The sequence below is a fragment of the Anaeromusa acidaminophila DSM 3853 genome (assembly GCF_000374545.1).
Lineage (GTDB): Bacteria > Bacillota > Negativicutes > Anaeromusales > Anaeromusaceae > Anaeromusa > Anaeromusa acidaminophila.
The window spans coordinates 57,672-115,342 of sequence record NZ_KB894587.1; the positions used below are offsets into that span (position 1 = coordinate 57,672).

General features: G+C 50.6%; 44 protein-coding genes and 1 other annotated feature (2 of these 45 cut by a window edge). Of the genes, 9 read left to right on the top strand and 35 right to left on the bottom strand.

Annotated elements, in window-relative coordinates; all coding sequences use genetic code 11:
• The 16 genes from C508_RS0105685 to speD all read right to left on the bottom strand — a co-directional run.
• Positions 1-159, bottom strand: the 5' end (the start) of a protein-coding gene (locus C508_RS0105685) for a putative polysaccharide biosynthesis protein (protein ID WP_018702579.1). The gene continues 1,446 nt to the left of window position 1, outside the view; only the first 159 of its 1,605 coding nucleotides appear in the window; the start codon lies at positions 157-159; its stop codon lies off the left edge, out of view.
• Between the two features lie 78 nt (positions 160-237).
• Positions 238-3,492: a transcription-repair coupling factor gene (gene mfd, locus C508_RS0105690; RefSeq protein ID WP_018702580.1), complete on the bottom strand. Its 3,255-nt coding sequence runs from the start codon at positions 3,490-3,492 to the stop codon at positions 238-240.
• Positions 3,493-3,692: 200 nt separating this feature from the next.
• Complete coding sequence (glpX, locus tag C508_RS0105695; RefSeq protein ID WP_018702581.1) at positions 3,693-4,658, bottom strand: class II fructose-bisphosphatase; 966 nt, start codon at positions 4,656-4,658, stop codon at positions 3,693-3,695.
• A gap of 147 nt (positions 4,659-4,805) precedes the next feature.
• A complete protein-coding gene (fsa, locus tag C508_RS0105700) occupies positions 4,806-5,447 on the bottom strand; it encodes a fructose-6-phosphate aldolase (protein ID WP_018702582.1) in 642 nt (213 codons plus the stop codon).
• Positions 5,448-5,494: 47 nt separating this feature from the next.
• Positions 5,495-6,121, bottom strand: a complete 627-nt coding sequence (locus C508_RS19365; RefSeq protein ID WP_018702583.1) for a hypothetical protein — start codon at positions 6,119-6,121, stop codon at positions 5,495-5,497.
• 84 nt (positions 6,122-6,205) lie between these two features.
• Positions 6,206-8,524, bottom strand: coding sequence for a hypothetical protein (locus tag C508_RS0105710; protein WP_018702584.1), 2,319 nt, complete (start codon positions 8,522-8,524; stop codon positions 6,206-6,208).
• 11 nt (positions 8,525-8,535) lie between these two features.
• Positions 8,536-9,453 carry a signal peptide peptidase SppA gene (gene sppA, locus C508_RS0105715; protein WP_018702585.1) on the bottom strand — a complete coding sequence of 306 codons (918 nt, stop codon included), beginning with the start codon at positions 9,451-9,453 and terminating at the stop codon, positions 8,536-8,538.
• Positions 9,454-9,554: 101 nt separating this feature from the next.
• Positions 9,555-11,174, bottom strand: a complete 1,620-nt coding sequence (locus C508_RS0105720) for a CTP synthase (protein WP_018702586.1) — start codon at positions 11,172-11,174, stop codon at positions 9,555-9,557.
• A gap of 85 nt (positions 11,175-11,259) precedes the next feature.
• Positions 11,260-12,924: an arginine--tRNA ligase gene (gene argS, locus C508_RS0105725; RefSeq protein ID WP_018702587.1), complete on the bottom strand. Its 1,665-nt coding sequence runs from the start codon at positions 12,922-12,924 to the stop codon at positions 11,260-11,262.
• Complete coding sequence (locus tag C508_RS0105730; RefSeq protein ID WP_018702588.1) at positions 12,914-13,348, bottom strand: YwiB family protein; 435 nt, start codon at positions 13,346-13,348, stop codon at positions 12,914-12,916. The genes argS and C508_RS0105730 overlap by 11 nt, the downstream gene beginning before the upstream one ends.
• Positions 13,349-13,515: 167 nt before the next feature.
• Positions 13,516-14,367: a methyl-accepting chemotaxis protein gene (locus C508_RS0105735; RefSeq protein WP_018702589.1), complete on the bottom strand. Its 852-nt coding sequence runs from the start codon at positions 14,365-14,367 to the stop codon at positions 13,516-13,518.
• A 22-nt stretch (positions 14,368-14,389) separates the two neighbouring features.
• Entirely contained in the window at positions 14,390-15,253 is an 864-nt protein-coding gene (locus tag C508_RS0105740; protein WP_018702590.1) for a methyl-accepting chemotaxis protein, read from the bottom strand.
• A gap of 173 nt (positions 15,254-15,426) precedes the next feature.
• Entirely contained in the window at positions 15,427-16,320 is an 894-nt protein-coding gene (locus tag C508_RS0105745) for a DUF2156 domain-containing protein (protein ID WP_018702591.1), read from the bottom strand.
• A gap of 231 nt (positions 16,321-16,551) precedes the next feature.
• Positions 16,552-17,910, bottom strand: a complete 1,359-nt coding sequence (locus C508_RS0105750) for a sodium-dependent transporter (RefSeq protein ID WP_018702592.1) — start codon at positions 17,908-17,910, stop codon at positions 16,552-16,554.
• 226 nt (positions 17,911-18,136) lie between these two features.
• Positions 18,137-21,901, bottom strand: coding sequence for a phosphoribosylformylglycinamidine synthase (locus C508_RS0105755; protein WP_018702593.1), 3,765 nt, complete (start codon positions 21,899-21,901; stop codon positions 18,137-18,139).
• Between the two features lie 149 nt (positions 21,902-22,050).
• Entirely contained in the window at positions 22,051-22,827 is a 777-nt protein-coding gene (gene speD / locus C508_RS0105760; RefSeq protein WP_018702594.1) for an adenosylmethionine decarboxylase, read from the bottom strand.
• A gap of 167 nt (positions 22,828-22,994) precedes the next feature.
• Between speD and C508_RS0105765 the strand changes: the two genes are divergently transcribed.
• The gene (locus tag C508_RS0105765; RefSeq protein WP_018702595.1) at positions 22,995-24,092 is read left to right on the top strand and encodes an HD-GYP domain-containing protein; all 1,098 of its coding nucleotides are present in this window, start codon (positions 22,995-22,997) and stop codon (positions 24,090-24,092) included.
• A 21-nt stretch (positions 24,093-24,113) separates the two neighbouring features.
• Positions 24,114-25,460 (top strand): deoxyribodipyrimidine photo-lyase, encoded by a 1,347-nt coding sequence (gene phrB / locus C508_RS0105770; protein ID WP_018702596.1) that lies wholly within the window; start codon positions 24,114-24,116, stop codon positions 25,458-25,460.
• Positions 25,461-25,824: 364 nt separating this feature from the next.
• Here the strand turns inward: phrB and C508_RS0105775 are convergent, their stop codons facing one another.
• Together C508_RS0105775 and C508_RS0105780 are read right to left on the bottom strand one after the other, a co-directional pair.
• Positions 25,825-26,187 (bottom strand): P-II family nitrogen regulator, encoded by a 363-nt coding sequence (locus tag C508_RS0105775; protein WP_018702597.1) that lies wholly within the window; start codon positions 26,185-26,187, stop codon positions 25,825-25,827.
• 48 nt (positions 26,188-26,235) lie between these two features.
• On the bottom strand, positions 26,236-27,669 hold the full coding sequence (locus tag C508_RS0105780) for an ammonium transporter (RefSeq protein ID WP_018702598.1): 1,434 nt from the start codon (positions 27,667-27,669) through the stop codon (positions 26,236-26,238).
• Positions 27,670-28,012: 343 nt separating this feature from the next.
• Positions 28,013-28,238 (top strand) — a binding site (T-box leader).
• Positions 28,239-28,292: 54 nt separating this feature from the next.
• Between C508_RS0105780 and C508_RS0105785 the strand changes: the two genes are divergently transcribed.
• Both C508_RS0105785 and C508_RS0105790 read left to right on the top strand, forming a co-directional pair.
• Entirely contained in the window at positions 28,293-28,781 is a 489-nt protein-coding gene (locus C508_RS0105785) for an Lrp/AsnC family transcriptional regulator (protein ID WP_018702599.1), read from the top strand.
• Positions 28,778-29,950, top strand: coding sequence for an aminotransferase class I/II-fold pyridoxal phosphate-dependent enzyme (locus C508_RS0105790; protein WP_018702600.1), 1,173 nt, complete (start codon positions 28,778-28,780; stop codon positions 29,948-29,950). The genes C508_RS0105785 and C508_RS0105790 overlap by 4 nt, the downstream gene beginning before the upstream one ends.
• A gap of 49 nt (positions 29,951-29,999) precedes the next feature.
• Here the strand turns inward: C508_RS0105790 and C508_RS0105795 are convergent, their stop codons facing one another.
• The 17 genes from C508_RS0105795 to C508_RS0105880 all read right to left on the bottom strand — a co-directional run bounded on the left by C508_RS0105795 (position 30,000) and on the right by C508_RS0105880 (position 51,756).
• Positions 30,000-30,284: a zinc-ribbon domain containing protein gene (locus C508_RS0105795; RefSeq protein ID WP_018702601.1), complete on the bottom strand. Its 285-nt coding sequence runs from the start codon at positions 30,282-30,284 to the stop codon at positions 30,000-30,002.
• Positions 30,285-30,458: 174 nt separating this feature from the next.
• Positions 30,459-32,462: a transketolase gene (tkt, locus tag C508_RS0105800; RefSeq protein WP_018702602.1), complete on the bottom strand. Its 2,004-nt coding sequence runs from the start codon at positions 32,460-32,462 to the stop codon at positions 30,459-30,461.
• A 17-nt stretch (positions 32,463-32,479) separates the two neighbouring features.
• The gene (locus C508_RS0105805) at positions 32,480-32,944 is read right to left on the bottom strand and encodes an SRPBCC family protein (RefSeq protein WP_018702603.1); all 465 of its coding nucleotides are present in this window, start codon (positions 32,942-32,944) and stop codon (positions 32,480-32,482) included.
• A 77-nt stretch (positions 32,945-33,021) separates the two neighbouring features.
• The gene (locus C508_RS19370) at positions 33,022-34,407 is read right to left on the bottom strand and encodes an ArnT family glycosyltransferase (protein WP_018702604.1); all 1,386 of its coding nucleotides are present in this window, start codon (positions 34,405-34,407) and stop codon (positions 33,022-33,024) included.
• Positions 34,407-35,117: a polyprenol monophosphomannose synthase gene (locus tag C508_RS0105815; RefSeq protein WP_018702605.1), complete on the bottom strand. Its 711-nt coding sequence runs from the start codon at positions 35,115-35,117 to the stop codon at positions 34,407-34,409. The genes C508_RS19370 and C508_RS0105815 overlap by 1 nt, the downstream gene beginning before the upstream one ends.
• Positions 35,117-35,512 carry a GtrA family protein gene (locus tag C508_RS0105820; protein WP_018702606.1) on the bottom strand — a complete coding sequence of 132 codons (396 nt, stop codon included), beginning with the start codon at positions 35,510-35,512 and terminating at the stop codon, positions 35,117-35,119. Before C508_RS0105820 ends, C508_RS0105815 begins: the two co-directional genes overlap by 1 nt.
• Positions 35,513-35,670: 158 nt before the next feature.
• Positions 35,671-36,429, bottom strand: coding sequence for a YdcF family protein (locus C508_RS0105825; RefSeq protein ID WP_026319388.1), 759 nt, complete (start codon positions 36,427-36,429; stop codon positions 35,671-35,673).
• A gap of 5 nt (positions 36,430-36,434) precedes the next feature.
• Complete coding sequence (locus C508_RS0105830; protein WP_018702608.1) at positions 36,435-37,583, bottom strand: iron-containing alcohol dehydrogenase; 1,149 nt, start codon at positions 37,581-37,583, stop codon at positions 36,435-36,437.
• A 13-nt stretch (positions 37,584-37,596) separates the two neighbouring features.
• Positions 37,597-38,382, bottom strand: a complete 786-nt coding sequence (locus tag C508_RS0105835) for a histidinol phosphate phosphatase (protein ID WP_018702609.1) — start codon at positions 38,380-38,382, stop codon at positions 37,597-37,599.
• A gap of 99 nt (positions 38,383-38,481) precedes the next feature.
• Entirely contained in the window at positions 38,482-38,859 is a 378-nt protein-coding gene (locus tag C508_RS0105845; RefSeq protein ID WP_018702611.1) for a VOC family protein, read from the bottom strand.
• A gap of 145 nt (positions 38,860-39,004) precedes the next feature.
• A complete protein-coding gene (locus tag C508_RS0105850; RefSeq protein ID WP_018702612.1) occupies positions 39,005-39,973 on the bottom strand; it encodes a beta-ketoacyl-ACP synthase III in 969 nt (322 codons plus the stop codon).
• Between the two features lie 163 nt (positions 39,974-40,136).
• On the bottom strand, positions 40,137-41,432 hold the full coding sequence (locus tag C508_RS0105855) for a GDSL-type esterase/lipase family protein (protein WP_018702613.1): 1,296 nt from the start codon (positions 41,430-41,432) through the stop codon (positions 40,137-40,139).
• A gap of 152 nt (positions 41,433-41,584) precedes the next feature.
• On the bottom strand, positions 41,585-42,055 hold the full coding sequence (locus C508_RS19375; RefSeq protein ID WP_018702614.1) for a hypothetical protein: 471 nt from the start codon (positions 42,053-42,055) through the stop codon (positions 41,585-41,587).
• A 53-nt stretch (positions 42,056-42,108) separates the two neighbouring features.
• On the bottom strand, positions 42,109-46,443 hold the full coding sequence (locus tag C508_RS0105865; protein ID WP_018702615.1) for a 2-hydroxyacyl-CoA dehydratase: 4,335 nt from the start codon (positions 46,441-46,443) through the stop codon (positions 42,109-42,111).
• Positions 46,444-46,760: 317 nt separating this feature from the next.
• A complete protein-coding gene (locus tag C508_RS0105870) occupies positions 46,761-48,446 on the bottom strand; it encodes a glutamine--tRNA ligase/YqeY domain fusion protein (RefSeq protein ID WP_018702616.1) in 1,686 nt (561 codons plus the stop codon).
• A 263-nt stretch (positions 48,447-48,709) separates the two neighbouring features.
• A complete protein-coding gene (locus tag C508_RS0105875) occupies positions 48,710-50,116 on the bottom strand; it encodes an aspartate ammonia-lyase (protein WP_018702617.1) in 1,407 nt (468 codons plus the stop codon).
• A gap of 236 nt (positions 50,117-50,352) precedes the next feature.
• Entirely contained in the window at positions 50,353-51,756 is a 1,404-nt protein-coding gene (locus C508_RS0105880; RefSeq protein WP_018702618.1) for a DASS family sodium-coupled anion symporter, read from the bottom strand.
• 328 nt (positions 51,757-52,084) lie between these two features.
• Between C508_RS0105880 and C508_RS0105885 the strand changes: the two genes are divergently transcribed.
• From C508_RS0105885 to C508_RS0105905, 5 genes are all read left to right on the top strand, one after another.
• On the top strand, positions 52,085-52,639 hold the full coding sequence (locus tag C508_RS0105885) for a hypothetical protein (protein ID WP_018702619.1): 555 nt from the start codon (positions 52,085-52,087) through the stop codon (positions 52,637-52,639).
• 331 nt (positions 52,640-52,970) lie between these two features.
• Positions 52,971-54,884, top strand: a complete 1,914-nt coding sequence (locus C508_RS17915) for a proton-conducting transporter transmembrane domain-containing protein (protein ID WP_018702620.1) — start codon at positions 52,971-52,973, stop codon at positions 54,882-54,884.
• 4 nt (positions 54,885-54,888) lie between these two features.
• On the top strand, positions 54,889-55,773 hold the full coding sequence (locus tag C508_RS0105895) for a respiratory chain complex I subunit 1 family protein (RefSeq protein ID WP_018702621.1): 885 nt from the start codon (positions 54,889-54,891) through the stop codon (positions 55,771-55,773).
• A 22-nt stretch (positions 55,774-55,795) separates the two neighbouring features.
• Entirely contained in the window at positions 55,796-56,422 is a 627-nt protein-coding gene (locus C508_RS0105900; protein WP_018702622.1) for a hypothetical protein, read from the top strand.
• Positions 56,423-56,429: 7 nt separating this feature from the next.
• Positions 56,430-57,671: the 5' portion of a proton-conducting transporter transmembrane domain-containing protein gene (locus tag C508_RS0105905; protein ID WP_018702623.1), read on the top strand. The gene runs 243 nt beyond the window's last position; 1,242 of the gene's 1,485 nt are visible here — the first part of the coding sequence; it begins with the start codon at positions 56,430-56,432; its stop codon lies off the right edge, out of view.

The following is a 57,671-nucleotide window of genomic DNA, read 5'->3' on the forward strand; positions in this document are numbered from 1 at the left end:
CAACAAATAAATGGGATAGGCCATTTGATACAAGCCAATTCCCTCACCGCCCAACAAGCGGGACAATAAGATACGATTCACAGAGCCAATGAGTTTAACTACAATTCCTGCAACGGTTAAAATCAAGGCGCCACGCAAAAAGGTGTCTTTACTACTCACCCAAGCCCATCCTCTCAAGAAAATGCAATTTTAATTATATCAGAAAACCTTGGGCATTCCTACCTCGAAAGACGGTTTTCAAGCTAGCGTCCCTTCTTCCAGACATTGCATACTCTTAAACAGCAACGCCTCCGCCTTTTCCTGCGGCAAATTTGTTGTTTTCAGACGCAGCCCCCCGGCGCTGCCCGGAAAGAAGGCAACCCGGGAAGGCAGCCCCGCTTTAAGGGCCATGATATGCTCCGGCGCAAATTGCAAAGGCTCTTGAAAGGCCACTTCATACCCTTCCTGCTTTTGCACAACGCTGCGAATCCCTAACCGGCGCACCCGATTTTTCAATTTAGCTACCGCCAACAATCGCAGCACCGCCTGCGGCGGTTCGCCAAACCGGTCAAGGAGCTCATCCAAAAGCTCTTCTACCTCCTCGTCGCGCCGAATTCCGGCAATGCGCTGATACAATTCCATTTTCTGCATGGCGTCGCCCACATATTCTTCCGGCAGATAGGCATCCACCTTTATGTCCAGCAGCGGCTCCACTTCCTGCTTCGGCTTTTCGCCTGTGCGCAGTTCCTGCACTGCTTCATCCAGTAAACGGCAATACATTTCAAAACCAACGCTGACGATATGTCCATGCTGTTGCGGTCCTAAAAGACTGCCGGCGCCGCGTATTTCCAAATCGCGCATGGCAATCTTGAAGCCCGCGCCCAGCTCGGTAAATTCTTTAATCGCCTGCAGCCGTTTTTCCGCCACTTCTGTCAGAACCTTGTCCTTGCGATAGGTAAAATATGCAAAAGCAGTTCGGCTGGACCGCCCTACCCGCCCCCGCATTTGATACAGCTGAGACAAACCTAAACGATCTGCGTCATATACCAAAATAGTGTTGGCGTTCGGCACATCCAATCCGCTTTCAATAATGCTGGTGCAAACCAAAATATCTTCTTCGCCTTCGTAAAAGTCCATCATGACTTGTTCCAACTGTTCCTCCGCCATTTGACCATGCGCCACGCGTACGCCAGCTTGCGGAAACAATTCTCCTAAACGCAAAGCTAGCCGTTCAATGCCCTGAATCCGGTTATGCACGACATATACTTGGCCTCCGCGACGCAACTCCCGGCTAATGGCTTCTACGGCAATCTCCTCATGATATTCCGCCACATAGGTTTCCACCGGCAACCTATCCTCCGGAGGCGTTTCAATAATACTCATATCACGCACGCCCACAAGAGACATATGCAAAGTACGCGGAATGGGCGTAGCGCTCAATGACAGCACATCTACCTGACTGCGCCATTGCTTTATTTTTTCTTTTTGCGCCACCCCAAAGCGCTGTTCCTCGTCAATAATAAGTAGACCCAAATCCTTAAAGCGCACGTCGCTTGTCAACATACGATGGGTTCCTACCAACACATCCACTTTGCCCGCAGCCACATCCTCCAAGGTTTTGCGAATCTCCCTGGCGCTGCGAAATCGGCTGACAACGCCGGTAGCGACGCCAAAGCCGGCAAAGCGGGAGCTCAATGTCTGGTAATGCTGCTGCGCCAGCACCGTAGTCGGCACCAGCATGGCAACTTGCTTGCCGCTCATTACCGCTTTAAATGCTGCACGCACCGCCACTTCGGTCTTGCCAAAGCCCACATCGCCGCAAAGAAGTCGGTCCATCGGCCGGGGCCGTTCCATATCCGCTTTAATTTCCTCCAGCGCCTGCAATTGATCCGGCGTCTCCTCATAAGGAAAGGATTCTTCAAATTCTCTTTGCCACGGCGTATCCGCCTCAAATGCAAAGCCAGCCTCCTCCTGGCGAGCCGCATACAACGCCACCAGCTCTTGGGCCAAGTCAGCCACCGCCGCCTGCGTCCGGCTGCGCACCCGCTGCCAATCCTTACCGCCCATGCGACTAAGCTTAGGCGCTTCTCCGTCTTGGCCAATATACTTTTGCAGAAGTCCAACTTGGTCTGTAGGCAAATACAGTTTATCGTCACCAGTGTAACGAATAAGCAAATAATCTTTGCGTACGCCCCCTATGTCCAAGGTTTCCACGCCAGCGTAACGTCCAATGCCGTGGCTGGCGTGAACCACATAATCCCCAACCCGTATATCCCGAAAATAACGGATTTTTTCCCCTTGCGATTTGGCGCGACGTTGTTTTCTTTTATGACGCCCTAGTACATCTTGCCCCGCAAAAACGACTACTTTAGCTTGGACCCATTCAAATCCGGCGCTGATTTCTCCAAGAAGCAGGCGTACACTGCCGGAATCCGCTTTTCTTGATACTCCGACCTCGCGAGCGGCCAATTCCTGTTGTAATGCTTCTAATCGCTCTTCGCTGCCCGCTAAGAGTACGGTCACCGCCCCCCGCGCTTCCTGGGCTCTTAGTTCCTGCGCTAAAAGCTCAAATTGGCCGTGAAAGGGCATTACGCCTTTAGCGGCAATACTAATAATATCCTGTGCTTCCGTATGCGCTACTTTTTGCAGCATCAACGACCAAAATTGCACCGCTTGCGGGCGGCTTGCTTCTACAATTTTCCCCCAAGACAGCGCCGCTGGGTATTCTTCCAGCAATGCTTGCGCCGCGTCTCGCAGCCGTGCCGGATCATCAAAAACAACTGCGCCTTCTTGAGCATACGATAATAAGCACTGTACTCCCTGCGCTTCTTCCTGCACAGGCAGAATATCCACCTGTTCCAAGCGGTCTAGGGAGCGCTGCGTTTCCGGGTCAAAGGAACGCAACAAATCAATTTCATCATCAAAGAATTCAAGGCGCACGGCCACTGGCAGCTGCAATGGAAAAACATCAACAACACCGCCGCGTACGCTAAATTGCCCTCGACTGTCGACGGCATCAACCCGTTCATAACCGCAGCGAACCAGTTCCGACAGTAGTTTTTGCCGATCCCAAGCAGCGCCATTTTTTAAAGTCAGACGTCGATCCAGCAATTCTTGGCGCGAGCAAACCCCCTGCGCAACCGCTTCGATTGTTGTCAGGAATAAGGCGGCTTCGCCCCTCGCCAAAGCGCTTAACGACTCCATGCGGATTGCTGATCTCTCCCGGCTGCGCGCCGTAAGCGCAAAGGAAACTTCCGGCAATGCCGGCAGCTCATATATCGTTATTTCAGGCAGCCATAAAGCGATTTCGCGGCGATACTCCTCCAAGTGGGCGTCATCCGCCGCAACCACTACTATGGACTGCATTTTCTCCGTCAAGGAAGCCGCCAACAGAAATGGTTTTTGACTGCCCGTCAAACCATAGACCCAAGCAGCCCTGCCAGGCTTATGCGTTAGGCGTATGGCTTCGGCGCAAGCGGCATCGGCCTTCACTAACGAAAGTAATTCCCTCATTGTATATATCTCCTATGAAACCTATCATTTGCACTAGCTATCTTATAGCATAGCAGGCTTCTTGGTTTTTGCAAGCTCCTGCCCCAGCTTTCAAAACCTTTACGCAGTCTTGCAAGTAATGGACTAGCTCGCATATTTTTAAATAGCAAAAGGGCGGCTTACGCCGCCCCGGTCCGCCGAAATTTCTTTATTTTCCCTAATCAGGTCCGCTTAAAAATCATGCTTTTCCGATCTAGCTTATGAATAGCGTCAACAAAACGAACCGTTCCCGATTTATAGCGCATTACAATGGAGTGCGTCCGCACGCCACCGCCAAAATAATGCACCGGGTTCAGCATATCCCCTTGTGTAATGGCTGTAGCTGCAAAAATCGCATCCTCGCCATGCACCAAGTCGTCAATGGTCAGTACTTTGTTAATGTCGCCAATGCCCATTTTCTTCGCCCGCGCTATTTCACAGTCGTCTGAAGGAAGCAGACGGCCTTGCATATCTCCGCCCAGGCATTTAAGGGCCGCCGCCGCAATAACGCCTTCCGGCGCGCCGCCAGAGCCTACCAGCATATGAATGCCGGAGCCTTCGATGCCAACATTGATAACTGGAGATACGTCGCCATCGGTAATCAGCTTGATTCGCGCCCCAGCGTCACGCACATCCTTAATCAAGCGGCTGTGACGATCGCGATCCAAAATAACAACCGTCAAATCTTCAACCTTCCGCGACAAGGCGGAAGCAACGGCTTTCAGATTTTCTTTAACCGGAGCATCGATGTGAATTTTACCGGCCGCCTTAGGTCCGACCGCAATTTTATCCATGTACATATCAGGCGCATGCAGCAATCCGCCTTGCGGAGCAACCGCCAGCACCGCAATAGCGCCAGGCATCCCTTTCGCCACCAAGTTGGTCCCTTCCAGCGGGTCAACGGCAATGTCTACCCCCATACCGCCGGCGCCAACTTTCTCGCCAATATACAACATTGGCGCTTCATCCATTTCCCCTTCGCCAATGACAACCGTGCCGCTGATGTTGACTGAGTCAAACATCGTCCGCATAGCATCCACCGCCGCCTGATCCGCAGCAATTTTGTCCCCTTTGCCCATCAGTCGCCCGCAGGCAATCGCCGCCGCTTCTGTAACCCGTACAAATTCTAACGATAACTCACGATCCATTTTGTCTGAAAACCTCCTGTTTTTTTCTTTATTCAAACCAACTTACGGAAAATTGCTCTTATAACTCCCCTAGGGAGCCGATGCGCCACCGGCTCCCTAGGCCCATGAGAACAGGGCCGTCATAATGACTGGCCCTGAGCGCTGTAACTACTTTGCTTTATTCCAATCGGCAAGAAACGCTGCCAATCCTTTATCTGTCAGCGGATGCTTCGTCATGCCTTGCAGCACCTTGTAAGGAATCGTTGCGATATGCGCTCCTGCCAAGGCCGCCTGTGTCACATGCAAAGGATGGCGAATGCTAGCGGCAATAACTTCAGTAGTAAAACCGTGGAGTTCATAAATCTGCACAATCTCTTGTACTAATGCCATTCCATCATAACCGATGTCATCCAAACGCCCTACAAACGGGCTGACATAACGCGCACCGGCTTTAGCCGCAAGCAAAGCCTGGTTGGCGGAAAACACCAAGGTCACATTAGTTTCAATACCTTCGGCAGAAAGCTGTTTAACCGCTTTTAAGCCTTCCGGCGTCATAGGAATTTTCACGACCAGGCTGGAAAATAGCTTTGCCAAGGCGCGTCCTTCTTGCACCATGCCTTCCCAATCTGTCGCGATAACTTCGCCGTTGACAGGGCCGGGAACAATTTCAGCAATCTCTTGCAAAACCGTATTTAAATCCCGTCCTTCTTTGACAATTAACGAAGGATTTGTGGTTACGCCGTCAATAACGCCCCATTCCGCCGCCGCACGGATTTCCTCCACATTGGCAGTGTCCAAAAACAGCTTCATCGCCATTCCTCCTCTATTCGCTTCATCCTCCTAGCGGCAAGCGCCAGTTAAGAATGGAAATACGCATAAGAAGCCGAATACAGCTCGATTCCTCGCATCTGAGCGGCCTGGGTCAAATCCCGTTCGTCGCGAGCGGGAACCAAGTGTTTAGCGCCGCAAGAGCGGCAAGACAACAATATGCCGCTATCGAGCACTTCCGCCGCTAATTGCAGTTGGCGGCAGGCGCAAGAAATTTCCCCTTGCGCCGCCAAGTCATGAACCATATTCAATACTTCCAAAAGAACTTGCGGGTCCTCTATCGCTTCTTCATCTTCTTCTCGCTGCAACCCTTGGCAAACCTGCCGATGACGAAGTTGCTGCTCTCGCAACAAATCAGGTTGACCAATCAAACCTAATTCCAGCGTATGGTTCGGACAATAGAGACGATGTATTTCGACCTGCCAAAACTGCTGCGGAGTGAAACAAAGAAGGTGGTCCTGTTGGCATAACAGACATGGCAGGCGCAACAATGGCTGACTATGCGATGCAGCTACAATTTCCCCTTGCCATTGACCGCAATGGCAATACAACTGCCGCCGTTCATGACGCAAGGAAAATCGAGACAACTCATGCAGCTCTAGTTTGCCGCATCGTTGACAAAATAACGCCAACGAAGTCCAGGTCCGAGCAACCATCTCCACTCCTCCTTTTATTAATAGGTTCGCCAATGGAGAAAAAAATCCTGCCCGAACATACATGCTTTTGAAATAAGGCCCCCGTCACCCCCTGGAAAAGCCTCTTAACAGCCGCAAAGCGGCTACCCCTCTGCGCAGCCATGCTTGATGGTACACAGTCAAGGTATAGGTTGCTTGCGGGTCGTCCCAAACGAAAGCAATTGAATTATCGGCGTTAGGCAAATTCCAAGTCGCCGCTATGACCTCGCCATTTTTGCGCACTTCCGCTCGAAAAGCTTGTTCACGAAGATATAATGGGATTTTGACGCTGACAGCCTGATGACGCTCCGCCGAAACCGACAAATCGCGCCCCAGCAGTTCTATTTCATAACGGCTGCTCAGCCAGCCGTGCTCCAGGCGCTTGCCATACAGCGCCGTCGCTTCCAGTTTTTCTTCGTCTAAAAAAGCGCGCACCAGTTGACTGGCTGTCCCAAAACGCAGCAACCCCTGCTGCACATACCGCTGCTTTAAATACGCCAGATGTGCGTCAAGGGCGGCGAATTGACCGCCTGATAAGCTGCGCCAGTCTCCATCTCCTTGCATGAACATCGCATGGGTAAACCCAATAATGCCATGCACTCCAGGAACAACAGCGCCATTACTAACAAACGCCTCCATGCCCGCATCCGCTTTCGCGTTCATCACGGCAGCCGTTTGCTGATCGTAAAAAATAGGCTGCTGGGGTGTTGGCCGCAGCTCCACCACTCCAGCTTCGCTGGTATCGCGGGCCGCACGGCCAATATCCGTTTTTGCCGCCCAATACAATTCGCCGCCATAGGGCGCTGCGGTTTCGCGTCCAATATTACCCGCAGCATCACTGGACCCCCACAGTCCCAAGCGTCGAAACACTTCACTGCTCATGCCTTGGGACTCGCTGCTGGCGCCAAAGTCAAACGAGCCCGCCCTTGCCGTCAACAACTGCCCCTGGGGCGAGTCGGCGGCCAACTCATCCACAATCCGCTGATATGCATACAAACTGCCCAGCCGGCTGCCGCGGTCTCCAAAGTCCCCAAAACTCCCCAACGAATGCGCCCAGCCATGCCGCAAATGATTGGCCCAAAGACCGTCAACTGCTGCATAGTACGACAGTACATTTCCAGGTATATAGGGATCATAGTCAGTGTGCATATGTACGCCATATTCATGCCCTTTGGCGCTTTCTCGACGTACAGAATGCTCAATATTAGCCACAACTTCCTGCCATTGCTTGGTCGGCGATTGGCTTTGCGCCCACTGCGCTGCCGCTACTGCAGGCCAAGCGATATAATGAGTCCAGAAAGCGCCATGGCGCTCTGCAATGGCGTTAAGTGTCTCCGCTTTCTGCACCATCTGCACTTGGTATTCTTCCGGATTGAGCCAACCATCCTGATTGCCCCACGCCTTGGCATAGCCAGCGCCGTCTATCGGCTCTAGATCTTCCGTCATCACATAATACACGCTTCCCGGCCTGGTTGGGGCCACGGAAACCGCCGTCTGCGCTTTTTCTTCCCCATTAAGGGACAACTGCAGCCGCCAAGGTTTGCCAAAATTAACACGTTCGGCCCGACGGCCCTCCAAAACCCAATCCAATTCAATGGTCTGTCCTGGCGTCAGACGCACATGTCGCACTCGATCTCCTTGCACAGTCACGCCGTATCCTTGCGGCTCCGATACAGCCGCAGTAAATTCCACTTCCGGCTGTGAGCCGCTATATTGCAACCGTGTCCGCCAATGAACCTCTTCTCCTTGACGCACCGCGAGCGTTTGCGGAGCAGCAACCGTCACCGCGGTCACCGGCTGCGCCGCCAGCGAAAAACGACTCACCAACACATGCTGGCCCTCGCCGACTTCCAGCACCCATCGGTAGCGATGAGCTGCATTAAGCGGCTGGCTTGGAAAAAATTCATTCCAAAGGCGCTGTACGCTATAACGAGACTCTACCCAGTTCGCTTCATAGTTGCTGCGATAACGAGCGTCTACCCAACGCTGTTCATTGGTAGCCGCAGGCCACGGTCCAGTATAAACCCAGCCCACGCTGCGCCTCACTTTCCCGTCCGGAGCCAACTCTTCCAAAAGCAGTCTCCCCGTTCCTTGCGTCGAGCGCCAAAGAAAGCGACTGTCCGCCACCAATTCCGGGGCAGCTCCAGCCTCCAGATAGTAACGAACCATGCCGCTCCCTCCGGCGGCAATATCCACGCCACTAGTTCCTTCCAGCCCGCCCCCCTGCACCAAGCGAACCAAATTGCCATCGCCATTCTCACTAACACTGCCAGTGACTTCACCGCTTTGCACCTGCAAGGGCGCCACTGTCGCAGGTATCTTAAGACCGCAGCCGGCCAAAACCCCTACCAAAGCAATCCCTGCCAGCAAACTTTTACGCTTCATCTCCCGCCTCCTTAGTAGGCAGCCGGCAATGCCATGGGAGCCAACACCGGAGAGGCCTTAGGAGCCGACCCCAAAGTCTGCCAAACGGCTTGCTGCACTAAACTGCTTACCGTGGTTCTGCCAAAAACAGCCTCCCACGGAGACGTTTGCCCCATTTCTCGAATCACCGGGCGCTCCGCCAGACCTAACTTATCGACCGTGCCATCAATGGCATCATATAAATTGCCCATTTCGTCCACCAAGCCGCTAGCTAAGGCTTGGCGTCCAGTGTAAATACGCCCGTCCGCCAACAAGCGAACCTGTTCCGGGGACAGCTTTCTACCCTCAGATACTACTGTGACAAACTGCTCGTACATATCGTTCACCATAGCCTGCAGCAACGCTTTTTCCGTTGCCGTCATCGCCCGGTCCGGCGAAAGAATGTCCTTATGCGGCCCGCTTTGAATGCGTTCATTACGAATCCCGATTTTCTGATACAGTTCTTCCCAATTTGCATAAGGCATATATACGCCGATACTGCCGGTGATCGTTGACGGATTAGCGTATACCCGTTCCGTACATGCCGCCAGCCAGTAGCCGCCGGACGCCGCTATATCCCCCATAGAAGATACCACCGGCTTGCCGGCGGCTCGAACCTTTAAGATTTCTTCTCCCAATTCCTGAGAGGCTGTAGCGCTGCCTCCCGGGCTGTTAATACGCAAGATAATCGCTTTAACCGCTTCATCGTCGCGAGCTTCATGCAGTTGACGAATAATGCCGTCAACGCCGCCGTTTTCTCCCCATAGGCCGCTTTGGCCCCGTCCGCCCAAAATGACGCCTTCTACATGAATCACCGCAATTTGGGGCTCCGTTTTGGCCGGATACCATTTCCACCAGCCCGCAAGAATTACGATTGCAAGCAAAACTAGCAACCAACGTTTCTTCTTCATATAGTTCTCCCCTTCTCAACCAGCGTTGTTCTCAACATTTCGCGCAACGACGCCAATTTCCTGCTGCAATGCCAAAAGCCGCCCCGAAGGGCGGCTCAATCTTATTTGCCGGCTTGATATTTTACAGCGGCTTTTACAAAATCCCGGAACAACGGATGCGGATTGGTCGGGCGGGATTTAAATTCCGGATGGAACTGAGTTGCCACAAACCACGGATGCACATTCTGGCTCAATTCTACAATTTCTACCAGTCGGCCGTTGGGCAGCGTGCCTCCCAAAATCAGACCGCCTTGTGTCAATTGCTCGCGATACGCATTGTTAAATTCAAAACGATGACGATGACGTTCATAAATCAATTCTTCTTGGTAGGCCGTTTGAGTCAGAGTATTTTCCATGACCTTGCAAGGATATACGCCCAAACGCATCGTCCCGCCTTTTTGTTCGACATCCACTTGATCCGGCATCAAATCAATAACCGGATAGGGCGTTTCCGGCGCAAACTCCGTACTGTGAGCGCCAACAAAGCCCATTACATTGCGGGCAAACTCGATTACGGCCGTTTGCATGCCCAGACACAATCCAAAATAAGGAATTTTGTTTTCACGCGCATAGCGAATGGCTTCAATCTTGCCTTCTACGCCGCGATCCCCAAAGCCGCCGGGCACTAAAATGCCGTCAACACCAACAAAGACTTCGGAGAGATCCGTACCGGGAGCTTCAATTTCCTCGGCGTTAACCCAGCGAATATCTATGGCCGCCGAATTTGCAATACCGGCATGACGCAACGCTTCGGAAACGCTCATATACGCATCCTGCAACGCTACATATTTGCCTACCATCGCAATCGTCACCTTTTGCGTGGGATTCATGATTTTTTCCACCATAGCCGTCCATTCCGTCAGGTCCGCCTCGCCGGCTTGCAGCTTAAGTTTTTCCATGACGATACGGTCAAGGCCCTCTTCATGCATCATGAGAGGTACCTGATAAATGCTAGCCGCATTGCGATTTTGAATAACGGCGTTAACGTCAATATCACAGAACAGCGCCAGTTTATCTTTCATATCTTGAGAAATTTCATGTTCGGTACGGCAAACAATAATATCCGGGTGAATGCCGATGCTGCGCAGCTCCTTAACACTATGCTGCGTCGGTTTGGTCTTCAGTTCGCCTGCCGCCGAAATATACGGCACCAGCGTCACATGAATATACAAAACTTCGTCACGGCCTACTTCTTTTTTCACCTGTCGAATGGCTTCCAAAAAAGGCAGGCTTTCAATATCGCCAACCGTGCCGCCAATTTCCGTAATGACCACGTCCGCGTTATCCTCGCGTCCAACACGATAGACACGTTCTTTGATTTCATTCGTAATGTGCGGAATTACCTGCACTGTGCTGCCCAGATAATCGCCTTTGCGCTCTTTGTTAATCACCGACAAATACACTTTGCCAGCAGTAACATTGGAGCTCTTGCTCAAATTAATATCAATAAAACGCTCATAGTGACCGAGATCCAGATCGGTTTCGCCTCCATCTTCGGTGACGAACACTTCCCCATGCTGATACGGGCTCATTGTGCCAGGGTCGATGTTGATATACGGATCGAATTTCTGAATGGTCACCTTCAAGCCGCGACTCTTCAGCAAACGCCCTAAGGATGCAGCGGTGATGCCTTTCCCCAGGGATGAGACGACCCCACCGGTAACAAAGATGAATTTGGCCATGCTGGTATCCTCCTACTCGTTCTAAAAACTGTCCTCCATTATAGCACGCACGCTGGCACTCCGCCAGCCGGAAAACCAATTTTCCTTACATTTTTTCAGGCGCATCTACGCCAAGAATGCCCAAAGCGCGCCGCAGCACCTGCTGCGTTGCGGTAACCAAGCCCAAACGAGCTTGCTGCAGCTCTGGCTCTGCGCCAATAATACGGCACTGGTTATAAAAGGTATGAAACAGACTTGCCGCCTCATGCACATAGCGAGCAATGCGGTGCGGCGCCCGTTCCCGAGCCGCCTGATCAATTTCTTCCGGGAAATCTCCCAGTTTTTTAATCAGTTCAATCTCCGCTTCCTCGCACAAAGCCTGCAACGGCAAGGCGTCAAGTTCACCCATCACAATCCCGGCCTCAGCGGTTTGCCGGAAAATACTAGAAATCCGCGCATGAGCGTATTGTACATAATAAACAGGGTTTTCGTTAGACCGGGACCGCGCCAAATCAATGTCAAAATCCAGCTGACTGTCAATGGAGCGCATAATAAAGAAATAACGCGCCGCATCCCGACCGACTTCCTCCATCAGCTCGTCCAAAGTCACGCTTTGACCGGTCCGCTTCGACATCTTCACCAATTGACCGTCTCGATACAAACTAACCATCTGCAAAATCAAGACTTCCAAGCGTTCCGCTTCATAACCAAGGGCCGCCATGGATGCCTTAACCCGACAGATGTAGCCGTGATGGTCGGCACCCCAAATATTGATGATTTTATCGAAGCCTCGTTCCGCTTTATTGCGGTGATAAGCGATATCCGCCGCCAAATACGTAGGCACGCCATTATCACGAATAATAACGCGATCCTTGTCATCCCCATAAGCCGTGGACTTCAACCACAAAGCGCCTTCTTTTTCATAAGCCTGGCCTTTTTCCTTCAAGATGGCGCAGGCCTCATCCACAGCCCCGCTCTGATGCAGGGTGCGTTCGCTGAACCACACGTCAAAATGCACATTAAAAGCGGCCAAGTGTTCCTTTAGAATCGCTAATTTTTCCGCTAACGCCACTTCTTTAAAGTGAGCTACCCGCTCTTCTTCACTCCAGGACAAATATTTGTCGCCGTCGCGATCAAGCAAGCCTTGCGCCGTAGTGATAATATCCTCGCCGCGATAGCCCGCCTCAGGAAAAACTACCTCCTGCCCCAGTAATTCCAGGTAACGAGCGTTGACGGACGCCGCCAAATTGTCAATCTGGTTTCCTGCATCATTGATATAGTATTCCGCCTGTACATCGTAGCCCGCTGTGCGCAGCACATTAACCAAGGCGCTGCCGAAAGCGGCGCCCCGTCCATGTCCTACATGCAATAAGCCTGTCGGATTGGCGCTGACAAACTCCACTTGGATCTTCTGACCGTTGCCGGTTTGCGTACAGCCGTAAGAATCTCCTTGCGCCAAAATGCCCGCTAACAAGTCATGCACCCATTCCGGCCGCAGATAAAAATTAATAAAACCGGGACCGGCAATCTCGCAGCGCTCCAACCAGGGACGCTGCAGATACTTCACCAGTGCCTCGGCCACTTTACGCGGATTCATGCGCGCCGCTCGCGCTGTCTGCATGGCAAAATTCGTAGCATAATCTCCAAATTCTTTTTGCGGCGGCACCTCCAGCAGTACCTCCGGCAATGTCTCCGCCTGAAAGTCGCCAGCGTTAATAGCCGCTGTAGCCGCTTCCCGAATGGCGTTCTCTAGGCTTGTCTTAATGTCCACAAATTTGCTCCTCCCGTATCACGACAGACAATTGATTCGTACTTTGCCATTGTCCATCGATTTCCAAATCGTAAATAATGTCTACCGCACCGCTTGCCGGTCCAAAAGACCATGAGTATTCCTTGGTCATAATGCCTAAAGACAAGTTGCCGTACGGCGTAACATAGCCGCTTTCCGTACGCTCGCCGCGACGGAACTCCTGTTCCTGCTCCACATCGCCGCGCCGCACCAAAATCGTTCGATCTTCATATATCTTTAACAAGGTTGTCGTTTGTCCCAAGCCGTCTTCCTCCCGTTCCCGGTAGGAAATATAATCGACCCCGTTGCGCCGATAATACGTGCCTGCAACCGTCATTTCCTGACATTGTTCTTGGTCGTATACATCTTTTTGGCGCCCTGTGACAGTAACAAAAACTCGTTTCATCGTGAGTCTCCTCCAAAAATAGGACCACATGCATCACACCATAATAATCTATTATACTCGAAGTGCTCCTTTTTTGCCAAGCCTGCAGACAAGAAAAATAACTGCGCGAAAGCGGCAACTCTTCCCATAAGAAAAACCGGCTTGCGCCGGTTTTTCTTATGCTGCTTTCAAAACACGTCCTTTAGTTTTTGACTGGTATCTTGCATAGCTTCTACCATATGTACAATTTCTTCCATCGCCTTCGCTTGTTCGCCGGAAATTTCAGCAGATTGATGAACACCGCCGATGACATCCTCATTGGCTTTGCGTATTTCCGCCAAAATTTTATTGATTGTTTCTGTCGCCTCGGCGCTGTTTTGAGCCAATTTTTGCATTTCCTGCGCCACTACGGCAAATCCTCTGCCCACTTCGCCTGCACGCGCCGCTTCAATAGAGGCGTTAAGAGATAACAATTTCGTCTCGCTGGCAATGGCCCGGCTCATATCTAGAATATGGGCTGTCTCCTTCACCCGCTCCACTGCATTCTCAGCCAGCCGCGACACTTTTTCCGTCGTCGCCGCCAATTCCTGGGAAGAAGCGGAAATCTCCTCTACTGCCGCCGCCGCTTGCTGCGCCTGCGCCGACACCTGCCCCGACATAGTTTCAATCATCTGGATCTGCTGTTGCTGCCGAAGCCTCGTTCCAAAAAGCGCCGCCACCACCTTGGCAATGGGCCGTGCAATCGTAAGTTCGCCAGCCACGCCAAAGCTGCCTACTCGCGCACCGTCAAAAACGATGGGATAATTTTGGCCTTCTTTCATCTTTCCCTGCGCAGCCTGCTCGGCAGTCACAAAGAACTCGTCAATTTCACCGAGCATCATTCTCCTGGCCCCGTCATGGACCATACCATAGCGATTTTTGGCTGAATCGCCGATAATAACGCCGCCTTCGCCGCACACAATCGTATGACAGCCGGTAGCGCCATAAACAAAATCCGTCAATTCTTGCGCCATTTCTCGTGAAATTTCTAATTTAGCCATTGTTCCGCCCCCTGAATTTGAATTACTTATCGTACAAAGACGCTAAGGCCACCGTGGAGCTTTGCATTGTTTCCACCATATTGCTGATGTCCTGCATAGCTTTCGCCTGCTCCCCGGAAATGCCTGCGGATTGATCGACACCGGCAATCACCCGATTCAACGCGCTTTGAATATCACCCAGGATTCCGTTAATCTGCTCCGTCGCTTCGGCGCTATTTTGCGCCAGCTTCTGCATTTCCTGAGCCACCACGGCAAAGCCGCGCCCCACCTCGCCAGCCCGCGCCGCTTCGATGGATGCGTTCAAAGATAACAGTTTTGTTTCCGTCGCAATGGCCCGACTCATATCCAGAATTTTCGCCGTGTTTTTCACCTTATCCATGGATTCTTGCGACAGCTGCACCACATTTTCTGTTGTCGAAGCCAATTCCTGGGAAGAGGCGGATATTTCTTCAATGGCAGCCACCGCCTGGTGAATATCGTCGGAAACGCGCTTAGCCATGCGCTCCGCCTCATTGCGCCGAAAGGTTTCCCTCACTCGATAGCCTACAATTGTCGCTGCTACCAACGTCAGAGGTTTCACCACATCGATCGGCCCTGTAATGCCAAAAGTGCCAACTCGCTCTCCTTCCACCTCGATCAAGCAACTATATCCTTCCTTCACATTGGCATTGGCGGCAGCCTCCTGCGCTGTCACCGCATACTCATGAGCCAACCCTTGCACGATCTTTTGCGCGCCGGCATGCACCTTTCCAACGCGAGCGCCGCCAAAAGTATCCGCGATAATAGCGCCCGAATCATTGCAGATAATCATGTCATAGCCGGTTTTACCCTTTACAAAAGAAACTAACTCCTGGGCCAGCGACGTCTCGATGTGAAAATTACTCATGCCTGTTCTCTCCTCTTTCTTTCCTGCAATACTATATATTCTCTATATTAATAAAATTACATATATAGTCCGCATTACATTTCCACATCGTTCTTCTCTTTTCCTGCCTCAAGAATCAACATAAAAAAGAAAAGCGTTTGGCTGCAAATTCTGCTTCCAAACGCTTTTACACATTATTTAGGCGTCGCCACGTATTTCTCTAACAACACGACTGGATGATAGGATTCTTTGGCCTTCCGAAGGCCCTCTTCGCCCATATCTTCTTCACGATTGATAAACGTCACGCCTTCCCAGGCTTGGCGACAAAACTCCCAATTGATCGCTGCATAAAGGCCGCGAATTTCTCCATTCGCCTTTTCCACATGAATGACAGCTGTATCTTCATTGATCTTCTCACCGAAAGAGTAAGCCTCTACTTGTCCGTTAAGCAAAATAACTCCGCCCACGAACCCAAGGCGATCCATATTGCGCAATCCGTCGTGAATAGCCTGGCGCTCGCAATCAATGGAATCCCCTTTTTCACAGCCCTTCTGCGCACACCAGCGATCAGTAAATTCTTCACAGGCGTCCACCAATTCCGGCGTCAACGGCACATACTCGTATCCGGAATTGTTTTTCAAAAACTGGTTCAAATGATTCTTTTTGCCGTGATAACGACGTCCCGACAATGTCGCCAACGACGTCTGCTCATAAATATAGTCAAAATTATCCCGGTCCGCCGTCAAATTAAAGAATCCAGGCTTTGCCGCTTCTACCACTGGCAGCAGCGATGCTTCGATTCCTCTAATAATAAGCGGATGTCCTGTTTCTTCGCAAAAAGCCAATAATTCTCCCATAGCGGCCGGCATTACCTCATCACGACAGATAGGCGGCAATACAAAGGACTCCCCGTCCCACTCTGCGCGCAAAAATAATGCTCCCCCGGCTTCCGCCCAGCGAATGCGGCATACGTTGCGCCACATAAAGAGATTCGTAAAATTAAAATGCGCATTTTCATAACGGCGCTGCTGAAAATACGTTTGAAACGTTTCCTTATCGTCTAATAGGATCTCACGAAATTGTAACATTAGGATCTCTCCTTGTATCAAAACCACTTGATTCCAAAATCTACTCACAGTATACACTACGCTTGGAGGCACTGACAACAAAGACGCTTATAGACGCAACTTCCTTATAATTCAGACAACAAATCAGAGCCATTCTCTTCCAAGAAGAAAGCCAGGACTGAAAGCGCGAACTTAAGTCCGCTCGTCCAGCCCCGGCTCTCTTTGTGCCATGTGCAAATTTCACGCTTTGCTTTACAAAACACCTACAGAGTGCAGAAAAATCAAACCAAGCAGCACTGGCGTCACATACCGCACGCTAAACCAATAAAAAGTAAACATGCCCCCTAAAGGCAGAGTTCCGCCATTCGAAAACTCACGGCGCAGTTCCTCCCAGGAAAGATGACGCCGCACAAAAATAACAAAAAACAAGCCTCCCAAAGGCAGCATAATATTAGAGGAAAGATAGTCGAACCAATCAAAAAAGCCTCTTCCCATCCAGGTATAACTTCCTAAAAGGCTAGCCTTATCTACAGAAAGAGTAGCCAAAACGCCAATGCAAAAAATAATCAACGCGTTCAACGCCGCCGCTTTTTTACGATCAAAGCCATATTCTTCACTCATCCAGGCGGTAGGAACCTCTACCAAAGACAGCATCGCCGTAGTGGCGGCAATCGACGCTAGGAAAAAAAAGGCCACAAGAAGTAAATTTCCAAAAGGAATTTGCGAAAAAACTAACGGAATCGTCATAAACAGCAGCCCTGGTCCAGCGCCAGGCTCTAAGCCAAAGGAAAACACAGTTGGAAACACCGCCAAGCCAGCCAATAAGGAAACCAACGTATCCGATACGGCTACCTTGGCGCCTGTACGAAACAAATTATTATCCGCCGTAAAATAGCTGGCATAGGTTGTCATCGTCCCCATGCCCAAAGACAGTTTAAAAAAAGCCAAGCCCATCGCCGTCAAAATCGCCGCACCACTCAGTTTGCTAAAATCAATCTGGAAAAGGAAATCCACTCCAGCTCCAGCCCCCGGTAGCGTTAGCGCTCGAAAATCACAAATTAAAATTAGAACAAATAATAACGGCATCAAGGTCTTGGTCATACGTTCAATCCCTTTTTGCACACCGAAAGCAATAATACCGGACACGACTACCAAAACGATAAGCTGCCACAACACAGGGGATAATGGCCCGACTACGACGGCTCCAAATTCAGCCTTAGCCGCTTCCATAGTTATGCCAATAAAATCACCCTGGATCGCTTTGAATAAATAATAATATACCCAGCCAGCTACGCAGCTATAAAAAAACATGATCAAATATGCTGACGCTACCCCCATGGTACCCACATGTTTCCAAGCAGTGCCGGGAGCCAACATGTTCATTGCCCCGACAGGATTTTTACGAGCTTTACGCCCCACGTAAAATTCCGTCCACATCACAGGCAAACCGATAAAAGCCACACATAGCAAATACACCGCCAAGAATGCACCGCCGCCAAATTCCCCCACCAAGTACGGGAATTTCCAAATATTTCCTAAGCCGACAGCCGATCCAAGGGTTGCAAAAAAGACGGCTAAGCCGGAAGAAAAGGTTTCTCTTTGTCCGTTCATTTACCTCACTTCCTTCCTCAAATTTAAATATCCGTTTTGTGTCTGCGCTGCCTGCCTCTTACTTGTATTATCGTATATTGTCAAAACAATCGCAATTATTCTCTTTCACAAGTCACACAGAGCAGCCATATAAAAAAAGAGACAAGGCCGTCTGGCGCGCACACCAAACAGCCTTGTCCATCCTAGCAAAAGTTGCCTATGTTGTCAATTTACAACATTACACTTCCTATTTTGCAAAATAGGCTACACCAGCTTCGAAAATATGCTGGTCTTTCGCCCCAGGCACATTACTGAAAACATTCTTCCCAATTCGCTCAGAATGGCCCATTTTACCCAATACCCGACCATCCGGGCTTGTGATGCCTTCAATTGCATCCAAGGATCCGTTCGGGTTATGCGGCAACGCATGCGTAGGCTGACCCGTCAAATCTACGTACTGCGTGGCCACTTGTCCAGCGGCATGCAGCGTTTTCAACCACTGCGGCGAAGCATAAAAACGTCCTTCGCCATGAGACATCGCCACAATATGCTCATCACCGCTTTCCGTCAACGCCAACCATGGGGAACGATTGTTAGTAACGCGCGTGCGAGCCAGACAAGAAATATGCCGGCCCAGAGAGTTAAAGGTCAATGTAGGACAAGAAGCATCTAAAGGCCGTATTTCTCCAAAAGGCAACAGCCCCAGTTTGATTAGCGCCTGGAAGCCATTGCAGATTCCCAACACCAAGCCGTCTCGTTTCTGCAGCAGCTCTGTCACTCCTTCGCTCAAAACCGGATTGCGCAGCATTGTTGCAATAAACTTACCGGAACCGTCCGGTTCGTCTCCGGCGCTGAAACCGCCGGGGAGCATCAAAATATTGGACTGCTTTAACGCCGCCGCAAAGGCTTGCACCGATTCTTCCACCGCTGCCGACGTCAAATTGCGAATCACCAGCGTTTGCGCTACTGCGCCCGCTTTTTCAAACGCTCTAGCAGTATCGTACTCACAATTGCTTCCCGGGAAAACGGGAATAAGCACGCGAGGTTTCGCCAAATGCAGCGAACTGCGCCGCCGCTCTTTCGCCGCTCCCAGGCTGCCTGCAGGCGTCCCAACTGGAACAGATGCTTTGGTAGGAAATACCTTCTCTAGCGGCGCTTCCCATGCAGCTTGAGCTTCCTCAAGACGCAGGCTCCGCCCTTGCAGCTCAAATTCCGGCTCCGCCGTTACCGTTCCCAATTCTACCACGCGGCAGCCGGCAAGAGCCTCCGCCACATTTAGATCAGCCGCCACTTCAAGCAGCAAGCTGCCGTATTCCGGCGCAAACAACCCTGCAGGCTCCACCTCAGCACCAAAACGCACTCCTAGAGCATTGCCAAAACTCATGCGGCTGACTGCAGCGGCAATACCTCCATAACGAACCGCCGAAGCGGCTTTAACAAGCCCCTTGGCCGTCAATTCTCCAACGCGGTCATACACAACGGCCATATTGCTAAAATCAGGAATTTCTTCCGCATCCCTTGCTATAGGAAGCCATACCAACTTACTGCCTGCTTCTTTAAACTCCGGCGATACTATCTTCGCGGCATTCGCCATAGATACAGCAAAGGAAATTAACGTCGGCGGCACATTCAGTTCTTGGAAAGAACCGGACATGCTGTCTTTGCCGCCTATCGCCGGCAGCCCCAATTTCACCTGCGCTTCAAAAGCGCCCAACAGCGCCGCCAAAGGCTTGCCCCAACGCTGCGGGTCCGCCCCTAAGCGCTCGAAATACTCTTGGAAGGACAAACGAATACGCCGCCACTCACCGCCCATGGCCACTACTTTCGCCACAGACTCCACCACCGCATACAGAGCGCCATGGAATGGACTCCAACTGCCAATCGCCGGGTGGTAACCGAAGGTCATAACCGTGGCTGTTGTCGTTTCTCCCTGCAAAACCGGCAGTTTAGCCGCCATGCCTTCGGCAGGAGTCAACTGGTGTTTGCCTCCTAAAGGCATCAGTACGCTTGCAGCGCCAATGGTACTGTCAAAACGTTCCACAAGCCCCTTCTGACTGCACACATTCAGCTCGTTCAGCAAATTCAGCCAGGCCTCGCGCCAATCGGCCACCGCCGCAGTTCCAAATAAGGAAGCCTCCGCAGGCTCCGACACAAAAGCCTTAGTTGACTGCTTGACCCCAGCAGTATCCAGAAAATCGCGGCTTAAGGATACAATCGCTTTATCACGCCACAACATAGTTAAGCGACGATCATCGGTAACCGTAGCTACTACGGTTGCTTCTAAGTTTTCTTCATCCGCATGACGTTGAAAAGCAGCAGCATTTTCTGCCGCAACAACCACCGCCATGCGCTCCTGGGATTCCGAAATCGCTAGTTCCGTACCATCAAGACCTTCATATTTTTTAGGCACTCGATCAAGCTCAATACGTACGCCGTCAGTCAGTTCGCCAACTGCAACAGAAACACCGCCAGCGCCAAAATCATTGCACCGTTTAATCATCCGGCTTACTTCGCTGCGTCGGAACAGGCGCTGAATTTTTCGTTCTGTGGGCGGATTTCCTTTTTGAACTTCCGCGCCGCAAGTGGCCAAAGACTCTTCGGTATGCGCCTTCGATGACCCGGTAGCGCCGCCGCAGCCGTCACGGCCAGTCCGGCCGCCTACCAAAATTACCACATCTCCAGGCTGCGGCTGTGCACGAACCACGTTTTCCTTGGGCGCTGCCGCCATTACCGCGCCAACTTCCATGCGTTTAGCTACAAAGCCTTCGTCATAAAATTCGGCCACTTGACCAGTAGCCAAGCCTATTTGATTACCGTAGGAGCTATATCCCGCAGCGGCGCCTGTTGTAATTTTACGCTGCGACAATTTTCCCGGCAGTGTATCCGCTAAGGAACGCCTGGGGTCGCCGCTGCCGGTTACCCGCATAGCTTGGTATACATAGGAACGGCCGGAAAGAGGGTCGCGAATAGCCCCGCCCAAACAAGTAGCTGCGCCGCCAAAAGGTTCGATTTCCGTCGGATGGTTGTGGGTCTCATTTTTAAACATGACAAGCCATTCTTCGGACTTGCCGTCTACTTCGGCATCTACCACAATGCTGCAGGCATTAATCTCATCAGACGCATCCAAGTCATCCAACAAGCCCCGCAAACGCAGTTCCTTCATGCCCAAAACCGCCACATCCATCAAACAGATATCGCGATCCTTCTCTTTAGCCCCGTAAACCTTCCGCCGCGTCGCCAAATACTCGTCATAAACCGCTGCAATCCGTTTACCAAAACGACCTTCGCCAAAACGAACCTCTTCCAGACAAGTATGAAAGGTCGTATGACGGCAATGATCCGACCAATAGGTATCAAGCACGCGAATTTCCGTCAGGGTAGGTTCGCGCTTCTCCTGGGTTTGAAAGTATTCTTGGCAAAAGCGCAAATCCGCCGCGCTCATAGCCAGCCCTAAGTCAGCATGCAAAGCCGCTATCGCAGCCTCGTCTAATGCCAAAAAGCCGGACAACACCGCCACATCGTCTGGCTGCACCAGCTCTTCTTCCAGGGTAGACGGTTTTTCCAGCGTAGCTTCGCGCGCTTCTACAGGGTTGATGCAGTAAGCTTTGATGCGCGCTAATTCTTCTGACGTTACAGCACCGCCTAGTACCAACACCTTGGCCGTCCGGATTTGAGGCCGTTCGCCCGCCGATAAAAGCTGCAAGCACTGCGCCGCCGAGTCAGCCCGCTGATCATACTGCCCGGGCAGATATTCCATGGCAAAACAAACGGTTTCCGGCCACACCGGCAAGACCTCTTCATAAACATCATCCACCATCGGTTCCGCAAAAACCAAGGATTTCGCCTGTTCCCATTCTTGCTCTCCCAACCCGGCTGCATCATACCGATTAAGTACGCGCACGCTGCGCAAAGAAGATAACCCGAGATTTTCACGCAAATCCGCTAAAATTCCTGCTGCTTCCACCGCATGGTCTGCCCGCTTTTCAACGAAAATTCTTTTTACTGCCGACACGCAAACGCCTCCTAAACCGAACATTATAGTATTCTTTATAAGAAAAAAAGCCAACTTCACCCTTGTTGCACCGCCAGTTTATCATGAATGTTCAGGCCTTGCAAGAGAGATACGTTCGCTTTATTCCGTGCTTTTTCGTAAAAATAGCGTTAAACTTTCGGTATTCTCCGTCCAGAAAAAATTTCCGCCATTTCTTTTTTTACACGTTGTTTGATTTTTTTCTTTTCCCCTGGCAGCAATTCATTTTTATCCGTACCGAACAGGTACGTATCTAAATCAAAGTCCTTCAACAGCATTTTCGTGTGAAAAATGTTTTCCTGATAAACATTCACATCAATCATCTGATATAGATTGCGAATTTCCGGATCGATGTAGTTTTGAATGGAATTAATTTTATGATCAATAAAATATTTTTTCCCTTTAATATCTCTTGTAAAGCCGCGCACTCGGTAATCCATGATGGCAATATCCGAACAAAAACTGCGCAGCAAAAAATTCAGCGCCTTTAGCGGTGAAATATGGCCGCAAGTCGATACATCAATATCAGCGCGAAAAGTACTAATCCCTTTGTCCGGATGACTTTCCGGATACGTATGCACGGTAATGTGGCTTTTATCCAAATGCGCCAGTACCGTCTCCGGTTGTATTTCCATATGTTCTTCCGCAATCAGCATGGTTACGCTGGCTCCTTGCGGATCATAATCCTGCTTAGCCACATTTAAGACGTTGGCGCCAATCATGCGAGCTACTTCTTCCAAAATGCTTGTCAGCCGTTCGGCGCTGTACTCTTCATCAATATAGGCAATATAGTCCCGCATATGCTGCGGCGTCTTAGCATAACAAATATCATATACATTAAAGCTCAATGTTTTGGTTAAATTATTAAAACCGTATAATTTAAGCTTCTTCAGACTTTTAATCTCCATTTGCGCTCTTCCTCTCCCAGTCATAACCGGTTAAGCATTAATTCTCTTTCATTGTAACGAGATCTGAAGAAATACTCAATATCATGCCGTCATTTTCTGAAGGAGCCTCTGCCCCGCATGACGAATAGTACTGTTATTGACTCGTTATACTGAAAGAGGAGACCGATATGCAAAAGCTTCCGATTACCGACCTTAAAGCCGGCATGTTGACAGCCCGCTCTATTTTGGGCACCGATGGCCGCCTGCTGCTGGCACAGGATACGGTATTGACAACCGCTTATATTGAACGTATGAAAGAACTGGGAGTTGCAGCCATTTACGTGCAAAATCCCTATTTAAAAGATATTAAAGTTCCTGAGCTGGTCCGCGACGAAACCCGCTATATCGCTATGCAAGCGGTAAAGGAATGTTTTGCCACTCTGCAGGAGCGGCAGGTTTTTTCCGCCTACGCCGTCATCGCCGCCGCCGACCAGTTAGTAGAAGAAATCATGGCGAATGGCAACGTACTTGTCCACCTTACCGATATCCGCGTGCATGACGATTATACCTTCGCCCACAGTGTCAATGTCGCTATCTTATCCGCCCTTACCCTATTGCACATGGGATATAAGGAAAAAGATCTGCGTGTCGCAACCTTGGGCGCGCTGCTTCACGACGTAGGAAAAATGCATATTCCTTTAGAAATTTTAGTAAAACCCGGCGGCCTCACCACTGCCGAAATGGATATTATGCGCCAGCACACTGAACTTGGTTTTGATATTTTGCGACATGGCGAAAAAATTCCGCTTTTATCCGCCCATGTCGCCTTGCAGCACCACGAAAAAAACGACGGCACCGGTTATCCGCGCGGTTTGAGCGGCGACAGCATTCATCCTTTCGCCCAGGTCACCAGCATTGCCGATGTTTATGACGCAGTCACAAGCGACCGCCCTTATCGCTTAGGCATGGCTCCCGACCAAGCCTATGACCTGCTGCAGGCCTTGTCTGGCAGCCATTTTTCGCCTCAAGCCTTAACAGAGTTTTTCGCCCATTTAGCTACTTATCCTATCGGCTCCTTCGTATGCCTGAACACAGGGGCTTTCGGCATTGTACTGGACGTCCCCTCCAAGCTTCCCTGTCGGCCGTTGCTTCAATTGGTTTCCGACGAAACAGGTCTGCCTGTAAGTGAACATGTGACATTAGACTTAACGGAAAATTTGACCGCCAAAATCATTCGGTTGCTTACGCCCAAAGAAATTTCCGCTCTCCCCCTTTGCCAAGCCTAAGCATCCAAGGAGGCTAGCTCCATGCAAGAAAGAATACGCCTATTGCGCAGTACCTTGCCCGATTCAGGTCCTGTTGTTTATTGGATGAGCCGAGAGCAGCGCTGTCATGATAACGCTGCGTTAGTACATGCCGCTGCGCTTGCTTCATCGCTGCAGCGTGCTTTAGTCGTTGTTTTTTGCTTAAGTTCTTCTTTCTTGGCAGCTTCCTGGCGCCACTATGATTTCCTGCTCCAAGGTCTGATGGAAACCGAACAAGAGCTAGCAGCCTTAGGTATTCCTTTTCAATTACTGCCGGATGCCGCCCCTAAAGCGTTGCCGCCTTTTTTGAAGCAACAAAAGGCGGCTTTTTTAGTTTGCGACTTAGATCCCCTTCACCTAAAGCGGCTCTGGCTAAAAGAGGTCTTAGCGCAAACGCAGCTTTCTGTAGCGGAGGTAGACGGTCACAACATCGTGCCTCTTTGGCTGGCCTCAGGCAAGCGCGAATACGCCGCCTACACGCTGCGACCCAAGCTCGGCCGTCTTTTGCCTCGATTTTTAACCGCCCCGGTAAGCGTCTCAGCCCAAGGGTTTCCGCTTACGCCGCGCACGCCTTGGGGAAAATGGCAAGCCATCGGCAAGCAGAATCGCGGCCCTGCGCCAATAGCCTGGCTAAAACCGGGCAGCAAAGCCGCCTTGCAGCAGCTAGATCATTTTCTCCACCATGCTCTTTCCGGCTATGCCTGGAGGCGAAATGATCCGACTCTTCCTGGTCAATCGCAGCTTTCTCCTTATTTTCATTTTGGCCAGCTTTCCCCGCAGCGCGTCGCTTGGGAAATACGCCGATTGTTCCCTACAGGAGATCCGGACAGCGACGCTTTTCTGGAGGAACTCATCGTGCGGCGCGAACTGGCTGACAACTATTGCTTCTATACGCCAGACTACGATCAAACAACAGCCTTCCCCTCCTGGGCGCAAGCAACTTTGGCAGACCATCTCAGCGATCCCAGACCGGCAGCGTATCCATTTTCCCAACTAGAGAATGGAACTACTGCCGATTCTCTTTGGAACGCCGCCCAGAACGAACTGACGCAAACCGGCAAAATGCATGGCTATCTGCGCATGTATTGGGCGAAAAAAATATTAGAATGGTCGTCCCACCCCCAAGAAGCCCTCGATGCAGCCATTCTACTCAACGATCGTTATTCCTTAGACGGACGCGATCCTAACGGCTATGCCGGAATTGCTTGGAGCATCGGCGGCGTCCATGACCGTCCGTGGCCTAGCCGTCCTGTTTTCGGCAAAGTTCGTTCGATGACTTTGGGCGGCGCCAAAAAGAAATTCGACGTAGCCAAGTATATCGCCGCCCATTCGCCGGACAACCAAAAATAGAGAAACAGAATTGAACAAGAGAACCGGAGAAATGGAGGGTACGCAGGAGGTTACGGAGTACGAGTTTTTTAACAGGAGTAGAGTGAGGCCTACGACGGCGGCGGCCATTGTATTTGAGACTTTTATTGGAGCAAGACGGTCTGCAGGACGAAAACGCAGACTAAGGCGGATTACAGTTTCGCCTGTTTGAGCGCAGCGAGTTAAGAAACTGCCGACTTAGACTGCGCTTTCGAGGCGCGCGCAAATCTTGTCTCAAATATAAGGCTGCTGCCGTTTGATGCATGTACTCCGGGCACTTAAGATGGCAAAAAAGAACTGCCTTCTGCGGGATTACCCCGCAAAAGGCAGTTCTTTTTTCATTTACTTACTCTTTTTTCTCGCCTACCGCCATGGCGCCTTCTTCACCTGTACGAATCCGAATGGCGTTTTGAATGGGATATACGAAAATCTTGCCGTCGCCTAGTTTGCCTGTCCGCAACGTATTGCGCATCACATCCATAACCGCTTTCATTTCGCTTTCTTTGACTACGGTTTCAACCTTAACCTTGGGCAGCAAATTGACTGCATACTCGGTCCCGCGATACACCTCCGTATGCCCTTTTTGGCTGCCACAGCCGTATACCTGGGTCACAGTCATACCGGTTATGCCGATTTCCGCCAAAGCATCCTTTAGATCTTCCAGCTTACCCGGACGAGTGACCACTTCGATTTTAATCAAATCGCCCATATCATTCAATCCTCCTTCAAGTCGCACTTCTCTTCCGTTACTATCAGTTTACGAGAAATGCGCTTTCGTGGCAACAGGCTGTTCCAGCCGCTCGAACGACATGGCTCCAGCGCCCATAGGAACGCCAGCACCAAACTCCTGGCTCACATAGCCATTTTCACCATGCTCGCTGATATCCAAGCCCACCACTTCTGCATCTTCAGAAACACGCAGTTCCGTGAAGATCGAAATTACTTTCAGAATTACAAAGGTCATCACTGCCGCAAACACGATGGCCATGCCTACACTGGCCGCCTGAATCCAGAACTGTTCCAGTCCGCCGCCATAAAAGAAGCCGTCAGCTCCAGCAGGGTTTACTTCTTTTGTGCAAAACAAGCCCGTAGCCAAAGCGCCCCAGGTACCGCCAACGCCATGCACTCCAAAGGCATCCAAGGAATCGTCATACCCCAGCCGCCGCTTGCAAACGCTGACTGCAAAATAACACAGCATGCCTGCGCCTAAGCCAATAATCACAGCCGGTACAATTTCAACAAAGCCAGCCGCCGGAGTAATCCCTACCAAACCAGCGATGCAACCGCTGACAATCCCCAAAACGGTCGGTTTGCCATTATGCATCCACTCTACAAAAAGCCACCCCAGCGAGCCTGCTGCCGCTGCCGTATTGGTCACCACAAAAGCGCTAGCTGCTAAACCGCTCGCCCCTAAGGCGCTACCCGCATTGAAACCGAACCAGCCGAACCACAAAAGAGCCGCTCCTAAAACTGTCATCGGCAAGTGATGAGGCATCATCGGAGAAACGCCATAGCCGCGACGTTTTCCCATAACCAAACAAGCAACTAAACCGGATACGCCGGATAGAATATGGATAACCGTACCGCCGGCAAAGTCCAACGCTCCCAAGTCACGCAACCAGCCGCCAACACCCCATACCCAGTGCGCAAAAGGATCATAGACCACGGTCGTCCAAAACAGAACAAATAAGGCAAACGCCGGAAAACGCATTCTTTCCGCAATCGAGCCAGTTATCAGCGCTGGCGTAATCACTGCAAACATGCATTGGAAGATCATAAACGCCAGGTGCGGCACAGTCGCCGCATAATCAGCATTGGCTTCCTGACCAACGCCGCTTAAGCCTGCCCATTCAAGACTTCCCAGTAAATGATTGATATCAGGACCGAAAGCAAGACTATAACCGAATAATACCCATTGCACCGAAACAAGCGCTAAAACGAAAAAGCTCAGCATAATTGTATTGAGTACGTTTTTGCTGCGCGTCATGCCTCCATAAAATAAAGCCAAGGCCGGTGTCATCAACATAACCAACGCAGCGCTTAAAAGGACAAAAACAGTATCACCTGTATCCAATTTTACCGCTTCCGCAACCTCTGCGGCCGCTGCCGCGCCTTCTTCCGCCGCCAACGCCAGAGACGCGGGCAAGCTGCCTAGCAATGCCAAGCTTAGAGTTTTCCACCATTTTTTCATACCCTTCTCCCCCTTTTCTCTGCGCAAACCATCTCCCGATAGTCTGCTTTTACAGCGGATTTCCGCCACACCACCACACAGACAAAAACGGCGACAAGGAATCTTCATTCCCCGCCGCCGTCGTTGGCCGCCATCAAACAAAAAGCCTTCTTCTTCCCTAAGCAAGGAAAGAAGAAGGCTTCATCGCCTGACGATATTCTTGGTGTATGGCGTTAGTATAGCAACTTTCTGTAACGGTGTCAACCAAAAAATGTATTTCTCGCAACACTCTTTTGTGAAAATGTATTTTCTCAAGCTTGCCTTCCTGCAAAAGACATGATAGAATACAAATCAAATCGATAGAGTTAAGGCAATGAGAGGAATAGTAGCTGCTACACGACCTTACAGAGAGCCGGCAATTGGTGCAAGCCGGCGGCGCTATGCAGTGAAAGCCATCCTTGAGCCGGAACACCCAACGCCTCCTTAGAGGGCTAGTAGGTTTTCCCGCTGCCCCGGCGTTATCGGGTTCAAGAGAGTCGCCATGCCGGCGGCTAATAAAGGTGGTACCGCGGAACCGTTTCGTCCTTTTTCAGGATGGAACGGTTTTTTTATTTGGTTTTTATGTAAGAAAGGAAGTGCGACATATGCATCCGAAACAAGCTTTACTGGAATTAGTAGAACGTCATCCTCGCCTTAGTTCCGCCCAACTGGCAGCCATGCTTGGCTGCAGTGCTGAAGAAGTAGATGCCGATTTGCAAGAACTGGAAGAAAAAAAGGTGATTTTAAAATACCATACTTTTGTTGACTGGGAAAAAGCAGGCGTACACAACGTTACCGCCTGCATTGAAGTGCGCCTGACTCCTCAGCGCGAAGTCGGGTTTGATGGAATCGCAGAAAACATTTACCGCTATCCGGAAGTCTGCGCCATGTACCTTATGTCGGGCAGTTTCGACCTGATGGTTTTCGTCGAAGGCCGCACTCTTAAAGAAGTCGCCGACTTCGTCGCCACTAAGCTGTCCACCATCGAGGGCGTCATGGGTACCTCCACTAATTTCATGCTGAAAAAATACAAAGAAGCAGGCATCGTTTTAGAAGATGACGAAGAAGATCGCCGCTTGGCGGTGACGCCATGAAGAACTGGCAAGAGCGAATTTCTCCCACCGTACAAGCCCTGCCGGCTTCCGGCATTCGTCGCTTCTTCGATATTGTTGCTGAAATGAAGGGCGTCATTTCCTTGGGCGTCGGCGAACCCGACTTTGTCACGCCCTGGCATATTCGCGAAAGCTGCATGTACGGTTTGAAGCGAGGCTACACTAGCTACACTTCTAACTACGGCCTATTAGAGTTGCGCGAAGAAATTGCGCAGCTTATCCAGCGGCGTCATGACATCACCTACAACCCCCGCGATCAGGTTTTGGTCACTGTCGGCGTCAGTGAAGCCTTAGATCTGGCAATGCGAGCGCTTTTAGCTCCGGGAGACGAAGTGCTGATTCCCGAGCCCTGCTATGTATCCTATAAGGCCTGTGTTCATTTAGCCGGCGGCAAACCCGTTCCAGTCGCAACCAGCGCCGCTCAAGAATTCAAAGTACGCGCCTCCGACCTGGAAGCCCTTTTGACGCCGCGCACCAAAGTCTTGATGATGGGTTTCCCTAACAATCCCACAGGGGCCATCATGAACCGTGAAGATTTATTGGAGCTGGCACTTTTTGCCGAAAAGCATGATTTAATCGTGATTTCCGATGAAATTTACGGTGATTTGACTTACGAAGGGGAGCATGTCTCTTTCGCTTCTCTTCCTGGCATGCAGGAGCGCACGCTGTTGCTCAACGGTTTTTCTAAAGCCTACGCCATGACAGGCTGGCGCATTGGTTACGCCCTGGGTCATGCCGAGCTTATCGGCGCCATGAATAAAATTCACCAGTACACTATGCTGTGCGCACCCATTACCGCCCAAGTAGCCGCCCTAGAGGCATTGCGTCACGGGGACAAACAAATGCAGCAAATGGTAGCCGAGTATAACAACCGCCGCCGCCTGATGGTTAATGGGTTTCGCCGCATGGGCTTGGAATGCTTCGAACCCAAAGGCGCCTTTTACATCTTCCCTTCCATTAAAGAAACTGGCTTAACCTCTCTGGAATTTGCCGAGCAGCTGCTCAAAGCGGAAAAAGTTGCACTTGTGCCAGGAGACGCCTTTGGCGCCAGCGGCGAAGGCCATGTCCGCTGTTCCTATGCCGCTGGCAGCACCCAACTCGCCGAAGCGCTGGAACGCATCGAACGCTTCGTCAACACCTTGCGCAAGTAAAAAATCGCATGTAATAAAAAAACCCCGCCGAACGGCGGGGTTGTTTTTATTACATGCGATTTTTGGAGTAGCAGTCGCGGCAGTAAACCGGACGATCGCCACTGGGACGGAAAGGAACTTGAGTCGTGACGCCACACTCAGCACAGATGGCTTCATGCATTTCACGCTGGGGACGGTCGGAACCGCCGGTACGCTGTTTGCGAGCAGCGCGGCAGGTAGGGCAACGACCAGGTTCATTTTGAAAACCTTTTTCAGCATAGAACTCTTGTTCCGATGCGGAAAAAACGAATTCAGCGCCGCACTCGCGGCAAGTCAGGGTTTTGTCTTCGTACATTTAGGAATCCTCCTCAGAGCATTTTTGCCCGGAACGGCTTTGGGTCATCTGGAATGTCTGAGAAGAACAAACCCGACCTCATTAGACCTATTCTCGAGAGCATGGCTTTATTGTATCGTTTACCTACACAAAAGTAAAGCTATTTTTCACTCTACTTTCGCCCCTCGAATCTGCCTATTTCCTCGCTAACGCCTCTCGAATCTGCTCAACCAAATTTTCCGCAGTTAGTCCAAAGTGCTTAAACAAGGCTTGCGCCGGCGCCGATGCGCCATACCGATCCACCGTTACATACACAGCATCCGCTCCGCCATATCGTTCCCACCCGAAAGAGGACGCCGCCTCAAAGACCACGCGCGGCACTCCCGCTGGCAAGACGCTTTGTTGAAAAGAAACAGGCTGCAAAGCAAACCATTCCTGACAAGGCATACTGACGACTCTCACCCGAACATCTTCTTTTTCGAGCGCCTTAGCGGCGCACAAAGCCGGTGAAACTTCCGAACCGCTAGCAATAACAACGACATCCGGACGCTCCGCCCCCTCATGCAGCACATAGGCGCCTCTGGCCACGCTTTCCTCTGGACAAATCGTGGTCTCCTCAAGCACGGGAAGATTCTGTCGACTGAGCACCAGAGCCACAGGACCTCCTTGTTGATGCAAAGCATATAGCCAAGCCGCCGCCGTTTCGTTTGCATCGGCAGGACGAATCACAGCTAAACCAGGAAGACAACGCAAGGAAGCCAAATGCTCCACAGGCTGGTGCGTCGGTCCGTCCTCGCCTACGCCAATGCTGTCATGCGTAAACACATAGACCACAGGTAATTTCATCAAAGCAGCCAAGCGCATCGCCGGACGCATATAATCCGCAAAAGATAAAAAAGTGGCTCCATACGGACGCAAGCCGCCAAATAGGGCTAACCCGTTCAAAATACTACCCATAGCATGCTCGCGTACACCGAAATGAAGATTGCGTCCGTCGTAACTTCCCTTTTGAAAATCACCGCAACCAGATAAGTAGGTCTTATTGGACGGCGCTAAATCGGCACTGCCTCCCAGCAGGTTAGGAACTGCCGCCGCCAGCCAGTTTAAAATGGTTCCTGACGAAGCCCTTGTTGCCTGTCCTTTATCATCCGGCGCAAAAGGAATGACATCTGCATCCCAATGTATCGGCAGTTCCCCTTTTAGCCAGCGGCTGCACTGCAAGGCCGCTTCCGGATGGCAACTCGCAAAGGCATCCCATTTTTGCTGCCATTCTTTTTCCGCTTTTTCGCCTCGTTCCAGACACTTACCCATCTCCTGGCGCACAGCCTCAGGCACGAAAAACCGCGGTTCCTGCGGCCACTCCAGCGCTTCTTTAGTACGCGCCAACTCCGCCGATCCCAACGGCTCTCCATGCGCCGCGGCCGTATTCACTTTTCCCGGACTGCCATAGCCGATTTGTGTTTTGACTACAATCAATACGGGTTGTCCAGAACTTTGCTGCGCCTTATCCAGCGCCTTTTCCAGCTCATCCAGATCATTGCCGTCCTGCACCTGAACTACCAGCCAACCGTAAGCGGTAAAGCGAGCCCCCACTTGCTCCGTAAACGCAATACTGGTACTTCCCTCAATCGAGATTTCATTATCGTCATAGAGACAAATTAAGTTATCCAAACCTAAATGCCCTGCCAGTGAAGCCGCTTCATGGCTAACGCCTTCCATCATATCGCCGTCGCCTGCAAGCACATAGACTTTGTTGTCAAACAAGGGCTCTTCCTTACCTGGAAAATGGGCATCCATAAATTTTGCCGCCATCGCCATGCCTACAGCATTGCCAAAGCCTTGTCCCAACGGTCCTGTCGTCGTTTCCACCCCCGGCGTATGTCCCCACTCCGGATGTCCGGGTGTCAGCGCCCCCCACTGCCGAAACTTCTTAATATCTTCTAAGGACACCTGATACCCGGTCAAATGCAAGAGTCCATATAAAAGCATAGACCCATGCCCTGCAGATAATACAAAGCGATCCCGCCCCGGCCAAGCAGGGTTGAGCGGATTATGGCGCAAAAATTTCGTCCAAAGAACATACGCCATCGCTGCCGCGCCCATCGGCATTCCAGGATGGCCAGATTTCGCTTCTTCCACTGCATCCGCCGCCAACATTCGCAAGGTATTGATCCCCAATTGATGAATGTCTCGTTTCATCCGTCGTATGCCCCCTTTTATCCTGGAATATGAAAAACAAACTCTCCCTTTTGCGCCATTTCACTCAGTTGACGCAATGGTTGTAAAAAACCGCCCATTTGTAAGGCCATCTTTCTGCCAAACCAAGCTGCGGCCGCCTCGGACAGTAAGCCCTGCACCTCTAAGGAAAACCGCACTACGCAGCCTTCGCCAGCAGGTTCTATTACGCTGATCGCAAAAATAGTCCACCACAAATAAGAAAATCGCAGCGCAATTTTGCGCTCTGGTTCCAATTTATCCACGTAAAAAGAACGCCCCCAGGCGGATGTACGCCGCCATTTTCCGGCAGCCCCTTCTTGTAACGGCACGGCTACGCGCACTTCCTGCAAATCTGGCTGCCAGCTGCGCCAATAATGCGGATCCTTCAAAAACGGCCACAAAAACTCTGCCGGCACCGCAAATTTTTCTTCATATTCTCCGCATAGGCATTGCTGCTTCTGCATATCGCCACTTCCTCTTTCTTCTAAATACTTCAAATGCAAGAAGGATGGACTTCTCCATCCTTTTTCGTTCTATGCCTTTAAAACTCCTCTTTGCCTCGACATCGAAATACAGTAACTTGCCGATTCCCCTCGCTTAAATGAGCCACAATTTCTACCTCGCGAAATTGCTGTTTTAAAATCATTTCGTCTTTTTCCGCGCCGAAATAAAGGGCCGTCCCGCCTGCCAAGGGCGGCAAATCCTGCCGCCAATAGTCATACATAGAAATGCGTGCTGGCGTCACTACATGAACAGCTGGTTTTCCAGGCAAATAATACCATGCGAGTGAGGCGTTCTGATAAGAATCGCTGAGCACCCAGCGCACATCCTCCTGCAGCCAAGGCCGCCCTTGGACGAATACATCATTTCCTATAAATTGCTGCGCCTTCAAATTGGCTTTAGGCGGCAGCCATGGCGCAGCTTCAGGAAATTTAGCCAAACCAACAAGCAATAGTGACAGCCCCAGACCCGCAGCCAGCCATTTTCGCGCTTGTTTTTTTTGTAGCCAGTACGCTAAAAGCGCCATGCCGCCCAAATAAGCCGGCACAGGCCAATTGGCTTCCGCTTTTTTAAATAATGCCGCATAACCAAAGAAACCAAGCGGAATCCAACAAGAAAGCCACAGCAGTGCACTCTGCCATTTCTGTAAATTCACTTTAAGATAACGCCAGCTGAAATAGAATAAGGCGAAGAAAAACAAAGGATTAACAATCGCCGCCTGAGCACCCCAAAAATCAAAAAAAAGCGGCAATTGCAGCACCTTGGGAGCATCCATGCCATGACCGTACTGAAACCGAAAGGAAGCCCAGTCATGCAACGAGTTCCAATACAGCACCGGCGAAAAAACAAACACCGCTACAACTAGCGCCCCCCAGAACACCGGACGCCGCAGCGTCCGCGGCTGGTAAAGCAAGACAGTTAAGAGCAACACAGGCAAAAGCAGGACCGCCGTGTACTTGGAAAGCATCGCCGCTCCTCCCGCAGCGCCGGCCGCCAGCCACCAAGCAGAACCTTCTTCCTGCAACGCCCGCTGCGCACTATAAAGAGCCGCCGCCCAAAACAAGGCCAACGGCGCATCTGGAGTCGCCAGCAAGTAACCGATTTGCAAAATAGGCAGTCCCAGTAAAAGAGGCAGTGCATACCTTGCTACAGCACGCCCCCACAAGTTCTCCGTCAGTCTCCAAGTCAGCCATACCGCTCCAGAAAGGCAGGCCGCCGGAACCAAACGCAATATCGCCTCCGTCTGCCCTAGACGCCCCACAATCCAAAGCAGCCAGGCAATCATCGGCGGATGGTCAAAATAGGAAAAGTCCAGACGTTGTGTCCAGACCCAATAATAAGCTTCGTCATAATGCAAAGGCAATGTTGCATTATAGGCAATGTTCGCCAAGGCAACCGCCAGAATCAGCCCATTTTCCCAGCGCATCAAAGGCCCTCCATCCTCAGTTTCCATACCATCAGCACGGCTTCCAAAAAGATGTTCTTAGACATTTTAGATTTTCCTACTTCCCGGTCTTCAAAAATAATAGGCACTTCTTTTATTTTGAAACCCTTGCAGTGCGCCCGGTAAGTTAGTTCAATTTGAAAAGAGTAACCGTTAGAACGCACTGCTCCCAAATCAAGCGTTTCCAAAACCTCGCGCCGAAAGCATTTGAATCCGCCAGTCAAATCCTGATAAGGCAAGCCTAAAAGAACCCTCGCGTATAAACTACCGCCTCGGCTCAAAAAGCGTCGCCAAAAACCCCAATTTTTCACCCCGCCGCCAGGTACATAGCGGCTTCCCAGCACTAGGTCCGCTTCTTCCGCTGCCGCCAGCAAATCAGGCAAATAGCGAGGATTATGCGAAAAATCAGCATCCATTTCCAGAATACGCCGATACGAACGGGCTAAAGCCCAGCGAAACCCGGCGATATAGGCGGTTCCCAAGCCGAGCTTGCCTGCGCGGCGCAACAAAAATAACCGTCCCTCATATTGCGGTGTCTCCGCCCAATCCGCCACGAGTTGCCCTGTTCCATCCGGAGAGTTGTCATCGACTACGAGCACGTGGATATCCGTCCGAATGCCATAGATCGCTTCCAGCAACGGTCCTAAATTCTCTTTTTCATTGTACGTCGGTATAATAATCAGGTCGTTCACTATATTGGCAGCTCCTTCTTTTCTCGGAAAGTCAAAGTATAATTAAGGAAAAAATTAAAAAAGCTGACTACAGCAACAGCTACAAGCTGCGCCAGCGTCTTATCCATACTCCAGGCGCTAACGAGATAATGCAGCACCAATAAGTTCAGCCCCAACCCACCTAGGCTAACGCCAAAGAACTCCAGGTATTTTCGTTGCATACTCTTATTCGCAGCCACCCCTTGAAAGGTCCAGGAAAAGTTCCACCAAAAATTATTGCTTACAGCCACTAAAAAAGCGCACACTGCAGCCGCTACGTAAAAAAAGCCCCCCCATAGGCACACCGTATAAACTAACAAATTCACGATCACGCCGGAAGCGCCTACCAGACAAAATTTGCATAACTTAGCAAACAAAAGCCTCTCTCCGTTCCTTTCAATACTTCCTGCATTATACCTTATTCTTCTCGCTCACTTCAACAAAAAGACAGAAACTTCCTATTTCTGCTATAAACAACGTTTATAGCCTACAAAAAAGAACACGCCTGGCTTCCCGCCAGGCCCATATTATGATTTCAATACCAACGGACCGCCAATAAAGCAATATACTCTTTCAAAGCAAGACTGGTATCCGCTAGAGCATCGGCGCTGGGAACCAGCTTGCGCGGTTCCAAAATCGCATGCCGATTGACCATGTATCCTGCTGGATATGGATGGGTCTGAACGCCAATTTTGGCAAACTGCTTTACCGACCGATCCATATGAAATGCAGAAGTAACCAAAACTGGCTGCCGGAACCCTTTGGCTTGCAGCAGCTTCTGCACAAACAAGGCGTTTTCCGTTGTATTACGACTTTGATCTTCTACCAAAATATCTTTTTCCGGTACGCCTAAGCTTTTCAAGATGTGTTTAGCCACCGCCGCTTCACAACCAGTGCCGGCAAACACCTGTCCGCCGGAGAATATAATTGGCCGCGGTTCCAATCGATACAGTTGATAGGCAGTCAGAAGGCGGTTAGCCGCGTGACCGGCCAGATGTCCCTCGCCTAGAACATTAGGGGTATCCAGCGTAGCTCCGCCTCCGAGCACTACCAATACATCGCCTTGCGCCATCTCCACTGTAGGTTCATAGCGTTCCTCCAACGATCGCACCAGAGACTCCGACAAGGCAGGGGTTGAAGCCGCATACAGCAAAAAGGCAACTACCAGCAGCACCCCTGCCGCCATTCGTTCTTTTTTACGCCAGAGCCACCATCCCAGCCCTGTAAAGCAGACTAAAAAGCAACCTGGAGGCAGTAGAAAGGTTGCATATATTATTTTCAACAAATATAACATCGTAATCAAATAAACGCTACGTCGTCAAGACGCCCGTCATAGATCATATTCAAAAGTTTACGCATCTCCTCTGCGTTAATTTCAGCCGGGTTCACCTGCGTCGAACCCAGTAATGCCTTCGCCGTAACCCCTTCTAAGCCATCCTGCCATTCTCTAAGCGACAACACCTCCGCAAAGGAGTGCGGAATGGCAACCGTACGGCGCAATTTCAGCAACGCCTCCGCCAAATCCGGCACTTGCGCCGTCTTGGCCAGCTCTTCTTCACGAGCTTTGGCCCAGTCATCCCGGCGATTATAGTGCAAAACATACGGCAGCGCAATGGCGTTAATCAGACCGTGCCCCAGGCCGTAACGCCCTCCAATGGCGTGCGCAATGCCGTGAGACAGACCCAAGCCGGTATTGTGAAAAGCCAAACCAGCCATACATTGCAAATAGTGAACTTCTTCTCGCGCTTCTTCGTCGCCGCCGCAAGAAGCTCCCAAGTGCCGCAGCAACCCGGCAACCGCCTCTTTCGCCAAGCAATCGCTGAAGGGATTGCGTTTTTTATTTAAATAGCTTTCCACAGCGTGCGTCACTGCATCCATGCCGGTCTCCGCCGCCACTGCCGCCGGCATAGTCAGCGTCAATTCCGGGTCCAAAATAGCAATATCCGGAATAAACGCATTGCTCTTTAAACCAATTTTGATTTCGTCTTCCCGGAACGTCACTACCGCCGCCCAAGTAACTTCGCTCCCTGTGCCAGAGGTAGACGGCGCTACTACCAGTCGAGTCCGTTGCCTTTTCTGAGGCAACCGGCCTTCTTTAGCTGCTGCAAAAGTAAGTTCCGGATACTCATAAAACAACGTCATCACCTTAGCCGCGTCAATGGGAGACCCGCCTCCCATTGCCAGAACCAAGTCGGGTTGAAACTCACGCATCGCTCGCACGCCGGCCAAGACGGCCTCCGTATCCGGATTGGCCGGAACGCCTTCGTGCAAATAAACCTCGCACCCAGACGAACGCAAGGCCACTTCCGCCTGCTCTAAAAAGCCATAACGTTTCATGGAAGAGCCGCCGGTCACAATAAACGCCCTCTTCGCCTGCAGCGTCCCTAATTCCTTCACTGCGCCGCGCCCCAGCCATAAGCTGTCGCCGCCTAAAATGATTTGTTGCATCGTTTCTCCCTCCTTAACCTAACACCTTGTCATCATATCCATAACGTTGTCTTTCCCGATAATACACAGGCTGCAAACCGGCAAATTCCGCTATCGCCAGCCCCTTGCGCAGCCAACGACCCACATCTTCCGGCTTATGCGCATCAGACCCAATCGTCACAAAGCGGCCGCCTAAAGCGGCAAAGCGTTCATAAATAGGCAATAGCTGCCGCAACCGCACCGGCGACTCCAAACGCCTTGTGTTGATTTCCAACGCCGTTTCCCGTCCGGCAACAACCAACAAAATCGCATCAATCAGCTCCATATATTCGCCGTAATACACTTCCGGGTCCTCATACCGCGCATAACGGGCAATGTAGTCGATATGCCCCAGAGCGTCAATAAAATCATATTCTTCCACGCACTGCAGCATAGCCTCAAAATAGCGACAGTAGACATCCCGTTTGCTGCGTCCTTTATAAAAAGCCGCATCATAAATATCCATGCCCTCTACAACATGAATGGAACCGATAACTTGATCAAATGCATAATTCGCAAGCAGCGCCTGATTGGCCGCCTTGCACTCGGCGCGCATGCCGATCTCTACACCCAGCAGCAGCTTCTCGCTGCGATAGGGCGCATACGCCTCCAAATACTCTTGCGGCTCAAAAAGAAACGCTTCCGGCTGGGGATAATCATAGTCCATATGCTCTGTAATAATCAGACCGATTTCCTTTGCCGCAGCAGCCTCCATTGCCTCTTCCAAGGTCATGCGAGAATCTGTAGAAAACACAGTATGACAATGACTGTCAAAAACCATAGGCCCCTCCTTCTTTTTCACCAATTTCTCTTTTGCAATAGGAGCGCATCGAAACAGCGCGCCTCTTTTTTTCTAATAACATCTGCAACAGCCAACCGCCTAAAAAATCGATCCCTGCATAAATTCAACGCGTTCTCCATCCGGTCCTAAGAAGAAAAAGTTTTGCAAACTTTTCCCTAACGAAGCTGGCTGCTCCGTTAACGGCATAATGCCAAGCGAACGCAAACGCTCCATTTCTGCAGCCACATCGGACACCCAAAATGCTAAGTGATCCACAACGCCATCCCTGCGTTCCTCCGCTTCTTGCTGCAAGCGCTGCACCAATTCTATAATTTGCCCTCCCACGTTGAGAAAGACTAATTTGATCCGTTCGTCTTGATATGTATTTTCCACTTTACACTGAAGCGCTCTCTGATAAAATTCTTTAGATACTTCTGCATTTTTCACTACAAGACCGACATGAGCCAATTTATACATAGTTTCACCTCGTCAATATCGCTTGCCTTTGCTTCTCCTATTATTTTATCATAATCCCAGCCGGAGAGCCGTCGTTTTATGCAATTCAAAAAAGAAACCCATAAAAAAGCAGGCGGAGCTGTATACTCTCGCCTGCTTTCACTAATCAATATTCTAAAATGGCCGCTCCCCAAACCAAACCGCCGCCAAAAGCCGTTAAAAGCACTTTTTGGCCTCGTTGGATTTTCCCTTCCTTAATCGCCAGATCAAAGGCCAAGGGGATGGTAGCTGCTGAGTTATTGCCATACTCTCGAACCGTGCACACAACCTTGTCCATCGGAAGTGACAAATGTCTAGCAACCGCATCAATGATACGCTGATTGGCCTGATGAGGCACCACCCAGTCGATGTCGTCAATGGTCAGATTAGTAGCGATTAAGGCTTCCTTAACCGCCTGCGTCATGGCATTGACCGCCAATTTAAAAATTTTATTCCCATCCATGGCCATTTTGTTTTTACCGGCCGGTTCGCGGCTGCCGCCGCCGGGAATGTAGAGCAAGTCGGCATATTGACCATCAGCGCGCAATAGCGTATGCAAAATCCCTGCGCCGTCTTTTTCCTCGCCCCGCGAAAGAATAGCTGCGCCAGCGCCGTCTGAAAATAAAATACATGTGCCGCGGTCTTCATAATCTGTAAAACGAGACAGCGCTTCTGCGCCAATTACCAATACGTTTTTATGCGTACCACAACGTATATATTGCTCGGCAACCTGCAACGCCGTCAAAAAGCCCACACACGTTGCGCTCACATCGAACGCAGCTGTGCGCGGCAAACAACCTAGTTGATGATGCAACAGGCAAGCCACAGCCGGAAATGGATAATCGCCGCTTACGGTAGCGACCAAAATCAAATCCAAATCCTGCGCCGTCATACCGGCGTCTTCCAACGCAGCCCTCGCTGCCGCCAAGGCCAAATCGGATGTTGCCTCTTCTGGCGCGGCAATACGCCGTTCGGAAATGCCGGTACGCGAAAGTATCCACTCATCGGTTGTATCGACCATACGAGTCAAGTCTTCATTCGTTAAGCGCCGTTGCGGCACGTAATGCCCAGTCCCCCGGATCACCACTCGTTGCATGATTACACTCCTTTATTCCTACCACGATGAAGCATCCAGGCAAATGATCTTCTGCCGGAGACGCCTTATTTAGACCTGGTTTTAGAACCAGGTCTTTATTTATTATCCGGCACATCCGCCATTTTGTAAAGCTTTTTCTCATCTTACACTGTTGTAATTGTATTTAGCGCGTAACCCGTACCCAATTTCGCTCAATGATTTGCGCCATAAGCTCTTTGCCCTCCAAACCAGGATGCAGCCCATCAATGGCTAGACGGTTTTGCATCACGCCCTTGGAGTCAATAAAATGAGGCTCCAAGTCAATATAATACGGCTGGCGACGAATAAACTGATTCACTTTGGTAAACGCGCTGCGCCAGTTTTCTGCCGTCGGCTCGTCAAATACCCTCTCAATGGCCGCCGGATTTATGGAAGGCAAGGTGAGAAAAATAGGCCGAATGCCATTAGCGCGGCATTTTTCGCCAATTTCCGTTAGTTCTTGGATAACTTGTTCTGCCGGCACGCCGCCGCGCAAGCTGTTGGTCCCTCCTAAAATCAAAAGATATTTAGGATTGTAAGGCAATACATCCGCGTCAAACCGAGCCAGCATGCTTTCCGTAGTATCGCCGCTGCGCCCCAGGTTTACATGGGAAAAGTGCAGATACGTTTGAAAATCATATTCTTTGTCCGCCGGCGAAAAAGAAACCGAGCCGCCGCCATGAACAATACTATCCCCAAAAGAAGCGGAATACCATCCGTCATTAGCAGGATCTACGGTAAAACGGCCCGCTTCCGACCATACGCCTACAGGGCCTCCTTGCGCATCCAACCCGCGCACCCGCCAGTAATACACCCCTGGCTTGCTGCGCGGCAGCTCATCATAACAATCAATAACAGCGCCGACCCGTTGACTCCAAATACGATATTTCGAGGCTTCCGTTCCTAGCGGATTTTCCGGCTCCGCCGCCAAAAGCTCCACTTCATACCCGGAAGCGCCCGGAATCATGACCCAGGTATAAACCGGATACAGTAAAGAGGCCATACCGCCAGCATTGAAATCCGCATTCAAGACAGGACGCAGGGGTCCTTTATTTTTAGGATTTACCTGCAGCACTTCACTCTGAGAAAAGCGGCTGATCGGCTGTCCATCCAAATCCAGCGCCCTCACTCGCCAATATAATGTTTGTTCTTCCTCCCACAAGGAAAAATCAGCTTGATACGCCGCTTGAAAAACCTGTTTGGTCTTTATAAGCGGTCCATATCCCTCGGGAGCCTCTTCCGGTGAGCGAGTCCAAATCTCCAATTCATATTGTATCGCATCTGCAATGGGCGTCCAGCGAAGCAATGGCTGCGCCACCGCCTCTCGTCTTTCTTCCGACGCCAAGCTCTGCGGTCTCGGCAATGCAGGCTCGCCAAACAGAGAAGCCGACGCCAACAAAAACAGCAAGCAGCATAAAATTATTTTACTTATGCGGTACATGCCAGCCGCCTCCTCTCCTAATCGATGTATTTTGCACTGCAAAATTGCATCTTCATTGTAGTAAATTGTATCATAGATAGTCTCATTTTGCACCTTTCCTAACGACAAGGAAGCAGCTCAGCACATGCGCCGAGCTGCTTCCTTGCAGCCAGTTATTGCTCGTTGCCACTCTTAGGAGTCTCCATGATCTCCAGGCGATCTAACCCATGTTGGGCAAACTCCTCATCATAGCGCACCTGCATTTCCGATTCTGTTTGGTAGCGCTCCTCCAAATTCATTTGCTTAATACGTTCCTCACCATAAAGGCGTATAAAATCTCTGCGTCCTAACCGATGCACCAATTCCGCCCAGAAGGTATAGTTTTCAAAACGCTCAATTTCTTGCATAGGCCGGCCTTCTTCGCCCCAACGTCGAGTAAGGTAATACTCTCCAGTTCGGTCGTCACGCCCCACTGCTTCTTCCAGGTTAAAATCCTTAGCAGACTCCAATACTTTTTGCATAAGCAAACGATACTCTTCTGTAGACTCGCCTTTTTCTTCGGCATGGGCATGAAGCACCCAGTCCGCCATGTACAGCATTTCCAATAAAGTCGCGTATTCTTTCTTGCTAAAATTTAATTTCACCGTCTATTCCTTCTTTCCCTGCTACTTCTTTCCTACGCCAAAAAAGTCTCTCGTTAATCCGCTTGCGGCTGTACTTCTGCACCGACAACATCCACCAGACTAGCTGCCACTTGCTGTTCTTCCCGCCCCGGTCGCTGCCGACGGCGCTGTTCATCTCGCAATTGCTTAAACGCAACGGACATCATCAGCTTAATCCGGTTTAATTGATTCACTTCGCTGGCGCCAGGATCATAGTCAACAGCCGCTATATTGGCCTTCGCATAACGGCGCTTCAGCTCTTTCATTACGCCTTTGCCTGTAATGTGATTGGGCAGACAGGCGAACGGCTGCATGCAGATAATATTAGGCGCGCCGCCCTCAATCAATTCCACCATTTCCGCGGTCAAGAGCCAGCCTTCACCGGTTTGATTCCCTAAAGAAACAATCCCCTTGACCTTCTGCGCTAATTCATCAATAGACTCAATATGGCGAAAACGCGAACTTTGAGCCAGAGCTTGAATCACGTCTTTGCGAAACCAGTTGATTAACTTAATATAGCCTTTGCTGACAAGTTGGTCAATGCGGCTCCCCGACAAATACTGGTAACGATATTCATCATCGTATAGACAGTACAAAATAAAATCAGTTAAGTCCGGCACAACCGCCTCGCCGCCTTCGCGCTCAATAATGCCGACAACGTCATTATTGGCGTCTGGATGAAATTTGACAAGAATTTCGCCAACAAGGCCTACTTTAGGTTTTTCTTCCTGTCGCAAAGGCAACTTTTCAAAATCAGCCACTAAACGCCGCACGTTGTCTCGAAACTGCCCCCGGTCGCCATTAGCCACATTTAACTTGCACCGTTCCACCCATGTCGCATACAGTTTCTCCGCAGAACCGGCTACCATCTCATAGGGCCGTGTGCGATACAGCACTCGCATCAGCACATCACCATACAACATGGCTAGAATCAGCCGCTTCACCATGCCTGCTGATACATTAAAGCCGGGATTGCTTTCCATGCCGCCAAAATTAGCGGAAATAACCGGCGTATTGGCAAAACCAGCTTCCCGCAAAGCCCGCCGCAAAAATCCGATATAATTAGTCGCCCTGCAGCCGCCGCCAGTCTGAGAAATCAAAAGCGCCGTGGTCTCCGGATCATACCGCCCGGATTGCAATGCTTGAATAAGCTGCCCTACTACCATTACCGCCGGGTAGCAAGCATCATTATTTACATAGCGCAAGCCTTCTTCTACAGCCTGCTTATCCGCCGACTCCAATACTTCTAAATGATAGCCGGATGAAGACATGGCCGCTTGCATAAATTGAAAGTGAATCGGAGACATTTGCGGACACAAGATGGTATGAGTCTTTTTCATCGCTTTGGTAAAAGGAGATTTAATAACCAGCGGCGTTTTTTCCGCCGACGCCGCTCCAAGATGTTCCCGTTCACGCACCGCCGCCAGCAAGGACCGGATTCGAATGCGCACCGCGCCCAGGTTGCTGCCCTCGTCGATTTTCAGGACCGTATACACCTTCCCGGCCCGCACGAGAATATCGGAAACTTGATCCGTCGTAATGGCGTCCAAGCCGCATCCGAAGGAGTTCAACTGCACCAGTTCCAATTCCGGCTGCTGCGCTACTAACTGCGCCGCTCGGTACAAACGAGAATGATACACCCACTGATCCACGACTCCCAGCGGTTTCGGCGCTGCCGCCAGATGCGAAACCGCATCCTCCGTCAACACCGCCAAGCCGTTAGCTAAAATCAAGTCGGGAATACCGTGATGCACTTCCGGATCAATATGATAGGGGTGACCGGCCAATACAATACCCGTGCGCCCGGTTTCCGTCAAATACTGCAGAGCCTTTTCGCCCATTTCCCGCACATCGGAACGAAAGCGATCCATTTCCAGATAAGCGCGACGCACCGCTTTTTTAACCTCGCTATAAGGCAAGTGCAAAAAAGCCAATTCCTCCTGCAACCGTTTCGCTAAGCGCTTCGGATCATCCAACGGCAAAAAGGGCTGCACCAATCGCACGCCTTCTGCTTCCAGCACATCCATGTTATTGCGCACAACTTCCGGATAGCTTCCCACTACAGGACAGTTATAATGATTGTCCGCATCTGTAAACTCCTTACTCTCCATAGGAATACAAGGATAAAAGATGAAGGGCACTCCCTTATGCGTCAAGTCCATAATATGTCCATGCACTAGTTTCGCCGGATAGCAAACCGTCTGAGACGGGATGGTCTCTAAGCCGCGATTAAATAATTCTTTAGACGATGGCGCTGAAAGCTCGACCCGAAAGCCAAGTTCATTGAAGAAAGTGAACCAAAAGGGATAGTTTTCATACAGATTCAACACCCTGGGAATACCCACACGCCCCCTTGGCGCCGCTTCCGCCGCCAAAGGACGATAGGAGCCAAAAAGCCGGCGATACTTATAGGCATATAAATTAGGAAGCTCTGCATTGGCTTTCGCCTGTCCCGCGCCTCTTTCGCAGCGATTGCCGGAAATGAAGCGACGCCCGTCGGTAAAACGATTGATTGTCAGCAGACAATTATTACCGCACTGGCCGCATCGATGGATATCCGTCTCCACCGCAAAACGCAGCAGCTCCGGCAAGGACAATAAGCCAGTCTCCGCCTTGCCGTCCCATTGCTCCAGCGCCAAAAGCGCCGCGCCAAAAGCGCCCATCAAACCGGCAATATCCGGCCGGATTACCTCGCGACCAATAGAAAGTTCAAAAGCGCGCAGCACGGCGTCGTTAAAGAACGTGCCGCCTTGCACGACAATATGTTCACCCAATTCTTCGGGTCTGCTGATTTTTATAACCTTATACAACGCATTGCGCACAACCGAGTAAGCTAATCCGGCGGAAATATCGCCAACCGCAGCGCCTTCCTTTTGCGCTTGCTTCACTTTGGAGTTCATGAACACCGTGCAACGCGATCCCAGATCAACCGGATGAACGGATGTTAGCGCCGCAGCTGCAAAGGTTTTCACATCAAGGCCCAACGAGTTAGCAAAGGTCTCCAAAAAGGAGCCGCACCCGGAAGAGCAGGCTTCATTCAGCAAAACTCGATCAATAATACCTTCTTTTACATGAAGGCACTTCATGTCTTGGCCGCCGATATCTAAAATGAAAGATACCCCAGGCAAGAAAAAATTAGCCGCTTTATAATGCGCCACCGTTTCCACTTCGCCGATATCCACGCCCAAGGCCGCCTGAATCAAAGCTTCGCCATAGCCAGTCACCGCGCTTTGGCGAATTTTAGCCTCTTTAGGCAGCTTCCGATAAAGCTCCTGCAAAATCGAAACTACTGTAGCCAAAGGATTTCCTTCATTGCTGCCGTACCAAGAAAACAAAAGCTGTCCGCCTTCGTCAAGCAACGCCGCCTTCGTCGTTGTCGAGCCTACGTCAATGCCTAAAAAGCAGTCGCCTGCAAAAGACGCCAGTTCCCGCCGAGCCACTTTCGAGCGACCGTGACGACGAAAAAACTCAGCCTTATCTTCCTCCTCTGCAAACAAAGGCGCCAAAGAAGCAATTTCCCGTTCCACCGCTACATTACGCAAAGCCAGCGCTTTTTCTCGCACCTCCGCAAAGCGGCATAGTTCATGCTCCTTGGACAGCAGCGCCGCTCCCAACGCCACAAAATACTGCGAATTCTCCGGAAAAATGACTTCGTCTTCCTTCAGCTTCAAGGATTCCGAAAAACGCTGTCGCAGCGCCGACAAGAAGAATAGAGGTCCTCCTAAAAAAGCCACTCGCCCGCAAATACTGCGTCCGCAAGCCAACCCGCCCACCGTCTGATCGACAACCGCTTGCAAAATGGATGCGGCAATGTCGGTTTTCGCCGCGCCTTCGTTAAGCAGCGGCTGCACGTCGGTTTTGGCGAAAACGCCGCACCGAGCGGCGATAGGATACAAGGTGCTATGTTGCAAAGCCAGTTCGTTCAGCCCTGCCGCATCGGTTTGCAAAAGAGCCGCCATTTGATCAATAAAAGCGCCTGTGCCGCCAGCGCAGGTTTCATTCATCCGCTGATCTACGCCTTGATCAAAGAAAGTAATCTTTGCATCTTCGCCGCCCAGCTCAATAGCTACATCCGTTTGCGGAATATACCGTCCAATGCTTTCCGTACAGGCTACCACTTCCTGAACAAAAGGTATTTGCAGCCATTCCGCCACAGCAATACCGCCAGAGCCAGCAACAGCAATGGTTATTTCCGCCTCCGGGAACTCTGCATATGCTTCATCCACTAATGAAATTACAGTTGTACGCACATCTGAGAGATGGCGTCGGTAGCGGCTATATACAAGACGATCATTCTCATCGGTAATGACAATTTTAACTGTTGTTGACCCTACATCAAGCCCTGCCTGATAATGCTTACGCAAAACCATTCCTCCACCTCCACGCATGTCTCTAGCTTCCTCTCAGGCAAGCACGATCTGCCTGAAAATCCGTAGACTAAGTTTCCGCAAAAACAGTCAAATTCCTGCTTATATGTGCAAAAACAAGCAAAAAATAATTCTTTCTGCTTATTTACTCCCTTTGATGACTATATATTTACCAAGAACTTCTATCTGCAAAGAGATTCACCATAAAGTGTAAGCAAGAGTTATTACTGTATTATGGATATATTCCTCCACACAGGTCCATAAATCCTGCTAACGCAGAAAAAAAGCGTGCCCCAAGGCACGCTTTTCTACTATTTATGTTATCCTTGGTTCTTCTGTACCTTGGCCCAGGAGTCACGCAAGCCAACAACGCGATTAAACACCAGCGCGTCCGCTTTAGAATCTACTGCATCCACACAGAAATATCCGGTACGCAGGAATTGATAATGAGCTCCCGGAGTCGCTGCCGCCAGCGACGGCTCCACCATCGCTTCCACAATCTCCAAAGATGCCGGATTCATTCGCTTTTCGAAATCAGTACTCTCTACGCCATCTTCTTCGGGCAGCAACAGATAATCATACAAACGCACCTGCGCCTTTTTCGCATGTGCCGCCGAAACCCAATGCAACACCCCTTTGACTTTCTTCGCGCTGTTGGGGCCGCCGCTTTTGGTGTCCGCATCATAGGTGCACCGCACTTCTACTATATTGCCGTTTTCGTCTTTCACTACTTCTTCGCAGCAAATAATATAAGCGTGCTTGAGACGCACTTCTTTGCCCGGAGCCAAACGGAAAAACTTTTTAGGCGGGTCTTCCATAAAGTCTTCTTGTTCAATATACAATTCTCGCCCAAAAGGAATCTGCCGCTCGCCCATCTCCGGATTCTCCGGATTATTTTCCGCGTTCAGCCATTCTTCATGGCCTTCCGGGTAATTGGTAATAACCACCTTGAGCGGCCGAAGCACCGCCATGGCCCGCGCCGCCTTGGCATTGAGATCTTCCCGCACACAATGCTCCAGCATCGCCACATCGACTTGGCTGTTGCTTTTCGCCACGCCAATACGCTCGCAAAAATCACGAATAGCCGCTGCCGTATAGCCTCTGCGCCGCAAACCGGAAATGGTCGGCATGCGAGGATCGTCCCAGCCGCTGACACGACCTTCCTCCACTAGACGCCGCAGATAGCGTTTGCTCATGATTGTCCGAGTAAGATTGAGCCGAGCAAATTCAATCTGCTGTGGCCGCGGGTCAAATCCCAGCGCCGTCAGCGTCCAGTCGTAAAGCGGCCGATGGTCCTCAAATTCCAAGGTGCAGATGGAGTGCGTAATGCCCTCTAATGCATCGGAAACTGGATGCGCGTAATCATACATAGGGTAAATGCACCAGGCATCTCCTGTACGGTGATGGTGCGCCCGCATGATCCGATACAATACAGGATCGCGCATATTCAAGTTCGGCGAGGCCATATCGATTTTCGCGCGCAGCGTCCGGCTGCCGTCGGCAAATTCTCCAGCCCGCATACGTGCAAACAAATCGAGGTTTTCTTCGATGCTCCGGTTACGGCAAGGGCTTTCCTTGCCCGGCTCAGTCAAAGTCCCCCGATGTTCGCGCATTTGCTCCGCTGTCAAATCGCAAACAAAGGCCTTGCCGTCGCGAATTAATTGACAGGCGCATTCATAGAGCTTCTCAAAATAATCGGAAGCGTAAAAGCGTCGCTCTTGCCAATCAAAGCCCAGCCAATGTACATCTTCTTGAATGGAATCAACATATTCGGTTTCTTCTTTACTGGGGTTCGTATCATCAAACCGTAAATTGCATTGCCCGCCATACTCTAAAGCCAAGCCAAAATTAAGGCAAATAGACTTAGCATGACCGATATGTAAATAGCCGTTTGGCTCGGGCGGAAAGCGCGTATGCACCTTCTGACCATACTTATTGGATTTATTATCTTCATTAATAATAGCTTGAATGAAATGCGTAGAGACAAAAGATTCATCTGTGCTCATGATGCTGACTCCTTTATTCTGTATTCTATTATAGTATTTTAGCATAGCTTTTTAGGCCAGGGCCAGAGAAAAAATATTGAACAAGAGTAGAGGGAGTAAATAGAGGGTACTCAGGAGGGTTACGAAGTACGAGTTTTTGAACATAATGGCTTAGGGTAGCCGCCTTTGTTTTGGCTACTTTTTAGAGCAAGCCGGTCCGCAGGACGCAAAAGAAGCCTCGGTCACCCGAGGCTTCTTTGCAAACCTTCTGAATCAAAGAGTTCTTACTTCACTAACAGTTTTTTTCCTGCAATGCCCGGTACGGTCATTTCTTCCGGCGACAGGATAATATCCATCGCTTCTTGCGTCAACAGCTTCTTCTCCAGAATCAAATCGCGGATAGGACGGCCTGTAGCATACGCTTCTTTGGCCAGCATGGAAGAGTTTTCATACCCAACATGCGGCAATAGCGCCGTAACAATGCCCACGCTGTTATCCAACCATTTCTGACATTGTTTTTCATCGGCTTCCACATTTTCCAGGCACAATGTCCGGAACGTGTTCACTGCATTAGTCAGCATCGTCATCGAATTAAAGATGTTGTACGCCATAACCGGTTCCATAACATTGAGCTCAAACTGACCGTTTTCCACGCCCAAGGTTACTGCCAAATCATTGCCGATAACCTGGTAGCAGGTTTGATTGAGCACTTCCGGAATGACCGGATTCACCTTACCAGGCATAATCGAAGAACCAGGCTGGCGAGGCGGCAGTTTCAATTCGCCCAAACCGCAGCGAGGACCGGAAGCCATCAGCCGGAAGTCATTAGCCATCTTAATCAACGGTAGCGCCGTAATCTTCATGGCGCCGGAGATATCCGCAAAACCGTCCGTATTTTGAGTAGCATCCATCAAATTGCCGGCTGTAACGAAGGGTTCGCCTGTAATCTCCGCCAATTGCTTCGCCACTTCAACAATATATTCCGGCTCGGCGTTCAGGCCGGTACCCACTGCAGTAGCGCCCATATTAACAGCGTGCAGTTGGTCCAGCGCGGTTTCAATACGCTTGGCGCCGCGACGGACCGCGGAAGCATGGGACGCAAATTCCTGGCCCAACGTAACCGGCACAGCATCTTGCAAATGAGTCCGTCCCATTTTCATAACCCGCTTGAATTTCTCAGCCTTAACTTCCAGCGCTTCCGCTAATTCGCGCAGCGCTTTCACCAGCAAACGTCCTTTTTGAATAGAGCAAACTTTAATCGCCGTCGGGAAGGCGTCATTAGTAGATTGCGCCATATTAGCATGGTTGTTCGGCGAAATCCGATCATAATTTCCTTTTTTATCGCCGAGAATTTCCAAGGCCCGATTACAAAGCACTTCATTGGTGTTCATATTAATAGAAGTACCAGCGCCCCCTTGAATGGGATCTACCGGAAATTGGTCATGCAGTTTTCCCGCAATAATTTCATCGGCTGCTGCCACAAGAGCATTGCCGATCGTTTGATCCAAACGACCTGTCGCCATGTTAGCCTTCGCCGCTGCTTTTTTCACCATAGCCAAAGCAACAATGAAATCGCTGTCCAGATTATGGCCGGTTATGCGGAAATTCTCCATCGCCCGCATGGTTTGCACCCCGTAGTACACCTCATCTGCCACTTGCAATTCTCCAAGAAAATCATGTTCCAAACGCATACCATTTCCCCCTTTTCATTTCTCCCACAGTTTCTTTTCAAAAGCACTGTGTTTTGTACAACTTATTGTATATTTTGTATACGTGTATGCTCATTTGAAAAGGCAGATTTTTCTGCCCTCTTCTTGAGTTCATTATACCTCTGCAAATTCTCCTTGGCAAGGCAAAAGTTACACTTGTTTTTAAATAAGCCGCTTATCCACCACTGCAAATCTATGCATGTGTTATTTTTTTGATTTTACCAAATTCCCAGTAATTTCATCCATGGCATCCCTATGCCTAGCCAAATCAAAATGTGCACGGTTGCCAAAACAAAGCCTATTTTCCAAAACTCGCCCATAGTAATATAGCCAGCTCCAAAAAATATCGGTGTTACACCGCAAGCAAAATGAGTCAGCATAGAACAAGTATTAGCAAAAACGCCTAGCAAAATGGCGGTTAACATCACAGGGGCTCCCGCCGCCACGGCTACGGTCGCAAATGCGCCAAACAGAGCCATGACGTGAGCTGTATTACTGGCAAAACCATAGTGAACATAATTGTAGATAATAAAGAGTACAATCAGCATGGTCATCCAGTCAATGCCTACCATCTGCGCGCCTACCGTCGAAGCAAACCAGCCCATCAATCCGAATTTAGCCAAATAAGCTGCCATATTTACTAACACGCCCATCCAGATCAGTACATCCCAGGCGCCTTTTTCATCTAACACATCTTCCCATTCAAGCACCTTGGTTACCAGCATAGCAGATAAGCCGGCAATCGCAATAAAAGCAGAATCAAAATTCGTAATAGACGTAGTAGCCCACAGCACCAAGGAAATACCAAAAATTACAGTAAGAATCTTTTCAGCCGAGCTCATGGGGCCCATACGCTGCAGTTCATCACGCGCCAAATCCTTTGCTTCCGGCGTTTCTTTGACTTCCGGCGGATAGAGCTTGTAAATCAAATAAGGAAACACGATCGTACAGATCGCCCCTGGAAGCGACGTAGCTAAAAACCAATCCATCCAGGTAATCGTTTTGCCAAACAAGTCTTGTGTCAATTTTACAGCTACCACGTTATTAGAGGCTGCTGTCATGAAAATAGAGGCGCTAATAATAACCGCACTATAAGCGCTTAACATCAGATACGCCCCTACCTTGCGGCGTGAGGGCCCTGGTTCTGAACCAAACGCAGTGCACAAGCTACGTGTAATAGGATAAATAATGCCGCCGCCCCTCGCCGTATTAGAGGGAGTAAAGGGAGCTATGATCAAATCGGTAAACGAAAGCGTATAAGCCAACTTTAAAGTACTACTGCCGAAACGCTGCATCAAGACGAAGGCAATCCTCCGTCCCAAGCCGGTTTTAATAAAGCCTTTGGAAAACATAAATGCCGCTACAATCAGCCAAATAACCGTAGCCGAAAACCCCTCCAGAGCCTGTCCAGGTTTCAGAACCCCTGTAAATACAACGGTAGCCAAGCCAATAACCGCTGCAGAGCCAATAGCGACTGGCTGTAAGATAAAGGCCGCAATGGTGGCAATAAACACAGCCAGCAGATGCCAGGCCTCCACCTTGACTCCTTCCGGCATTGGCGCAAACCAAATGCCCATACCAATTAACACACACAATACACCGCGAACTACCTTTCCATTCACGTCTTGCATCCCCCTGTTCTTACTTTCTCTTTTCTCTTTTTAAAAAGTAGGCGCTACAATTCCTCCTTTACTTGTTTTTTCTATTTTTGATTCTGAATTACGTATTTTGTATACATTGTGCTAGTAAAAAAATTCAGACACTTCTGTGTCCGTTTTTTATTATACGAGATTCTTCACCACGGGAAAAGTCGTATATTTCTTCATTTTCATGCATTTTTTATCTTTTTTAGTTATAATCCACTCCTTTTCTGCATTTTATTTGATTTTATTTTTTATTTTTCTTCATGCTATACTAAATTAAAAGATTTTAACCTTAGGAGGGATTTGCATGTATCGTTGGTTTGTTTTGTTTCTTTTCCTTTTCTGTATTTTAATAAGCCCAGCCACGGTCAGCGCCTTCCCGATCGAACGCATTGCCTTAGTTCCCGTTTCCGGCGACATCTCCTCGCAAGTTGCTGCAGCGCTCACGCAAAAAATGGAGCGCTCCTACCGACTCCCTATCTACGAACGCCTAGCCACGCCGTTTCCTGCTAGTTGGGATTTAACCGCTTTGGAAGAACTGCGACGCAACAACCAGGCTGCCTTACTACTGGCTATCCGTCTTGATACAGTCCAGGAATTCACGTACAGTCACGGCGTATATGACGATGATACGTTGGTCTCTATTCGTTTACAAGGAACCTTGTTTTGCCTCTCCGACAATCCTAATTTCACCAACCAGACCCGTAAGCTGAACATCTGGGATGTGCAGCCGCTCAGCGTGAACAGCGGCGTTGAACACCGCATCTTTTCAGAAGTGGACGCCTGGCTGCTGCGCATTAAAGAAGAACAATTGCGCCTGCGCGCAGCTCAGACTTCCGCCGCTCCCGCAGCAAGCAACTAAGTTACTTCTTCCAGATTTTTGCCAAGGACTTTCTTTACAACCAGAAACTCGCTAGAACCCGCAGGCTAGACACTGCGGGTTCTTTTTATTTCTAAAAAACCAAGCCTCTTTTAAGCGTTCCTTCGCTTTAGGTCCAAACAAGCTGTATTTTTTTGCTTCTGTGCGTATTTTTTCGAAAATTTATGCTCATGCTCTATTATCGCATTTTTATACGATAATTTACGAAAATACTACTTTTGTTCTTTTATGAAATTTATAATAAAATGTTGGTGCTATCCAGCTTTCTATTGAGAAAGTACATTGGAAATGTTAATGAAGAAGGTGTTTTCTCGTGTCGGTAGATTGGTTATTTTTTGCAGCTCTTGCTTTTTTTAGCGTAGGCTGTCTTGCAGTTCTGCCACCGCTTCCCGCTAGGACTAGGATGGCTTATCTGTGCAGCATAGGCGGAAGTATCTGCCTGATTGCCCTCGCAGTCTGCCTGTTTCAACCAAATATGTTTTTACTTCCTTTTTCCTTGCTGTCCAGCAAATCCGAATTACTAAAATTGGATTGGTTGGCAGCATCTTTTTTTCTGCCTTTTGGCCTGGTTGGCGTTTTCGCTTCCTGGTATGCGATCGCTTACACCCACCATTTACAGCAACCGCGTCGCCTAGCTTCTTGCTGGAATCTATTCCTCGCCGGCATGGCGGGCGTCTTTGCCGCCTCCCATGTTTATTTCTTTTTCTTTGCCTGGGAAATCATGGCTTGGACCTCTTTTCTCTTAGTCCGTTACCAGGATCAAAAGAAGCGTTCTATTCGTACCGGTTTTCTCTACCTGCTGATGACTCATATCGGCACGGCCTGCCTTTTAGGTTCTTTTCTTCTCTTAAGCGCCTCCAGCGGTTCCCTGGATTTTGCAAGTTTCGGCAGCCTGCCGCCCGGTTCTCTGAGCAGCCTTATTTTCTTGCTTGCTTTTTTGGGATTTGCCATCAAAGCCGGTTTAGTTCCCTTACACATTTGGCTCTCTCGGGCTCATCCGGCCGCCCCTTCCCATGTATCCGCCTTAATGTCCGGCATCATGTTGAAAACGGCGGTCTATGGAATGTGCCGTTTCTTATGGGATTTTCTTCCCTTCGCCGCTGCTGCCTGGTGGGGCTGGCTGCTAGTAGGCGCTGGCTGCCTTTCAGCGCTCATGGGGGCCCTATATGCGGTCACGGAAGGCGACTGGAAACGCCTGCTCGCTTTTTGCAGCGCCGAAAATCTGGGTTTAATTTTTGCGCTGCTCGGCGCTGGCCTGCTTGGCCAGCTCTACGGAGATGTTTACCTGGCGTCCCTCGCCTGGAATGCAGCGCTGCTGCACGTCTTTTTGCATGCTCTCTATAAAAGTTTGCTGTTTTTAGGGGTCGGTTCGGTAATCCATGCCGTCGGCACAGGCAGCCTTGACGCCTTAGGCGGCCTCTGGCGCCGCATGCCGGGCACCTGCCTTTGCCTGGGAATTGGCAGTTGCAGCGCCGCCGGCCTGCCTTTCTTTGCGGGTTTTCCCGGCGAATGGCTGCTGTTTCAAAGCATTTTAGCCTTAGGCAGCGGCCCTGTGGACGCTCCTTTGCCCGCCGGTATCGCCCTAGCCGCCTTAGGTCTAGCGGCAGCAACCAGCGCGGCAGCTTTTTTAAAGGCCTTGGCTCTGCCTGTATTTGGACCGGAAAAGAGATCTTGGCGTCCTGAGTTTCACGCTCCTAAAGGCGCTCTTGTTCAGGCGCCCATGGGACTGGTTATTTTGACCCTTCTAGCCACTTGGCAGGCTGACAGCTTGCGCCTGCTCTGGCTGCAAGCAAGCGCCCTCCCCTCGCTGCCCTATTCCGCCACCGCTTGGCTCTTGGCTCTGGCCGCTGTCTTTCTGGCCTTTCTGGTGGCGCAGCGGCAAACGCCGCAACTTCCTACCTGGACCTGCGGCATCGTACCGGAAGCTCATTTTGGCTACAGTGCGACTGCGCAAGCCCAACCGTTCCAACGCGCCTTCGCCAGCCTTGTCGGCCCGGCGCAAAGTGTTCTGCTCCGTCAAGGAATCCATCCTTATTGGGGAGGCTCTTTACAGCATCACCTGTCGCGTACGCGCTACCTTATCGAATATCTTTATCAGCCCCTGCAGCATTCGATTCTCCGCGCAGCCTCCCGCCTGCGCTCTATGCAGGCAGGCTCGATTCAACTCTATATGACCTATATTTTAACGGCAACGGTTGCTTGCCTGTATTACAGCATTAGGTGGTGATCCCATGGATACAACTTCGCTTTTTCTACAAACTCTTGGTTTGGCTTTGCTAGCCCCCGCCTTTACCGGCGTAGTCCGCAAAACCAAAGCATATCTACAAAATCGCCAAGGCGCGCCGATCTGGCAGCCATACTTTGAACTGCAACGTCTTTTTCGCAAACAGCCGCTGCGCTCGACCAGCGCCTCCCCTCTCTTTGGAGCCTGGCCGCCTCTTTACGCAGCCTGCGCCTTAGGCGCCGCCGCGATGCTCCCCATTCTCCCGGGTACCGGCAATGATTTACTCTTTTTAGGCGGTCTCTGGGCTTTAGGCCGCTTCTGTCTAGCCATTGCCGGCTTGGAAGTCTCCAGCGCTTTCGGAGGAATGGGTTCTTCTCGAGAAATGTATGTCGCCGCTTTAGTCGAGCCAGCGCTGCTGCTCTCTTTTTTCCAGTTGGCCTTAAGCGCCGGCGCTACCAGCCTCGCCTCACTCCTAGAGGCAGCGCAGCTGCGCGCCTTCGGTTTACCGGAAATTTTCGCGGCAACTGCTTTTTTCACTGTACTTTTAGCGGAAAGCGGCCGTATTCCTGTTGATAATCCCGACACCCATCTGGAACTGACGATGATCCATGAAGCCATGGTCTTGGAGTACGCCGGTCAAGATTTAGCCCCTATCCACTGGGCTTCCATGATCCGTGAACTCACCTTGGCCTTCCTCTTTGCCTCCCTCTTTTTGCCGGTCCTGCCGGCTCCTTTCGATGGTTTTTTCGGTTTATTTTTAAAAACGCTGCTCACGGCGCCCCTTATCGGCTTAGCGGAAATGGTCACTGTCAAGATGCGCCTCTTCCGTGTGCCGCAATACCTGGCGCTGTCGGCTGTTTTTTCCTTACTTTCTCTCTCTTCAAGACTCTAGTCAAACTAAGGAGGCGCTTTTCTTGTCTTTACTTTCCATGCTTTTACTGGCCTCAGCCCTGACTTTGCTGCGTGTAACCGCACTTAAAACCGCAGTTATTATTCTTTTTTTACAATCACTGCTCCTTAGCGGCGTATGCTTATATGCCGGCCTTTCTCAAAACGAAAGCCATCTTTTCATCGCCGCCATTTTGACTTTGCTCATCAAAGGAATGCTTATCCCCTACAGTCTGCGCCGCCTGGTGCTGCGCCTTAAAACGGAAAAAGAAACTCATCCCATTTTATCACCCAATATGTCTTTTTTTGCCGGCGGTCTTTTACTCATGCTTTCGCATGGTCTGCTGTCCGGGGCTTTGCCCGCTTCCAGCGGCAGAGACATTCTCTCCACCGCTATTACCTTAGTGCTGTTGGGTTTGCTGCTTTTGATGATTCGCCGTCAGGCGCCGCTACAAATCGTCGGCCTTGTCACGTTAGAAAACGGGTTGTATCTGTTGGGACTTTCCATCACCGGCGGCTTGCCTTTAGTGATTGAGCTTGGAATTTTCCTGGATCTTCTCGTAGCTGTCATCGTCTTGGTAGTCCTCACGCGCCGTTTAAAATATTCCTTCCAAACTACAGATACGTCCGTGTTAAAAAATCTCAAAGGATGATCGCCACATGTATTTATTTGCCTTATTCACCATGTTCTGCCCTTTGGCAGCGGCCTTAGGCAGCATCGTTCTTTTCAAAAATTCTCCCTGGCTGTATCGCCTCAATGTGGCCGCCGCCGTTCTCTCATTAAGCTCCGTCGGCTGGCTTTGGCTGCAAGGCCCGCTGCCACTCGCCTGGGATAATTGGTTATATGTCGATGCACTCAGTCTGATTTTTTCCCTTTTGGTCGCTTCTTTGGGATTGTCCGCCTTAGTAGTTTCCGGCCCGTACTTAGCCGCCGAAATTGCCGGAGGGCATCTGCAGCCTCGCCGCTTAGGCCAATATTATGCGCTGTTGCAATTATTTATTTTCACTATGCAAAGCGCCTTATTTCTAGAAAATCTAGGCTTTGTCTGGGTAGCCATTGAGGCCACCACTCTAGCCAGCACCTTGCTTGTAGCATTCCAATCCAACCGCTCCTCCCTGGAAGCCGCTTGGAAGTACGTACTCCTTTGCACGGTTGGCATCAGCCTGGCTATGCTTGGCGCTATTTTGTTGTACCAAGCGCAAGCCACAGCCGGTATCGCGCTGGAACAGCCCTTAAGCCTTGTCGCGCTCAGCCAGCCTGGCGTTCTTTTAGATGCTCCTTTATCTCGCCTGGCTTTTGCTTTCCTGCTGATTGGGTACGCCACCAAAGCCGGCTTAGCGCCTATGCACACCTGGCTGCCCGACGCCCACAGCCAAGCGCCAGCGCCTGTAAGCGGCCTCTTGTCCGGGGCGTTGCTCAGTTGCGCCTTTTATGTACTGCTGCGCCACATCGCTATCTTGCGCCCATCTCTGCCGCCAGGACTGCCAGAAACAGCGCTGCTTGCTTTAGGCATTTTGTCACTGGCAGTAGCGGTTCCCTTTTTGCTGCTGCAGCATGATCTCAAGCGTCTGCTCGCTTACTCCAGTGTGGAGCACATGGGCATTCTCGCCATCGGCGCCGGCGTCGGCACGCCTGCCGCCCTCTTTGCCTGCCTGCTGCATGTGCTGACGCATGGCTTTACTAAGTCCGCGCTTTTCTATGCAGCCGGCTTTATTACGCAGGAATATCATTCGCGGCAGCTTTCCCGCATTCGCGGTCTTTTGCAATCCTCTCCTTTCCTTGGGTGGATTTTCTTGGCAGCCATGCTGTCCATTACCGGCACGCCTCCCTTTAGCGTTTTCCTCAGCAAGTTCTTGCTGCTCCAGGCGCTTTTCGCCGCAGATCGCCCTTGGCTGGCCGCT

Coding starts and splice junctions, on each gene's coding strand:
- C508_RS0105825 (WP_026319388.1), bottom strand. CDS start 36,429: ATGTTATATTTGTTGAAAATAATATATGCAACCTTTCTACTGCCTCCA.
- C508_RS0105885 (WP_018702619.1), top strand. CDS start 52,085: ATGTATCGTTGGTTTGTTTTGTTTCTTTTCCTTTTCTGTATTTTAATA.
- C508_RS19365 (WP_018702583.1), bottom strand. CDS start 6,121: ATGGTTGCTCGGACCTGGACTTCGTTGGCGTTATTTTGTCAACGATGC.
- C508_RS0105765 (WP_018702595.1), top strand. CDS start 22,995: ATGCAAAAGCTTCCGATTACCGACCTTAAAGCCGGCATGTTGACAGCC.
- C508_RS0105850 (WP_018702612.1), bottom strand. CDS start 39,973: ATGCAACGAGTGGTGATCCGGGGGACTGGGCATTACGTGCCGCAACGG.
- C508_RS0105870 (WP_018702616.1), bottom strand. CDS start 48,446: ATGAGCACAGATGAATCTTTTGTCTCTACGCATTTCATTCAAGCTATT.
- C508_RS0105790 (WP_018702600.1), top strand. CDS start 28,778: ATGAAGAACTGGCAAGAGCGAATTTCTCCCACCGTACAAGCCCTGCCG.
- phrB (WP_018702596.1), top strand. CDS start 24,114: ATGCAAGAAAGAATACGCCTATTGCGCAGTACCTTGCCCGATTCAGGT.
- C508_RS0105845 (WP_018702611.1), bottom strand. CDS start 38,859: ATGTATAAATTGGCTCATGTCGGTCTTGTAGTGAAAAATGCAGAAGTA.
- C508_RS0105865 (WP_018702615.1), bottom strand. CDS start 46,443: ATGGTTTTGCGTAAGCATTATCAGGCAGGGCTTGATGTAGGGTCAACA.
- C508_RS0105875 (WP_018702617.1), bottom strand. CDS start 50,116: ATGCGTTTGGAACATGATTTTCTTGGAGAATTGCAAGTGGCAGATGAG.
- C508_RS0105745 (WP_018702591.1), bottom strand. CDS start 16,320: ATGTTACAATTTCGTGAGATCCTATTAGACGATAAGGAAACGTTTCAA.
- fsa (WP_018702582.1), bottom strand. CDS start 5,447: ATGAAGCTGTTTTTGGACACTGCCAATGTGGAGGAAATCCGTGCGGCG.
- mfd (WP_018702580.1), bottom strand. CDS start 3,492: ATGAGGGAATTACTTTCGTTAGTGAAGGCCGATGCCGCTTGCGCCGAA.
- speD (WP_018702594.1), bottom strand. CDS start 22,827: ATGGAGATTAAAAGTCTGAAGAAGCTTAAATTATACGGTTTTAATAAT.
- C508_RS0105895 (WP_018702621.1), top strand. CDS start 54,889: ATGGATACAACTTCGCTTTTTCTACAAACTCTTGGTTTGGCTTTGCTA.
- C508_RS0105735 (WP_018702589.1), bottom strand. CDS start 14,367: ATGGCTAAATTAGAAATTTCACGAGAAATGGCGCAAGAATTGACGGAT.
- sppA (WP_018702585.1), bottom strand. CDS start 9,453: ATGAAGAAGAAACGTTGGTTGCTAGTTTTGCTTGCAATCGTAATTCTT.
- C508_RS19370 (WP_018702604.1), bottom strand. CDS start 34,407: ATGCGCTGGGAAAATGGGCTGATTCTGGCGGTTGCCTTGGCGAACATT.
- C508_RS0105720 (WP_018702586.1), bottom strand. CDS start 11,174: ATGGCCAAATTCATCTTTGTTACCGGTGGGGTCGTCTCATCCCTGGGG.
- glpX (WP_018702581.1), bottom strand. CDS start 4,658: ATGGATCGTGAGTTATCGTTAGAATTTGTACGGGTTACAGAAGCGGCG.
- tkt (WP_018702602.1), bottom strand. CDS start 32,462: ATGAAACGAGACATTCATCAATTGGGGATCAATACCTTGCGAATGTTG.
- C508_RS0105740 (WP_018702590.1), bottom strand. CDS start 15,253: ATGAGTAATTTTCACATCGAGACGTCGCTGGCCCAGGAGTTAGTTTCT.
- C508_RS0105835 (WP_018702609.1), bottom strand. CDS start 38,382: ATGGTTTTTGACAGTCATTGTCATACTGTGTTTTCTACAGATTCTCGC.
- C508_RS0105795 (WP_018702601.1), bottom strand. CDS start 30,284: ATGTACGAAGACAAAACCCTGACTTGCCGCGAGTGCGGCGCTGAATTC.
- C508_RS0105775 (WP_018702597.1), bottom strand. CDS start 26,187: ATGGGCGATTTGATTAAAATCGAAGTGGTCACTCGTCCGGGTAAGCTG.
- C508_RS0105780 (WP_018702598.1), bottom strand. CDS start 27,669: ATGAAAAAATGGTGGAAAACTCTAAGCTTGGCATTGCTAGGCAGCTTG.
- C508_RS0105750 (WP_018702592.1), bottom strand. CDS start 17,910: ATGAACGGACAAAGAGAAACCTTTTCTTCCGGCTTAGCCGTCTTTTTT.
- C508_RS0105830 (WP_018702608.1), bottom strand. CDS start 37,583: ATGCAACAAATCATTTTAGGCGGCGACAGCTTATGGCTGGGGCGCGGC.
- C508_RS0105805 (WP_018702603.1), bottom strand. CDS start 32,944: ATGCAGAAGCAGCAATGCCTATGCGGAGAATATGAAGAAAAATTTGCG.
- C508_RS0105710 (WP_018702584.1), bottom strand. CDS start 8,524: ATGAAGCGTAAAAGTTTGCTGGCAGGGATTGCTTTGGTAGGGGTTTTG.
- C508_RS0105730 (WP_018702588.1), bottom strand. CDS start 13,348: ATGAAACGAGTTTTTGTTACTGTCACAGGGCGCCAAAAAGATGTATAC.
- C508_RS0105855 (WP_018702613.1), bottom strand. CDS start 41,432: ATGTACCGCATAAGTAAAATAATTTTATGCTGCTTGCTGTTTTTGTTG.
- C508_RS0105785 (WP_018702599.1), top strand. CDS start 28,293: ATGCATCCGAAACAAGCTTTACTGGAATTAGTAGAACGTCATCCTCGC.